58 protein-coding genes (2 of these 58 only partly in view) are annotated in these 53407 nt (G+C 63.0%); 23 read left to right on the forward strand and 35 right to left on the reverse strand.

What is annotated here, in order from left to right; genetic code table 11:
- Nucleotides 1-525: the 5' portion of a hypothetical protein gene (locus tag ACLEJR_RS06005; RefSeq protein WP_440812725.1), read on the reverse strand. 219 nt of this gene lie to the left of the window's left edge; 525 of the gene's 744 nt are visible here — the first part of the coding sequence; it begins with the start codon at nt 523-525; its stop codon lies off the left edge, out of view.
- A gap of 140 nt (nt 526-665) precedes the next feature.
- On the opposite strand from ACLEJR_RS06005, the gene ACLEJR_RS06010 reads away from it, so the two are divergent.
- On the forward strand, nt 666-1295 hold the full coding sequence (locus tag ACLEJR_RS06010; protein WP_440795860.1) for a 2OG-Fe(II) oxygenase: 630 nt from the start codon (nt 666-668) through the stop codon (nt 1293-1295).
- Between the two features lie 2 nt (nt 1296-1297).
- Complete coding sequence (locus ACLEJR_RS06015) at nt 1298-1789, forward strand: DUF523 domain-containing protein (RefSeq protein WP_440812728.1); 492 nt, start codon at nt 1298-1300, stop codon at nt 1787-1789.
- 159 nt (nt 1790-1948) lie between these two features.
- Here the strand turns inward: ACLEJR_RS06015 and ACLEJR_RS06020 are convergent, their stop codons facing one another.
- Both ACLEJR_RS06020 and ACLEJR_RS06025 read right to left on the reverse strand, forming a co-directional pair.
- Nucleotides 1949-3325 carry a GTPase/DUF3482 domain-containing protein gene (locus ACLEJR_RS06020; protein WP_440812730.1) on the reverse strand — a complete coding sequence of 459 codons (1377 nt, stop codon included), beginning with the start codon at nt 3323-3325 and terminating at the stop codon, nt 1949-1951.
- A complete protein-coding gene (locus ACLEJR_RS06025) occupies nt 3318-4685 on the reverse strand; it encodes a DUF2868 domain-containing protein (RefSeq protein WP_440812812.1) in 1368 nt (455 codons plus the stop codon). Before ACLEJR_RS06025 ends, ACLEJR_RS06020 begins: the two co-directional genes overlap by 8 nt.
- 96 nt (nt 4686-4781) lie before the next feature.
- Between ACLEJR_RS06025 and ACLEJR_RS06030 the strand changes: the two genes are divergently transcribed.
- The gene (locus ACLEJR_RS06030) at nt 4782-5294 is read left to right on the forward strand and encodes a dihydrofolate reductase (protein WP_440812732.1); all 513 of its coding nucleotides are present in this window, start codon (nt 4782-4784) and stop codon (nt 5292-5294) included.
- Between the two features lie 109 nt (nt 5295-5403).
- On the opposite strand, the gene ACLEJR_RS06035 is transcribed toward ACLEJR_RS06030, so the two are convergent.
- Nucleotides 5404-6795: an L-cystine transporter gene (locus ACLEJR_RS06035; protein WP_440795852.1), complete on the reverse strand. Its 1392-nt coding sequence runs from the start codon at nt 6793-6795 to the stop codon at nt 5404-5406.
- 242 nt (nt 6796-7037) lie between these two features.
- Between ACLEJR_RS06035 and ACLEJR_RS06040 the strand changes: the two genes are divergently transcribed.
- Entirely contained in the window at nt 7038-8093 is a 1056-nt protein-coding gene (locus ACLEJR_RS06040) for a haloacid dehalogenase-like hydrolase (protein WP_440812735.1), read from the forward strand.
- 301 nt (nt 8094-8394) lie between these two features.
- Here the strand turns inward: ACLEJR_RS06040 and ilvD are convergent, their stop codons facing one another.
- From ilvD to ACLEJR_RS06060, 4 genes are all read right to left on the reverse strand, one after another.
- Nucleotides 8395-10236, reverse strand: coding sequence for a dihydroxy-acid dehydratase (gene ilvD / locus ACLEJR_RS06045; protein WP_440798263.1), 1842 nt, complete (start codon nt 10234-10236; stop codon nt 8395-8397).
- Nucleotides 10237-10494: 258 nt separating this feature from the next.
- On the reverse strand, nt 10495-11700 hold the full coding sequence (locus ACLEJR_RS06050; protein WP_440812737.1) for an MFS transporter: 1206 nt from the start codon (nt 11698-11700) through the stop codon (nt 10495-10497).
- 349 nt (nt 11701-12049) lie between these two features.
- On the reverse strand, nt 12050-13246 hold the full coding sequence (locus tag ACLEJR_RS06055) for a class I SAM-dependent rRNA methyltransferase (protein WP_440798259.1): 1197 nt from the start codon (nt 13244-13246) through the stop codon (nt 12050-12052).
- A 140-nt stretch (nt 13247-13386) separates the two neighbouring features.
- Nucleotides 13387-13926: a type 1 glutamine amidotransferase domain-containing protein gene (locus ACLEJR_RS06060; protein ID WP_440812738.1), complete on the reverse strand. Its 540-nt coding sequence runs from the start codon at nt 13924-13926 to the stop codon at nt 13387-13389.
- Between the two features lie 231 nt (nt 13927-14157).
- Here ACLEJR_RS06060 and ACLEJR_RS06065 point away from each other — a divergent pair, with 231 nt between their 5' ends.
- The 3 genes from ACLEJR_RS06065 to ACLEJR_RS06075 are packed head-to-tail and all read left to right on the forward strand — an operon-like array spanning nt 14158 to nt 16190.
- Complete coding sequence (locus tag ACLEJR_RS06065) at nt 14158-14973, forward strand: HDOD domain-containing protein (protein WP_440798269.1); 816 nt, start codon at nt 14158-14160, stop codon at nt 14971-14973.
- Between the two features lie 29 nt (nt 14974-15002).
- Entirely contained in the window at nt 15003-15815 is an 813-nt protein-coding gene (gene mutM, locus ACLEJR_RS06070; protein ID WP_440798255.1) for a bifunctional DNA-formamidopyrimidine glycosylase/DNA-(apurinic or apyrimidinic site) lyase, read from the forward strand.
- A 54-nt stretch (nt 15816-15869) separates the two neighbouring features.
- On the forward strand, nt 15870-16190 hold the full coding sequence (locus ACLEJR_RS06075; protein WP_440812739.1) for a multidrug transporter: 321 nt from the start codon (nt 15870-15872) through the stop codon (nt 16188-16190).
- A gap of 160 nt (nt 16191-16350) precedes the next feature.
- Here the strand turns inward: ACLEJR_RS06075 and ACLEJR_RS06080 are convergent, their stop codons facing one another.
- From ACLEJR_RS06080 to ACLEJR_RS06100, 5 genes are all read right to left on the reverse strand, one after another.
- Entirely contained in the window at nt 16351-16602 is a 252-nt protein-coding gene (locus tag ACLEJR_RS06080; protein ID WP_440798251.1) for a YfhL family 4Fe-4S dicluster ferredoxin, read from the reverse strand.
- Nucleotides 16603-16733: 131 nt separating this feature from the next.
- Complete coding sequence (coaD, locus tag ACLEJR_RS06085; RefSeq protein WP_040071510.1) at nt 16734-17213, reverse strand: pantetheine-phosphate adenylyltransferase; 480 nt, start codon at nt 17211-17213, stop codon at nt 16734-16736.
- 115 nt (nt 17214-17328) lie between these two features.
- Complete coding sequence (locus ACLEJR_RS06090; RefSeq protein WP_440812741.1) at nt 17329-18924, reverse strand: GMC family oxidoreductase N-terminal domain-containing protein; 1596 nt, start codon at nt 18922-18924, stop codon at nt 17329-17331.
- A gap of 143 nt (nt 18925-19067) precedes the next feature.
- Nucleotides 19068-19613 carry a twin-arginine translocation pathway signal protein gene (locus ACLEJR_RS06095; RefSeq protein WP_440812743.1) on the reverse strand — a complete coding sequence of 182 codons (546 nt, stop codon included), beginning with the start codon at nt 19611-19613 and terminating at the stop codon, nt 19068-19070.
- Nucleotides 19614-19653: 40 nt separating this feature from the next.
- A complete protein-coding gene (locus ACLEJR_RS06100) occupies nt 19654-21084 on the reverse strand; it encodes a coniferyl aldehyde dehydrogenase (RefSeq protein WP_440812745.1) in 1431 nt (476 codons plus the stop codon).
- Nucleotides 21085-21221: 137 nt separating this feature from the next.
- Here ACLEJR_RS06100 and ACLEJR_RS06105 point away from each other — a divergent pair, with 137 nt between their 5' ends.
- Complete coding sequence (locus ACLEJR_RS06105; protein WP_440812814.1) at nt 21222-21893, forward strand: TetR/AcrR family transcriptional regulator; 672 nt, start codon at nt 21222-21224, stop codon at nt 21891-21893.
- A gap of 35 nt (nt 21894-21928) precedes the next feature.
- Nucleotides 21929-22783 (forward strand): sulfurtransferase, encoded by an 855-nt coding sequence (locus tag ACLEJR_RS06110; protein ID WP_440812747.1) that lies wholly within the window; start codon nt 21929-21931, stop codon nt 22781-22783.
- Nucleotides 22784-22917: 134 nt separating this feature from the next.
- On the opposite strand, the gene ACLEJR_RS06115 is transcribed toward ACLEJR_RS06110, so the two are convergent.
- Genes ACLEJR_RS06115 through ACLEJR_RS06130 form a run of 4 tightly spaced genes read right to left on the reverse strand, consistent with a single transcriptional unit; the run spans nt 22918 to nt 27397 of the window.
- A complete protein-coding gene (locus ACLEJR_RS06115; RefSeq protein ID WP_440812750.1) occupies nt 22918-23919 on the reverse strand; it encodes a hydrolase in 1002 nt (333 codons plus the stop codon).
- A gap of 28 nt (nt 23920-23947) precedes the next feature.
- Nucleotides 23948-24559, reverse strand: a complete 612-nt coding sequence (gene rsmD, locus ACLEJR_RS06120; RefSeq protein ID WP_440812752.1) for a 16S rRNA (guanine(966)-N(2))-methyltransferase RsmD — start codon at nt 24557-24559, stop codon at nt 23948-23950.
- Nucleotides 24559-26049, reverse strand: coding sequence for a M16 family metallopeptidase (locus tag ACLEJR_RS06125; protein WP_440798238.1), 1491 nt, complete (start codon nt 26047-26049; stop codon nt 24559-24561). Before ACLEJR_RS06125 ends, rsmD begins: the two co-directional genes overlap by 1 nt.
- Nucleotides 26042-27397 carry a M16 family metallopeptidase gene (locus tag ACLEJR_RS06130; protein WP_440812755.1) on the reverse strand — a complete coding sequence of 452 codons (1356 nt, stop codon included), beginning with the start codon at nt 27395-27397 and terminating at the stop codon, nt 26042-26044. Before ACLEJR_RS06130 ends, ACLEJR_RS06125 begins: the two co-directional genes overlap by 8 nt.
- A gap of 333 nt (nt 27398-27730) precedes the next feature.
- Between ACLEJR_RS06130 and ftsY the strand changes: the two genes are divergently transcribed.
- The 4 genes from ftsY (at nt 27731) to rpoH (ending at nt 31794) form a co-directional block, all read left to right on the forward strand.
- Entirely contained in the window at nt 27731-29140 is a 1410-nt protein-coding gene (gene ftsY, locus ACLEJR_RS06135; protein ID WP_440812757.1) for a signal recognition particle-docking protein FtsY, read from the forward strand.
- Entirely contained in the window at nt 29137-29808 is a 672-nt protein-coding gene (gene ftsE, locus ACLEJR_RS06140) for a cell division ATP-binding protein FtsE (RefSeq protein ID WP_440798232.1), read from the forward strand. The genes ftsY and ftsE overlap by 4 nt, the downstream gene beginning before the upstream one ends.
- Complete coding sequence (gene ftsX / locus ACLEJR_RS06145; RefSeq protein ID WP_440798230.1) at nt 29805-30827, forward strand: permease-like cell division protein FtsX; 1023 nt, start codon at nt 29805-29807, stop codon at nt 30825-30827. Before ftsE ends, ftsX begins: the two co-directional genes overlap by 4 nt.
- A 112-nt stretch (nt 30828-30939) precedes the next feature.
- Complete coding sequence (gene rpoH, locus ACLEJR_RS06150) at nt 30940-31794, forward strand: RNA polymerase sigma factor RpoH (protein ID WP_440798228.1); 855 nt, start codon at nt 30940-30942, stop codon at nt 31792-31794.
- 200 nt (nt 31795-31994) lie between these two features.
- Here the strand turns inward: rpoH and mtgA are convergent, their stop codons facing one another.
- Nucleotides 31995-32717: a monofunctional biosynthetic peptidoglycan transglycosylase gene (gene mtgA / locus ACLEJR_RS06155; protein ID WP_440798226.1), complete on the reverse strand. Its 723-nt coding sequence runs from the start codon at nt 32715-32717 to the stop codon at nt 31995-31997.
- Between the two features lie 73 nt (nt 32718-32790).
- Here mtgA and ACLEJR_RS06160 point away from each other — a divergent pair, with 73 nt between their 5' ends.
- The 4 genes from ACLEJR_RS06160 to trmB all read left to right on the forward strand — a co-directional run bounded on the left by ACLEJR_RS06160 (nt 32791) and on the right by trmB (nt 35053).
- On the forward strand, nt 32791-33171 hold the full coding sequence (locus tag ACLEJR_RS06160; RefSeq protein WP_440798224.1) for a DUF423 domain-containing protein: 381 nt from the start codon (nt 32791-32793) through the stop codon (nt 33169-33171).
- A 97-nt stretch (nt 33172-33268) separates the two neighbouring features.
- Nucleotides 33269-33469, forward strand: coding sequence for a sulfur carrier protein ThiS (gene thiS, locus ACLEJR_RS06165; RefSeq protein ID WP_440798222.1), 201 nt, complete (start codon nt 33269-33271; stop codon nt 33467-33469).
- 54 nt (nt 33470-33523) lie between these two features.
- A complete protein-coding gene (locus ACLEJR_RS06170) occupies nt 33524-34318 on the forward strand; it encodes a thiazole synthase (protein ID WP_249877051.1) in 795 nt (264 codons plus the stop codon).
- Nucleotides 34319-34327: 9 nt separating this feature from the next.
- Nucleotides 34328-35053 carry a tRNA (guanosine(46)-N7)-methyltransferase TrmB gene (gene trmB / locus ACLEJR_RS06175; RefSeq protein WP_440812760.1) on the forward strand — a complete coding sequence of 242 codons (726 nt, stop codon included), beginning with the start codon at nt 34328-34330 and terminating at the stop codon, nt 35051-35053.
- Between the two features lie 128 nt (nt 35054-35181).
- Here trmB and ACLEJR_RS06180 read toward each other — a convergent pair whose 3' ends face one another.
- The 9 genes from ACLEJR_RS06180 to ACLEJR_RS06220 all read right to left on the reverse strand — a co-directional run bounded on the left by ACLEJR_RS06180 (nt 35182) and on the right by ACLEJR_RS06220 (nt 41924).
- On the reverse strand, nt 35182-35505 hold the full coding sequence (locus ACLEJR_RS06180) for a DUF3392 domain-containing protein (RefSeq protein ID WP_003177482.1): 324 nt from the start codon (nt 35503-35505) through the stop codon (nt 35182-35184).
- Nucleotides 35506-35523: 18 nt separating this feature from the next.
- Nucleotides 35524-36723, reverse strand: a complete 1200-nt coding sequence (gene hemW / locus ACLEJR_RS06185) for a radical SAM family heme chaperone HemW (RefSeq protein WP_440812762.1) — start codon at nt 36721-36723, stop codon at nt 35524-35526.
- A complete protein-coding gene (gene rdgB / locus ACLEJR_RS06190) occupies nt 36720-37316 on the reverse strand; it encodes an RdgB/HAM1 family non-canonical purine NTP pyrophosphatase (RefSeq protein ID WP_440798216.1) in 597 nt (198 codons plus the stop codon). Before rdgB ends, hemW begins: the two co-directional genes overlap by 4 nt.
- A complete protein-coding gene (locus ACLEJR_RS06195) occupies nt 37313-37747 on the reverse strand; it encodes a DUF4426 domain-containing protein (RefSeq protein WP_440798214.1) in 435 nt (144 codons plus the stop codon). The genes rdgB and ACLEJR_RS06195 overlap by 4 nt, the downstream gene beginning before the upstream one ends.
- Before the next feature lie 25 nt (nt 37748-37772).
- Nucleotides 37773-38393 carry a methionine biosynthesis protein MetW gene (gene metW / locus ACLEJR_RS06200; protein WP_440798212.1) on the reverse strand — a complete coding sequence of 207 codons (621 nt, stop codon included), beginning with the start codon at nt 38391-38393 and terminating at the stop codon, nt 37773-37775.
- A gap of 7 nt (nt 38394-38400) precedes the next feature.
- Nucleotides 38401-39540: a homoserine O-succinyltransferase MetX gene (metX, locus tag ACLEJR_RS06205; protein WP_440812764.1), complete on the reverse strand. Its 1140-nt coding sequence runs from the start codon at nt 39538-39540 to the stop codon at nt 38401-38403.
- 238 nt (nt 39541-39778) lie between these two features.
- Nucleotides 39779-40369, reverse strand: coding sequence for a YggT family protein (locus tag ACLEJR_RS06210; protein ID WP_440798208.1), 591 nt, complete (start codon nt 40367-40369; stop codon nt 39779-39781).
- 10 nt (nt 40370-40379) lie between these two features.
- Nucleotides 40380-41198, reverse strand: a complete 819-nt coding sequence (proC, locus tag ACLEJR_RS06215; RefSeq protein ID WP_440812767.1) for a pyrroline-5-carboxylate reductase — start codon at nt 41196-41198, stop codon at nt 40380-40382.
- Between the two features lie 36 nt (nt 41199-41234).
- A complete protein-coding gene (locus tag ACLEJR_RS06220) occupies nt 41235-41924 on the reverse strand; it encodes a YggS family pyridoxal phosphate-dependent enzyme (RefSeq protein ID WP_440812769.1) in 690 nt (229 codons plus the stop codon).
- A 56-nt stretch (nt 41925-41980) separates the two neighbouring features.
- Here ACLEJR_RS06220 and ACLEJR_RS06225 point away from each other — a divergent pair, with 56 nt between their 5' ends.
- Nucleotides 41981-43015 carry a type IV pilus twitching motility protein PilT gene (locus ACLEJR_RS06225; RefSeq protein ID WP_440798202.1) on the forward strand — a complete coding sequence of 345 codons (1035 nt, stop codon included), beginning with the start codon at nt 41981-41983 and terminating at the stop codon, nt 43013-43015.
- Nucleotides 43016-43157: 142 nt separating this feature from the next.
- On the opposite strand, the gene ACLEJR_RS06230 is transcribed toward ACLEJR_RS06225, so the two are convergent.
- On the reverse strand, nt 43158-43769 hold the full coding sequence (locus ACLEJR_RS06230; RefSeq protein ID WP_440798199.1) for a C40 family peptidase: 612 nt from the start codon (nt 43767-43769) through the stop codon (nt 43158-43160).
- A 249-nt stretch (nt 43770-44018) separates the two neighbouring features.
- Here ACLEJR_RS06230 and ACLEJR_RS06235 point away from each other — a divergent pair, with 249 nt between their 5' ends.
- Nucleotides 44019-44447, forward strand: coding sequence for an NINE protein (locus tag ACLEJR_RS06235; RefSeq protein WP_440798197.1), 429 nt, complete (start codon nt 44019-44021; stop codon nt 44445-44447).
- A 130-nt stretch (nt 44448-44577) separates the two neighbouring features.
- Here ACLEJR_RS06235 and ACLEJR_RS06240 read toward each other — a convergent pair whose 3' ends face one another.
- The 7 genes from ACLEJR_RS06240 to gshB form a co-directional block, all read right to left on the reverse strand.
- On the reverse strand, nt 44578-45849 hold the full coding sequence (locus ACLEJR_RS06240; RefSeq protein ID WP_440812771.1) for a dihydroorotase: 1272 nt from the start codon (nt 45847-45849) through the stop codon (nt 44578-44580).
- Nucleotides 45846-46850, reverse strand: a complete 1005-nt coding sequence (locus tag ACLEJR_RS06245; protein ID WP_440798194.1) for an aspartate carbamoyltransferase catalytic subunit — start codon at nt 46848-46850, stop codon at nt 45846-45848. Before ACLEJR_RS06245 ends, ACLEJR_RS06240 begins: the two co-directional genes overlap by 4 nt.
- 24 nt (nt 46851-46874) lie before the next feature.
- On the reverse strand, nt 46875-47381 hold the full coding sequence (gene pyrR, locus ACLEJR_RS06250; RefSeq protein ID WP_440798192.1) for a bifunctional pyr operon transcriptional regulator/uracil phosphoribosyltransferase PyrR: 507 nt from the start codon (nt 47379-47381) through the stop codon (nt 46875-46877).
- An 84-nt stretch (nt 47382-47465) separates the two neighbouring features.
- Nucleotides 47466-47903 carry a Holliday junction resolvase RuvX gene (gene ruvX / locus ACLEJR_RS06255; RefSeq protein ID WP_440798190.1) on the reverse strand — a complete coding sequence of 146 codons (438 nt, stop codon included), beginning with the start codon at nt 47901-47903 and terminating at the stop codon, nt 47466-47468.
- Nucleotides 47903-48472: a YqgE/AlgH family protein gene (locus ACLEJR_RS06260; protein ID WP_440798188.1), complete on the reverse strand. Its 570-nt coding sequence runs from the start codon at nt 48470-48472 to the stop codon at nt 47903-47905. Before ACLEJR_RS06260 ends, ruvX begins: the two co-directional genes overlap by 1 nt.
- A 227-nt stretch (nt 48473-48699) precedes the next feature.
- Complete coding sequence (locus ACLEJR_RS06265) at nt 48700-49596, reverse strand: TonB family protein (protein WP_440798186.1); 897 nt, start codon at nt 49594-49596, stop codon at nt 48700-48702.
- A gap of 76 nt (nt 49597-49672) precedes the next feature.
- Nucleotides 49673-50626, reverse strand: a complete 954-nt coding sequence (gene gshB / locus ACLEJR_RS06270; RefSeq protein WP_440812773.1) for a glutathione synthase — start codon at nt 50624-50626, stop codon at nt 49673-49675.
- 222 nt (nt 50627-50848) lie between these two features.
- On the opposite strand from gshB, the gene ACLEJR_RS06275 reads away from it, so the two are divergent.
- The 4 genes from ACLEJR_RS06275 to ACLEJR_RS06290 form a co-directional block, all read left to right on the forward strand.
- The gene (locus tag ACLEJR_RS06275; protein WP_440798182.1) at nt 50849-51277 is read left to right on the forward strand and encodes a response regulator; all 429 of its coding nucleotides are present in this window, start codon (nt 50849-50851) and stop codon (nt 51275-51277) included.
- Nucleotides 51278-51324: 47 nt separating this feature from the next.
- Entirely contained in the window at nt 51325-51690 is a 366-nt protein-coding gene (pilH, locus tag ACLEJR_RS06280) for a twitching motility response regulator PilH (protein WP_058544375.1), read from the forward strand.
- 10 nt (nt 51691-51700) lie between these two features.
- Nucleotides 51701-52240, forward strand: coding sequence for a chemotaxis protein CheW (locus tag ACLEJR_RS06285; protein ID WP_440812775.1), 540 nt, complete (start codon nt 51701-51703; stop codon nt 52238-52240).
- Nucleotides 52241-52397: 157 nt separating this feature from the next.
- On the forward strand, nt 52398-53407 hold the beginning of the coding sequence (locus ACLEJR_RS06290; protein WP_440798177.1) for a methyl-accepting chemotaxis protein. Its footprint extends 1048 nt past the window's final position; the window shows 1010 of its 2058 coding nt (coding positions 1-1010); its start codon is at nt 52398-52400; its stop codon lies off the right edge, out of view.

Below are 53407 nucleotides of genomic sequence, written 5' to 3' on the forward strand. Positions count from 1 at the left end.
GCCGCCACCCAGCAGGCCGGGGATCATCGAACTCAGGCTGTCGGCCGCCACGCCGGCAATCGCCAGGCTGACCTCGGCGCCGGCTTCGCGGGCCGGCAGGGCCTGGGCCAGGTGGCCGATGATCAACAGGCGGTTATCGCTGGCCTGCATCTTCGGCAGGCCCCTGGCGTTCTTCGCCAACTGATCGCGCCGGGTCGCCAGCAGCTCGGCCGCCACCACTTTGCGGCCCAGGGGCGATTGGAAAAAGTTCAGGGCCGGGGTCGGGTCGCGGAGGTTCTTGCGCATCTGCGTCTCGGCGCGCTGGTCCATGGCCTGGGGCGCGAAGCGTTGATTGCTGTTGGTCACCAGCGCCTGGAACACCGCCGGCGGCAGGCTGTTCTGATAGCGCTGTTGTGCGGCGCTCAAGGCATCGTTGAAATGCGCGCGCTGTTCCGGCCAGCCGGCGACCTGATACAACTGGTCGTAGCTGTCTGCCCAGGCGGGCAAAACGCAGAACATCAACAGTGAGAAAAGCAAACGACGCATAGGGACTCCTGTCAGCAGCCGACTATTCTCCGTGGGGTGTGGGGTCTTGTCGAGAATTCGTATCAAGTTCGTACGCCACTGCGATCCGGAGCACCGGAACCGCTGCGCGGCGCTGTCGGTTTTACCGGCACAGGCATACTATGCGCGCCATGCAAATATCTTCTGATCATCCGCTGCTGTTACGTATCGTGGACGACCTGGCCGAGCGTGGCTGGTCGCAGCAGGACTTTTTCTTGCCGGACGCCCTGACCCGCGCCCTGGCGGCCGAGTGTCGCCAGCGCGCCGCCGAAGGCGAACTGGCGCCGGCGGCAGTCGGACGCGGACCGTTCTCGGAAATCCGTGAAGGCATTCGTGGTGATCGCATCCAGTGGATCGAGCCCGGCCAGGCGCAGGCCTGTGATAGCTACCTGGATCTGATGGACAGTCTGCGCGAGGCGATGAACCGGGCGCTGTTCCTGGGCCTGGAAGACTTCGAGAGTCACTTTGCCCTTTATCCACCCGGTGCGTTCTATCTCAGGCATGTCGACCGCTTTCGCGACGACGACCGGCGCATGGTGTCGGCGGTGCTCTACCTCAATGACGATTGGTTGCCGGACCAGGGCGGCCAGTTGCGCATGTACCTGCAGGACGCTGAACATGACGTGCTGCCCACGGGTGGTTGCCTGGTGGTGTTCCTGTCGGGCGATATCCCCCATGAAGTCCTTCCGGCCAATCGCGATCGCCTGTCCTTGACCGGCTGGTTCCGGCGCCGCGGCAACGAGTTGTTCTGAACATGGAAAAGATCCTGGTCAGCCGCTGCCTGCTCGGTCACCGTGTGCGCTATGACGGCGGCGCCAGCGGGCCGTTCGATCAACTTCAGCAGTGGCTCGACGAGTGCCGGGTCGTGCCGCTGTGCCCCGAAGTCGCCGGCGGCCTGCCCACGCCAAGGGCGGCGGCGGAGATTGCCGGCGGACAAGGCGCTCAGGTGCTCGACGGCCAGGTGGCGGTGATCACCACAGACGGCGAGGACGTGAGCGCACAGTTCCTGTCGGGTGCCCACCAGGCGTTGGCACTGGTCCGCGAACATGGCATCCGGATCGCCGTGCTCAAGGCCAACAGCCCGTCGTGCGGCAACCTGCTGACCTACGACGGAACGTTTGCCGGCGTGAAAGTCAGTGGCGAAGGCGTCACCGCTGCGCTGCTCAAGCGCCATGGCGTGCAAGTGTTCAACGAGTTGCAACTGCCGCAAGCCGCGGCGGCGCTGAAGGTTTTGATCAAGGAATAACCTAGTCGAACCGCCTTTTGTGACGAGGGAGCTTGCTCCCGCCGGGCTGCGAAGCAGCCCCAGACGACTCGCCGCGTTTCATCAGATACACCGCGCAGTGGTTTTGCGGCTGCTGTGCAGCCGAGCGGGAGCAAGCTCCCTCGCCACAGTTTTGGGTGGCTATAACTGCCCAGCCAACTGCTCGATCTGCTCCTGTCGCTCAGCCTGGCTCAATCGCGCCTCGGGGTTGAGGGCGGACCATTGGGGATGAGCGCGGGCCTTGGTCAGGGCGTCGGGCAGCTTGCCTTCGCGCCAGGTCTTGTCCCCCTCGGGTGTGGCGATGCGGATGCGGTCCAGTGCCGCATGGCCGCGCTGGTTGAGGGCTTGCAACAGTTGTCGTTGGCGCAGGGCCAACAGGCGCAGCACGTTGTCGTCCACCGTCAGCTCCCGCTGGCCCTTGAGTTTGCCCAGCAACCGGTTGCCGTAGCTGCGGGCAGTCTGGACGGCGCCGCCGGCGATGGCGCCGGCCAGCGCAGCGGCACCTAGGGTCAGGCCGCCCACCAGCAGATCCACGCCGGCACCGGCCGCCGCGCCCGCCGCGATCCCGCCGCCGACGCGCACCCCCAACTGCTTGAGGGTCTCGGGGTTGAACAAGTCATCGCCCCAACGCCCGTCGAGCAGCGGCAGATCGCTGGCCGCCGCGTCCTGGGCGCGGAAAGCGAAAAGCTTGAGCAAGGCCTCGACGCACCGCTGCTCGCGCTGACGCACCGCGTTGCGCAGCTCGCTGATGGCCTGGCGTTCCAGTTCCGGGTCGCTGGCGACGCTGCGGCGGCAGGCGGCGCAATCGATCAACAATTCGGCGATCAGCCGCGCCGCGCTCTGCTGGCGCGCCAGGCGTTGGGCCTGCTGATCGGCGATCAGCCGCTCCAGTTGTCCCCGGGCGCTTTCGAGCAACAGTGCGAGGCTTTCATACAGGCGGCGCTCGCCGTCCTCGGGCGGGGCCACGCTGTCGAAGCGCACCAGGGCGTGCAACCCCAGCCGAGCCAACGCTTCGCGCCAGGCCGGCTCGCGGTGGTTGGCGCTGCTGACGAAATTCAACACTGGCAACAGCGGCTTGCCACAACTGGCGAGCACTTCCAGTTCGTCGCGATATTTGGCCAACACTGGCTCGCGGGCATCGATGACGTACAAGCCGGCATCGCTGGCGAGCAACTGTCGCAGTACCTTGGCCTCCTGCTCGAAACGCTGCCGGGCTTCGCTGCCATCGAGGAAGCGGGCCAGGCGCGCCGGACCGTCTAGGCGCTCGCCGGGACGCTCCAGCCGCTCCAGGTAATCGAGCAGGGCGATGGCGTCTTCCAGGCCCGGCGTGTCGTACAGTTCCAACAGCGCTTCGCCGTCCACCGACAAACGCGCACCTTCGACATGCCGCGTGGTGCTGGGCCGGTGGGAGACTTCGCCAAAGCCGACGTCACGGGTCAGCGTGCGCAGCAATGAAGTCTTGCCGACATTGGTATGGCCGACCACGGCCAACTTGAGCGGCTTGATCGGATCAGTCATGGCCGCTCTCCAACCAGTTCAACGGCGCGCAATCGGCGAAGGGCAGTTGCAGTTGTTGCAGCGCGGTGTGCCAGTCTCCCAGGCGCTCGGCGTCCAGCGCTTCGCCGGGCGGTGCCTGCAACAGCCAGACGCGGGTGGCGCTGGCGCTGCGGGCAAGCTCGGCGATCAACGCCAGGCTGCCTCGGTCCGGCGAGCGTCGAGGGTCGCAGGCAATTGCCAGCCGCGCGGGAGGGAAGCGCGACAATTGTTCCAAGAGCTTGTTGCGGGACTCGCGGCTGTCGAGGATGCCGGCGTTCTTCACCGTGTCCGGGAGTTTTGGCGGCCAGGGGCGATCATCCAGCTCGATGGCGACCAACAGCGCGCCGTCACTCTGTAGCGCACCGATTGCCGGTTCGACCTGATGCAACTGCGCAGGCGCGGTGTCATTGACGCCCAGCCGCTCACTGCTGGGCATCAGGCGCTCGCGCAATTGAGCGTAGCCCGGCAGATTCAGGTCCAGGCGCAGCAGCGCCCGGCCACGTCGCCAGCGCCACAGACACAGCAGCGCCAGGCACAGGCGCGGCAGCACGCCGTAGACCAGCAGCACCCCGACCAGCCAGGCAGCCCAGGCCTGGCGCGCGCTTTCGAGATTGAGCGCGCCGTCGCCGCTGGCGCGGATCATGTCCATGCTCGGCACGCTGAATCCCAGCAGCGCCGGCAGCGCGCCCAGAGTTCGAGTCAGGGCGACAAAGGTTTCACCGCCAAGAATTGTGGTTTCCCAGACAAAGCCATAGCGCCGGGTCGCCATCAGCACCAATACGATGACCAGCGCACTGAGCATCGCCAGCAACCACAAGCCGTTGACCAGCGTGCCGAGGGCCCAGCGATTGAGCTTGTGCCGTTGCAGCAATAGCAACAAGGCCGGTGCCAGTTGGGCGGCCTTGGCATCCCGGGCGAGTTTTTCGCTGAGCCACAGCCACAGGCGCCCCAGCGTGGCGCCTTGCTCACCGGCGAATACCAGCCCCAGCGTCCAGCCGACGAGCAGGACCAGGTTCAAACCCAGCAGACTGCCCAAGGCCCAGAACACGTTGACCGGTGTCTGCCCGTCACCCAGTGCGGCGAATCCCAGGCCGGCACCGCTGACAATGGCGAGCAGCGCCAATACCAGCAGCGCCAGGCGCGCCCCTTGCAGCCAGTGGCGCAAGGCCTGGGTCAGGCCGTCGCGCTCGGCCAGGCCCAGGGCGCGCTGGCGGATACGGTTGGATAAATCGCCGCCCGCCGCACGGGCCAGGCGATTGGCCTCCTGGTCTTCCAGCGGCCCGGCGTGCTCTTCACGCAGGCGGATCGTCTCGGTCAGCCAGAGGTTTTGCAGTTCAGTCAGAGGTCCAGTCACGGGCGCTTCCGTTGCAAATGAGCGTTGAGGATAACCGCTGTGGCGCCTGTCGGGGTACGCCGGGGCTCTGGTATCCTCGCCATCATGAAAAAAACTCTCCCTTTAAGTCTGATCGCAGCCCTCGGTGAAAACCGTGTGATCGGCGTCGACAACCGCATGCCCTGGCACCTGCCGGGGGATTTCAAATATTTCAAGGCCACCACTCTGGGCAAGCCGATCATCATGGGTCGCAAGACCTGGGATTCCCTGGGCCGACCGTTGCCCGGACGCTTGAACATCGTGGTCAGTCGCCAGCCTGGGCTGGTGCTGGAGGGGGCGGAAGTCTTCTCCACCCTGGAAGCTGCCGTAGCAAGGGCCGAGTCCTGGGCTCTGGAGCAAGGCGTTAATGAGTTGATGCTGATCGGTGGTGCTCAGTTGTACGCCCAGGCGCTGGAACAGGCCGATCGGCTGTACCTGACGCGCGTGGCGCTGAGCCCGGAAGGGGATGCGTGGTTTCCGGAGTTCGATTCGAGCCAGTGGAAGCTGGTTTCGAACCAGCCGAATCCGGCGGAAGGGGATAAGCCGGCGTACAGTTTTGAGGTGTGGGAAAAGCGTTAACGGCCAGAGCATCGCGAGCAGGCTCGCTCCCACAGTGTCCAGCGGTGACAGTGATTGCTGTGTTCACCTCGAACCCTGTGGAAGCAAGCCTGCTTGCGATAGCGGTCTATCAGGCATGCACTAACTCAGCATGCTCCTCGGCATCCAGCAACGCCTTGTCAGTCTGCTGCATCACCTGGCTGGTAATCGCCCCGGCGGTGATCGAGCCGCTGACGTTCAGTGCCGTACGGCCCATGTCGATCAACGGTTCGACGGAAATCAGCAGCGCCACCAGCGAAACCGGCAAGCCCATGGCCGGGAGCACGATCAGCGCGGCAAATGTCGCGCCGCCACCGACGCCCGCCACCCCGGCCGAACTCAAGGTCACAATCGCCACCAGCGTCGCGATCCATAGCGGGTCCAGCGGATTGATGCCCACGGTCGGCGCGACCATCACCGCCAGCATCGCCGGATAGAGACCGGCGCAGCCGTTCTGGCCGATGGTGGCGCCAAACGAAGCGCTGAAGCTGGCGATCGCCCGTGGGATACCCAGGCGGCTGGTCTGGGCTTCGATGCTCAGTGGAATGGTCGCGGCGCTGGAGCGGCTGGTGAAGGCGAAGGTCAGCACCGGCCAGATCTTGCGGAAGAACCGCAGCGGGTTGATCCCGGCGGCGGAGACCAGCAAGCCGTGGACCACGAACATCAGGCCCAGCCCCAGATATGACACCACCACGAAACTGCCAAGTTTGATGATGTCCTGCAGGTTGGAGCCGGCCACCACCTTGGTCATCAGTGCCAGCACGCCGTAAGGGGTCAGCTTCATCACCAGGCGTACCAGGCGCGTCACCCAGCTTTGCAGGGTGTCGATGGCGTTGATCACTTTCTGACCTTTCTCCACGTCATCCTTGAGCAGTTGCAAGGCCGCGACACCGAGGAAGGCCGCGAAAATCACCACGCTGATGATCGAGGTCGGCTTGGCCCGGGCCAGATCGGCGAAGGGGTTCTGCGGAATGAACGAGAGCAGCAGTTGCGGGATATTCAGGTCGGCGACCTTGCCGGCGTAGTCGCTCTGGATCACTTGCAGACGCGCCAGTTCCTGGGTGCCGGCCACCAGTCCTTCGGCGGTGAGGCCGAACAGGTTGGTCAGGCCGATGCCGATCAGCGCGGCAATGGCGGTGGTGAACAGCAGCGTGCCGATGGTCAGGAAGCTGATCTTGCCCAGGGACGAGGCGTTATGCAGGCGGGCCACGGCGCTGAGGATCGAGGCGAAGACCAGCGGGATGACGATCATTTGCAGCAACTGTACGTAACCGTTGCCCACCAGGTCGAACCAGCCGATGGACGCCTTGAGCACCGGGTTGCCAGCGCCGTAGATCGTGTGCAGGGCGATACCGAACACAACGCCCAGCACCAGCGCCAACAGCACTTTTTTCGCCAGGCTCCAACTGCCATGACGGGTTTGCGCCAGGCCGAACAGCAGGGCGAGAAATACCAGCAGATTGAGGATCAGCGGCAGATTCATCAAAAGACTCCGATAAGACTTGTGCCAGTCGCTTGAAGCCGCGACTGCGAACCGGGGAGCCTAACAGCCTGATTACTAATGAATTAATACTAAAAAAGCATGTAGATTGTCGTTTATGGAATAAGGCTGTGGCGTTTACGGACATGTCGCTGACGCGATCAAGACGCAAGCGGTCGCGGGCAGGCGATATCTGTCACAGGCATTTGTTAGCGTCGGGTTCTTCAAACCTGGGAGAAATGCCGATGAAGCTCGCACCTCGTTTTCTCGCTGTCGCCTTGAGCCTGGGCCTGGCCGGCCAGGTCCTCGCCACTGAACTCAAGCATTGGCCGGCAGAGCAGGCCAAGGCCCTGGACGCGATGATCGCGGCCAACGCCAACAAGGGTAACTACGCGGTGTTCGACATGGACAACACCAGTTACCGTTACGACCTCGAGGAATCGTTGCTGCCGTTCATGGAGAACAAAGGGCTCATCACTCGCGAAACCCTGGATCCGTCCCTGAAGCTGATGCCGTTCAAGGACACGGCCGATCACAAGGAAAGTCTGTTCAGTTACTACTATCGCCTGTGTGAAGTGGACGACATGGTCTGCTACCCGTGGGTGGCCCAGGTGTTTGCAGGTTTTACCCTCAAGGAACTCAAAGGCTATGTCGACGAGTTGATGGCTTCCGGCAAGCCGGTGCCGACCACCTATTACGACGGCGACAAGGTGGTCAACTACAACGTCAACCCGCCGAAAGTCTTCACCGGCCAGACCGAGCTGTACAACAAGCTGATGGAAAATGGCATCGAGGTGTATGTCATGACCGCCGCCTCCGAAGAGCTTGTGCGCATGGTCGCCGCCGATCCGAAGTATGGCTACAACCTCAAGCCCCAGAACGTCATCGGCGTGACCACGTTGCTCAAGGACCGCAAGAGCGGCGAGCTGACCACCGCCCGCAAGCAGATCACTGCCGGCAAGTATGACGAGAAGGCCAACCTGGACCTGGAGTACACGCCTTACCTGTGGACCCCGGCGACCTGGATGGCCGGCAAGCATGCGGCGATCCTGACCTACATCGATGAATGGAAAAAACCGGTGCTCGTCGCCGGCGACACGCCGAGCAGCGACGGCTACATGCTGTTCCACGATGTGGACGTGGCCAAGGGCGGCATCCATTTGTGGGTCAACCGCAAGGACAAGTACATGACGCAGATCAACGGCATGATGGCCAAGCACGCCGCCGCCCAGGCCAAGGAAGGCCTGCCGGTCACGGCGGACAAGAACTGGGTGATCGTCAAGCCGGAAGATATCCAGTAACCCAGGTAAACCTAAAGCCATCTGTGGGAGCGAGCCTGCTCGCGATGGCGGCGGATCAGTTGCATCAATGTGTCTGACACACCGCTATCGCGAGCAGGCTCGCTCCCACATTGGGTCCGCTTGCAACACAGAAAACCTGGCACACACCCGTGGCGAGGGAGCTTGCTCCCGCTGGCCTGCGCAGCCGGCCCAAGACCTTTGTGACTGCTGCGCAGCCGAGCGGGAGCAAGCTCCCTCGCCACGGAACAGACAAAAAAATGCCCCGCACTTGGCGGGGCATTTTTATCGTGGCGATGAACGCTTACAGCCCGTCCAGCAGCGCCTTGTTGCGCACCGCGCCCTTGTCGGCACTGGTGGCGAGCAGGGCATAGGCCTTGAGCGCGGTGGTCACTTTACGGGGACGTACTTCCGCCGGTTTCCAGCCTTTGCTGTCCTGCACGACCCGACGTGCGGCCAGTTCTTCATCGCTGACCAACAGGTTGATAGAACGGTTCGGAATGTCGATCAGCACCTTGTCGCCGTCCTGCACCAGGCCGATGGCGCCACCGGCAGCCGCTTCGGGGGAGGCGTGGCCGATGGACAGCCCCGAGGTACCGCCGGAGAAACGGCCATCGGTCAACAGCGCGCAGGCTTTGCCCAGGCCTTTGGATTTCAGGTACGAGGTGGGGTAGAGCATTTCCTGCATGCCCGGGCCGCCTTTCGGACCTTCATAGCGAATGATCACGATATCGCCGGCCTTCACTTCGTCGGCGAGGATCCCACGCACTGCGCTGTCCTGGCTTTCGAAGATCTTGGCGTTGCCTTCGAATACATGGATCGACTCGTCGACACCTGCGGTTTTCACCACGCAGCCGTCCAGGGCGATGTTGCCGTACAGCACGGCGAGGCCGCCCTCCTTGGAATAGGCATGTTCGACGCTGCGGATACAACCGTTTTCACGGTCGTCGTCCAGGGTTTCCCAACGGGTCGACTGGCTGAACGCGGTTTGCGTCGGAATACCCGCCGGGCCTGCCTTGAAGAAATGGTGCACGGCTTCGTCGGTGGTCTGGGTGATGTCCCACTTGGCAATGGCCTCGGCCATGCTTTTGCTGTGCACGGTCGGCAGGTCGGTGTGCAGCAGGCCACCACGGGCCAACGAACCGAGGATGCTGAAGATCCCGCCGGCGCGGTGCACGTCTTCCATGTGGTACTTCTGGATGTTCGGCGCGACCTTGCACAGTTGCGGCACGTTGCGGGACAGGCGGTCGATGTCGCGCAGGTCGAAATCGACCTCGGCTTCCTGGGCGGCGGCCAGCAAATGCAGGATGGTGTTGGTGGAACCGCCCATGGCGATGTCCAGGGTCATGGCGTTTTCGAACGCCTTGAAGTTGGCGATGTTGCGCGGCAACACCGACGCGTCGTTCTCACCGTAGTAGCGCTTGCACAGCTCGACGATGGTCCGGCCGGCCTGCAGGAACAGCTGCTCGCGGTCGCTGTGGGTGGCCAGGGTCGAGCCGTTGCCCGGCAGGGCCAGGCCCAGGGCCTCGGTCAGGCAGTTCATCGAGTTGGCGGTGAACATGCCGGAGCACGAACCGCAGGTCGGGCAGGCGCTGCGCTCGTACTCGGCGACCTTCTCGTCGGAGGCGCTGGAATCGGCGGCGATCACCATGGCGTCCACCAGGTCGAGGCCGTGGCTGGCGAGCTTGGTCTTGCCGGCTTCCATCGGGCCGCCGGAGACGAAGATCACCGGAATGTTCAGGCGCAGGGCGGCCATGAGCATGCCGGGGGTGATCTTGTCGCAGTTGGAAATGCACACGATGGCGTCAGCGCAGTGGGCGTTGACCATGTATTCGACGGAGTCGGCGATGATCTCGCGGCTCGGCAGCGAATAGAGCATGCCGTCGTGGCCCATGGCGATGCCGTCGTCCACCGCGATGGTGTTGAATTCCTTGGCTACGCCGCCTGCGCGTTCGATTTCCCGGGCAACCAGCTGGCCCAGGTCCTTGAGGTGGACATGGCCCGGTACGAACTGGGTGAAGGAGTTGGCAATGGCGATGATCGGCTTCTTGAAGTCGTCATCCTTCATCCCCGTGGCGCGCCACAGTGCACGGGCGCCGGCCATGTTGCGACCGTGGGTGGATGTTTTCGAGCGGTAATCGGGCATGGAGCACTCCGGGCGGCAAATCAGGTACTAGTCAGGGGAAGTGAGCTTCTGTCGACGTCTGGAACACTCTGGATGGGCGGTGTACCGGGAAGTGGCCGATGACGGTGCAGGATCACTGCGCGCCTGGGCATGAGCTCATAAACCCGCCGGGGATGAATGGCGATGAATCCCGCGATTCTACACCGCTGACGCCAGGATGAAATGCTGCAAAGCGCTGATCGGATGCCGATGGCGCTTACGGGAGACGACTGGCAGGGTTCAACCGGTCGACAGCGCGCCGTAGCGATGCCGGACCAGAGCGTTGAGCATCAGCCCCAGGAAACCGAGCAGTATCAGGCAGAGGGCCAGCGTCATCTGCCTGTCCAGTGGAGTAAGACTGATCGCGGCACTGGTCAGCCCGCCAGCGATGAAGATCAGCACACTGCCGGCCGAAGCAGAGGTTCCGGCTCGTTCGGGGAATCTGTTCATGGCCTGGGTGTGGGCTGCTGCGCGGGCAATGGTGGTTCCGGCGGTGCACACGATCATGGGCAGCAACAGGGTGGTGACTGACAAACCCAGATAGGTGCAAAGCCCGAACATCAGCGCACCCGCCGTCAGAATCAGGCTCAGGCCCGTGAAAATTTGTATTTGTGGGTCGATTCGACTGCTGAGCAACGTCGCGGCCGCTCCACCGCCGATGTAAGCCATGCCATAGCCCAGCAGCGCCAGTGAAAAAGCCTCGGATGACAGGTGCAACTGGTCGATCAGAATCAGCGGCGAAATCACGATGAACGAGAAATGGCAGGAGAACGCCAGCGCGGACGTCAGCCAGTACGCCATGAAGGTGAAATCGCTGCATACCGTTCGGTAGGCCGCGATGAAGTCCGGGCGCCTGCGCTGGCTATCCGCTGGCGAAGGCTTGAGCAGAAAACAGGCGCTCATGAACGCACCGACAGCCAGGGCCATGAACACCAGGAAGCTGCCGCGCCAACCTATCCAGCTTTGCAACCCGGTGCCGGCCAGCGGCGAAACGGAAATGAAGACCCCGCCGCAGGTCACCAGGAAAATTCGCAGTCGCTGTTGTTCCCGGCCTTTGAACAGATCCTGGATCAGCGCCTGGGACAGCACGAAGCAACCGCACCCCAGGGCCTGGACGACACGGAACAACAGAAAACCCTCAAAACTCTCGGCCAGTACGCAACCGGTTGCTCCAATGGCAGAAGCGCCAATCCCGACCAACAACAGGCTCTTGCGGCCCATGGCGTCGGAGAGCGGGCCGACCAGCAACTGCGAAAGGGCAATCCCCACCGCGAACAGGCTGACGGACAGGGCGATTTCGGACGATGGACGTCCGAAATGTTCGGACAGCGCAGGAAACGACGGCAGCACCACGTCGATTGGAAACACCCCGAGCAAAGTCAGCATCAGGAGCAGGCCGACCGTTGCGGGTTTTCGGGTGTTTGAGAACGCTCTGGTGTCAGCCATCGGTACCTGCCCTGGAGGAAATTCGGCGCTTGTACAGTCCCGATAAATGGGGCTGTCAGTGTTGAAACTTGAGCACTTACTGGCAAGGGGCGATTGAGTAGGAAGGCTCCGGTAATCACGTGGGAGAGGTCTTACAAGTCATCGACGATGACTTCATGGCTGCACGACGGCCTGACAGCCGACCCGTTTCTTCAGGGATGCCCCTGTCCGATTGTGGGCGCGAGCCTGCACGCGAACGTCACGCCGCGGTACCGTTCGGCAGGCAAAAAAAATCGCAGCCCGGCTGCGATCAAGGTGTCATCGGTCATTACGCAACACCGGAGCCGCAGCTCCGGTTCCGCGCGGTCACTCAGCTATTAGGCAGCAACCGGCAGGTAATGCTCTTTATGTAGCGCGTTTCAGCAATGGCCGGGTGCACCGGGTGGTCCGGGCCCTGGCCGCCGCGCTCGAGCAGTTGGATGTTGCGGTCCAGGTGGCGGGCGCTGGTCAGCAGGATGTTCTGCAGGTCGTCTTCGGGCAGGTGCATGGAGCACGAAGCGCTGACCAGAATGCCGTCCTTGCTGAGCAGGCGCATGGCTTGTTCGTTGAGTCGGCGATAGGCGCCTTCGCCATTCTTCAGGTCTTTCTTGCGCTTGATGAACGCCGGTGGGTCGGCGACGATCACGTCGAAGCGTTCTTCGCTGGCCTTGAGCTCCTTCAGGGCTTCGAACACGTCGCCTTCGACGCAGGTCAGTTTCTCGGCGAAGCCGTTCAGCGCCGCGTTACGCTCGACGCCGTCCAGGGCAAAGCCCGATGCGTCGACGCAGAACACTTCGCTGGCGCCGAAGGCGGCGGCTTGCACGCCCCAGCCACCGATGTAGCTGAACAGGTCCAGCACGCGTTTGCCCTTGGCATAAGGCGCCAGGCGCGCACGGTTCATGCGGTGGTCGTAGAACCAGCCGGTCTTCTGGCCTTCCATGACCGGTGCTTCGAACTTCACGCCGTTCTCTTCCAGGGCGACCCACTCTGGCACAACGCCGAACACGGTCTCGACGTAGCGCTCCAGGCCTTCGGCGTCGCGTGCGGCGGAGTCGTTCTTGAACAGGATGCCGCTGGGCTTGAGCACCTGGGTCAGGGCGGCGATCACGTCGTCCTTGTGGGCTTCCATGGTGGCGGAAGCGAGTTGCACCACCAGGATATCGCCGAAACGATCGACCACCAGGCCCGGCAACAGGTCGGAATCACCGTAGACCAACCGATAGAACGGCTTGTCGAACAACCGCTCGCGCAACGACAGCGCCACGTTCAAGCGATGCACCAGCAGGGATTTGTCCAGTGGCAACTTCACGTCACGGGACAGCAGGCGCGCGCAGATCAGGTTGTTGGGGCTCATCGCGACGATGCCCAACGGCTTGCCGCCGGCGGCTTCGAGGATCGCCTGGTCGCCGGCCTTGAAACCGTGCAACGGGGTCGCGGCTACATCGATCTCATTACTGTAGACCCACAGGTGACCGGCGCGCAGGCGACGGTCGGCATTGGCTTTGAGGCGCAGGCTGGGCAGGGACATGACGTCGCTCCGGAAAAAAGAGCGGGAGTATAGCGTGTTGAAGCGGGTCCGGGGCTTGCGCTGGACATGTGGCGAGGGAGCTTGCTCCCGCTGGGTGGCGCAGCCGCCCTATTTCGATCAAGCCCCCTCGCTACGATGAGTCAGGCAGACAACGCCCCGATCAACTCTCGATTGAACGCCGGAATGTCATCGGGCTGGCGACTGCTGATCAATGTACCGTCCTTGACCACTTCCTGGTCTACCCAATTGGCGCCCGCGTTGACCAAGTCGTCCTTGAGCGTCTTGTAACTGGTCATGGTCTTGCCCTTGACCAGCCCGGACGACACCAGCAGCCAGCCACCGTGGCAGATCACCGCGATGGGCTTGCTGGCCGCCTCGAAACCTTTGACCAGGCGCTGTGCGTCGGGGTCTATGCGGATGGTGTCGGAGTTCTGCACACCGCCGGGCAGCACCACCGCGTCGTACTGCTCGACATGGGCGGCCTTGAAGGTCAGGTCGATCTTGAAATCGTCGGCGGGTTTGTCATGGTTCCAGCCTTTGACCTGGCCTTCCTTGGCGGAAAGGATGTCCACCTGGGCTCCGGCCTGTTCCAATGCCTGTTTCGGGCCGGTCAGTTCGGCCTGTTCGAAACCGTCGGTCACCAGGACGGCGACACGCTTGTTGTTCAGCGAACCGGGCATGAAATTTCTCCTCAAGCTGAGTGGGTTGACGGCCGACCTAAACCTTACGCAGGTTTGATATCGGCCCTACTGAGTCCGAAGCCTGTGGCCGAACGAAAGTTCCGCCCATCTACCGGGCGGTGTATCGGATGCGTCATTCAGGGTTAGAATCGCCGCCTGTGCCCAGAGTATGTACTCATGTCCCAAGAGCTTTCCGCCGAACAGATCCAACAGTCCCTGCAAGGCATCAGCGTGCCGCCCCAGCCGCAGATCATGGTGGATCTGCAGATGGAGCAGTACATGCCGGATCCGGACCTGGAGACAATCGCCAAGCTGATCTCCCAGGATCCGGGCCTTTCGGGCGCGTTGCTCAAGATTGTCAACTCGCCGTATTACGGCCTGCGCAACAAGATCACCTCGATCCAGCGCGCGGTGAACCTGTTGGGGAGTCGTTCGATCATCAACCTGATCAACGCGCAATCGATCAAAGGCGAGCTGCACGACGATACCATCGTCACCCTCAACCGTTTCTGGGACACCGCCCAGGACGTGGCGATGACCTGCCTGACCCTGGCCAAGCGCGTCGGCCTGGAGAATGGCGACGAAGCCTATGCGCTGGGGCTGTTCCACGATTGCGGCGTGCCGTTGATGCTCAAGCAGTTCCCCGACTACATGAGCGTGCTGGAGGAGGCCTATGCCAGCGCCAGCGCGCAATGTCGGGTGGTGGACACCGAGAACCGGGTGTTCAATACCAATCATGCAGTGGTCGGTTACTACACCTCCAAGTCCTGGCGCCTGCCGGACCATGTCAGCCAGGCCATCGCCAATCACCACAACGCCCTCGCGGTCTTCAGCGACGAGTCTTCGCGTAACAACTGCCAGCTGAAGAACCTGCTGGCGATCCTCAAGATGTCGGAAAACATTTGTGCCTCCCACCGGGTACTGGGCAATCAGGCCGAAGACCACGAGTGGGAGTGTGTCGGACCGCTGGTGCTCGACTACATCGGATTGTCGGAATACGACTTCCAGACCCAGAAACAGGAAATCCGCGATCTCGCCACTCGCTGAGTACGAGCTTCGCCTGACTCGAGAGCCCCATGCCAGAACTGCCGGAAGTCGAAACCACTCGCCGCGGAATCGCGCCACACCTTGAAGGGCAGCGGGTCAGCCGCGTGCTGGTGCGTGATCGTCGGCTGCGCTGGCCGATTCCGGAAGACCTCGATGTGCGCCTCTCGGGCCAGCGCATCGTGCAGGTGGAGCGCCGGGCCAAGTACCTGTTGATCAACGCCGAGGTCGGCACGTTGATCAGTCACTTGGGCATGTCCGGCAACCTGCGGCTGGTGGAGGTCGGCATGCCGGCCGCCCGGCACGAGCATGTGGACATCGAACTGGAGTCCGGCCTGGCGCTGCGCTACACCGACCCGCGACGTTTCGGCGCGATGCTCTGGAGCCTCGATCCGCTCAATCACGAACTGTTGGTTCGCCTCGGGCCGGAGCCGCTGACCGATCTGTTCGACGGCGAGCGCTTGTTCCAGTTGTCCCGCGGCCGCTCCATGGCGGTCAAGCCGTTCATCATGGACAACGCGGTAGTGGTGGGTGTCGGCAACATCTACGCGACCGAAGCGCTTTTTGCCGCCGGCATCGACCCGCGCCGGGCGGCCGGGGGAATTTCCCGAGCGCGTTACCTCAAGCTGGCCATCGAGATCAAACGCATCCTCGCCCATGCCATCGAGCGCGGCGGCACCACTCTGCGCGATTTCATCGGCGGTGACGGCCAGCCTGGGTATTTCCAGCAGGAACTGTTCGTCTATGGCCGCGGTGGCCAGTTGTGCAAGGTCTGTGGCACGGGGCTGCGGGAAATCCGCCTGGGCCAGCGTGCGAGCGTCTGGTGTCCACGCTGCCAGAGCTGATTTGTCCTACGGTCTATAGTCAGTAGTCGTACTGCTTAACCGAAGGATCGCCCGATGAATGTGTTCCGACCTGTCGTTCTCACGCTGCTGCTGAGTGTCGCCGTGCCTGCCCTGGCCAACGGCGGCAGCGGCGACCCACGCTATACCATCCAGAACCCGCCAGCCTATGCCATGCTCGGTGACCTGCTGATCGCCCGTCCACTGCTGCTCGCCGCCACCGTGATCGGCACCGGGGCGTTCGTGGTGTCGTTGCCTTTTACCGCGCTGGGCGGTGGGGTGGGGGATGCGGGGAAAGCCTTGGTCGTGGACCCGGCCAGGGCTACGTTCGTGCGGTGTCTGGGGTGTATTGGGGAGGGGTTTGAGCGGCAGGAGTGAGGGCAGTTGGTTTTGGGATATGGCTTATGGCCTCATCGCGAGCAGGCTCGCTCCCACAGGGGGTCCGCTGTGTTCACGCAATTTGTGCCACGTGCAGATCCCTTGTGGGAGCGAGCCTGCTCGCGATAGGGCCAGTACAGGCGCTACAGGACCTTCTGGCTCAACCCTTGCCCGTAATCCTGCGATATTTCTCCATCAACTGTTCTTCAGTCTCCGGATGGGCTTCGTCCAGCGGGATGCAATCCACCGGGCATACCTGCTGACACTGGGGTTCGTCGTAGTGGCCGACGCACTGGGTGCACAGGTTCGGGTCGATGACATAGATCTCTTCGCCCTGGGAAATGGCTTCGTTCGGGCACTCGGGTTCGCAGACGTCGCAATTGATGCAGTCGTCGGTGATGATCAGGGACATGCAGGCTCCTGCCGGGGCGTTAGCCCGGGCATCTGAAAAACGTATGCGCGCAATTGTGCCGCATTGGCGAGCGCAGTGCACGCGGGCGCGATGGACTGCGCCGTGCGGCGAGACGCAGCGCAGTCAGCGGGTCATTTCTTGAAGCGCAGGGTCAGCGCATCAGCCACGGCCGGGTGGACGAACTTGGTGATGTCACCACCCAGCGCCGCGATTTCCCGCACCAGGGTCGAAGAGATGAACGAGTAGCGCTCCGACGGCGTCAGGAACAGGCTTTCGACGTCCGGGGCCAACTGGCGGTTCATGTTGGCCAGCTGGAATTCGTACTCGAAGTCCGAGACCGCACGCAGGCCGCGCAGGAACACGTTGGCATTCTGCTCCTTGGCAAAATGCGCCAGCAGCGTCGAGAAACCGACCACTTCCACGTTCGGCAGGTGCTTGGTGACCTCGCGGGCCAGCTCCACGCGTTGCTCCAGCGGGAACAGCGGGTTTTTCTTCGGGCTGGCGGCGACGGCAATGATTACGTGGTCGAACAGGCGCGCGGCGCGTTCGACCAGATCGCCATGGCCCTTGGTAATCGGGTCGAAGGTACCTGGGTACAACACTCGGTTCATCGCGTCGTCCTGGCGGGAATCCGTTGGGGAGTCGGATGGTATCGCAGCCTGTCCGGTCGGCCAAGTCGGCTTTGGGACAAGAACGCACTATAGACGCTGCGAATACTGCCGACTGTCATGGGTTTCTCAGGCGTTCGGCCAGGGAAGTCGCCAGTTTCGCCGTCAAACCGTATACCGACAACTGCGGATTGGCACCAATGCTCGTAGGGAACAGCGAGCCGTCATGGATCGACAGATTGCCCAGTTGATGGTGGCGACCGAGGCTATCGGCGACCGCGTTCTGGCGATTCTCGCCCATGGCGCACCCGCCCATTACGTGGGCGCTGGACAGGCGCGTGCGGTGCAAGGCCAGGTCCAGGCTGTCTATCAGCGTGCGGGCCTCGGCCAGGGTCTTCACGTAGCGAGCATCGCTGTGCACCGGCATGACCGCCTTCGCGCCGCCAGCGAACTGGATCTCGGCCATGCTGTGAAAGGCCCGGCGCAGGCCGTCCCGGATATAGGGCGAAACCGGATAGTCGAGCACGGGCGTACCGTCGCTGCGCAATTCGACGTTGCCGCCGGGGCTGTCCGGATGAAAACCGTCGCGCAACAGTGCCAGCATGGCGTGGGTGTGGGGCAACTGGCCCATGTGCGCGGCGCTTTCGCTGCCGAACCCGCCCAGCAAGGTGGCGGCAAGGGCCGGATGCAGCGGCGGGACTTCGAGCTTGTAGGACATCCGGCCGGTGGGGCCGTCCTGCCATTGGAAATGGTCCGAATAGATCGATTGCGGGGCGCCGTAGAACGGGTTGATGACCTCGTCGAACTGCCCGGCCGAGGTGTTCACCAGGTGCAGGAAGGTGCGCTTGCCCAGGCGGCGGTGCGGGTCCGGCGCATCGGAGCGCAACAACAGGGCCGGGCTGTTGATGCCGCCGCCGGCCAGCACATAGTGCCGCGCCTTGACCGTGATGCGCCGCCCGTTCGGTGCCACGCAACGTTCGTCCATGGCCAGGCATTCCAGGCCGACCACGACGTCATTCTTGAGGATCAGGCGCTCGGCCCGCGCCAGATAAAGCAGCGCGCCGCCTTTATCCAGCGTGGCAGGAATGGTCGTGACCAGCATCGATTGTTTGGCGTTGGACGGGCAGCCGAGACCGCAATAACCCAGGTTCCAGCAACCGCGCACATTGCGCGGGATGACGTGCCAGCTGTAGCCCAGTTGTTCGCAGCCTTTGCGGATCACGTCGTTGTTGGCATTGGGTGGAATCAACCACGGCGCCACGCCCAGGCGTTGCTCCATTTGTTCGAACCAGGGCGCCATTTCGGCGGGGCTGTGCCCCTTGACCTGATGCTCGGCGGCCCAATGGTAGAGGGTCTGGTCCGGGGTGCGAAAGCTGGAGGTCCAGTTGATCAACGTCGTGCCGCCCACCGCCCGGCCCTGAAGAATGGTGATGGCGCCGTCCTTGCTCATGCGTCCCAGGCCTTCCTGGTACAGGCTGGTGTAGGCCTGGTCCTCCAGCAGCTTGAAGTCGTGGCTGGTCTTGAGCGGGCCTTCCTCGATCAGCAACACCTTGTAGCCGGCCGCGCTGAGGATTTCCGCCGTGGTGCCACCGCCGGCACCGCTGCCGATGATTGCCACGTCGGCTTCCAGGTGCAGGTCCTGGGTCAGCCGGGCGCCGTTGTAGGTGGTCCAACCGCGGGCCAGGCCTTCGCGGAAGGGATCGGGTACGGGCATGTGGGGATTCTCTTGTTGTTATGGATTGGAATGCTTTCCCTGTGGGAGCGAGCTTGCTCGCGATGGCGTCGGGTCAGCAGTAATCAAGTGAGCTGACACACCGCTATCGCGAGCAAGCTCGCTCCCACAAAAGCACTTGGATTTCAAACCTTCGGCGGCCCCGGATACCCGCAATGCGCCCAGGCCTCGGCCCGGCTGTACCACGCCATCATCACCATCTGCAGCAGCGAGCCGTGGCCTTGTTGCAGCAGGTCCAGCGAACTGTTTTCCCAACGGTGGAGAAACTGGCGTATGTCTTCGGCGCTGGCGTTTTCCCACGAGCCCCAGACCCCGGTCAGAGGTCCACGGGTGATGCCGAGCGAGAGCACGTCGAACAGCTGGTGCGTGAGCTTGAGCATGGACGGGGACAGGTGCGCCAGGCCGTTGTCCAGGCTTTGTAAGGTGAGGTCCGTCGCGGCGCAGATATTCTCGACCGCCACCGCGCCATCCAGCATCACCGGGATGACGGCCCGTAGAAATGGCAGGTCGCTGTCACGCAAAACCGCCAGGCCATTGGCCGGATGGCTCGGCGAGCAGCCGCTCAGGCTGGCCCCCAACCCGACGGTTGCCAGGAAGGCGCTGGCGCCGAAGCTGAATTTCAGCAGGCCGCGCCGTGACAGGGCGGGTGTGTCGATCAGGCTTGGGTTCATTCTTGTTATTACCCGATTTATTGCCGGCAGGAACAACGCGTCAACGGACAAACAGCTTCTGGATCAACTTCTGCAAAGGCTTGCCGTACGGTGGGTATATCAGGCGGGCAGCGTTGAAGCGCTGCTTGGCCAGCACCGCCTTGGCCTTGCTGAAAGTCAGGAACCCCTCGTGCCCGTGGTAGTGCCCCATGCCCGACGGGCCGATACCGCCGAATGGCAAATCGTCCTGGGCGACGTGCAACAGCGTGTCGTTCAGGCAGACGCCGCCGGAATGAGTCTCGTGGAGTACGCGATTCTGTTCGGCCTTGTCGTAGCCGAAGTAATAAAGTGCCAGGGGACGCGGTCGCCGATTGATGTAGGCAAATGCCTGGTCCAGATACTCATAGGGCACGATGGGCAGCAGCGGACCGAAGATTTCGTCCTGCATGACGGTCATTTCATCGTTGACATTGAGCAACAGGCTATGGGGCATGCGTCGCCCCTGGCCTTGCTCGAACAGTTCGATCAGCAGCGCGCCCTTGCTGGTGGCGTCGCCGATGTAACCGTTGAGCCGCGCCAGTTGTCGTTCGTTGATGATTGCGGTGTAGTCCGGGTTGTTCGCCAGGGTCGGATAGAACCCACGAACCGCCTCGCGATAGGCCTCGACGAATTCACCGACCCGGTTCTGCGGCACCAGTACATAGTCCGGGGCGACGCAGGTCTGCCCGGCGTTCAGGGTCTTGCCGAAGGCAATACGCTCGGCGGCGTCCTTGAGCGGGACATCCCCGGACACGATGGCCGGCGATTTTCCACCCAGTTCCAGGGTGACCGGGGTCAGGTTTTCGGCGGCGGCCCGCATGACATGCTTGCCGATGCTGGTGGCGCCGGTGAACAACAGGTGATCGAAGGGCAGCTTGGAAAATGCCATGCCGACCTCGGCTTCACCGAGTACCACGCAGACCAGGTCCTGGGGAAAGACTCGCGCCAGCAATTGCTTGAGCAGTTGCCCGGTGGCCGGGGTCGATTCGCTGAGTTTGAGCATCACCCGGTTACCTGCCGCCAGCGCGCCGACCAACGGCCCGATGGCCAGGAACAACGGATAGTTCCAGGGCACGATCACCCCGACCACCCCCAGCGGTTGATACACCACCTTGGCCGATGCCGGCTGGAAGGCCATGCCCACTTTACGCCGGGAGGGTTTCATCCAGCCCTTGAGGTGCCGGCTGGCGTAATGAATGCCATGCAGGCTGGGCATCAGCTCGGCCAGCAATGTTTCGTCGGCGCTGCGGTGGCTGAAATCCTGACTGATGGCGTCGATCAGGGCCTGGCGTTCATCGCTCAGTATTTCGCGCAAGGCCTTGAGCCATTGCCGGCGTTGTTCGGCCGGCGGCAGTGGATGGGCGGCGTAGGCCTGGCGCTGCGCGTCAAAGAGCGCCCGCAATTCGTCCAGGTGCTGTTGGGATTGGTGCAGGAAAGCAACGTCGGCTGGCATGGCGGGCACCGGATATTATTAGAATGGGGTGTTTTTAGAGCTTGTACTCTAGAAAGTCAACGGCATCCTTGGGTTTTTCCTGTGACCGATAGGTCGTAAGATGCCGCTCAATGCCTTCGTCGATTAAAGCCCAAACCATGGCCCCACGAATAAAAACCAGCGAGCGCATCGTGCAGAACAGCCTGGAGCTGTTCAATCAGCAAGGCGAGCGCAGTGTCAGCACCAACCATATTGCCGCGCACATGGACATGTCGCCGGGTAACCTCTACTACCACTTCCCCAACAAGCAGGCGATCATCGCCGTGCTGTTCAGTGAGTACGAGAACCTGGTGGACAGCTTCCTGCGCCCACCTGTAGGGCGGGCGGCCACGGTGGAAGACAAGCGCTTCTATTTGCAGGAGCTGTTGTCGGCCATGTGGAGCTACCGTTTCCTGCATCGGGACCTGGAGCACCTGCTCGATAGCGACCCGGACCTGGCGGCCCGCTATCGGCGATTCTCCCAGCGCTGCCTGATCCACGGGACCGCTATCTATGAGGGCTTCGTCGCCGCCGGCATCCTGAAGATGGATCGGGTCCAGATCGAGTCCCTGACCCTCAATGCCTGGATCATCCTCACTTCGTGGGTGCGGTTTCTGTGCACCACCCGGGAAAATTCCAGTCATCTGAGCGAGCAGGCGATCAAGCGCGGGGTGTATCAGGTCCTGGTGCTGGAGGCCGGCTTCGTCACCGACCAGGCCCGCGAAGCGGTGGATGCACTGTTCAGAGAGTTTTACGTCCCATTGGCCCAGACCCTGGAGGAAGGGCAGTAGGATCGATCCCTCGATTGGCGTCACAGGAGTTCACCATGCCCATTGCCCAACTCATCAGTCCTCAAGCCCTCGAACAGCGTCGGGCGCAGCCCAGCCTGGTTATTCTCGATTGCCGCTTTGCCCTGGAGGATCCGGATTACGGCCAGCGCAGCTATGCCGAAGGCCATATTGCCGGCGCGTCGTTCGCCGACCTCGAGCGGGACCTGAGCGGGCCGGTGACCAAAGGCGTGACCGGGCGTCATCCGCTGCCGGAGCCCGAAGCTCTGGTCGAGCGCCTCCAGGCCTGGGGTGTCGATAACGACAGCGACATCATGCTCTACGATGATGGCCCTGGTGCTTACGCGGCGCGGGCCTGGTGGCTGCTGGCCTGGCTGGGCAAGCGCGAGGGCGTGTTTATCCTCGACGGTGGCCTCAAGGCCTGGCATGCCGCCGGCTTGCCATTGAGCCTCGATCCGCCGCAAGACCGTCGCGGCCGCTTCAGCGGTTCGCCGGATGCAACCTTGCTGCTCAGTGCCCAAGCGTTACAACAACGCCTGGGCCAGCCCGACATGACGCTGCTGGATGCCAGGGCGTTGCCGCGTTTCAAGGGTGAGGTCGAGCCGATCGATCCGGTGGCCGGACATATCCCCGGCGCGCAATGCGCAGCGTTCACCGACAACCTGGGCAGCGACGGCCGCTTCCTGCCAGCCGATCAGCTCAAGCAGCGCTTCGCCGAAAAGCTCGGCGGGCGGTCGCCGACCGAACTGGTGGCCTACTGTGGCTCGGGCGTGACGGCGTGTCATAACCTGTTCGCCTTGTGCCTGGCGGGATATCCGCTGGGCCGGTTGTACGCCGGTTCGTGGAGCGAGTGGATCAATGACCCGCAGCGGGGTGTGGCGAAGGGCGAATAGCGTTCAGTTCCGGGGCCGATGGATTTTGTGGCGAGGGAGCTTGCTCCCGTTGGGCTGCGAAGCGGCCCCACAAGAGCTTGGGAGCGCTGCGCACTCCAGCGGGAGCAAGCTCCCTCGCCATGGTAACGATGCGTTTATGCACCACGGCACAGGCTTGCCAGCCACTGTGGAATTCGTCGCTCCAGGTAATAGCCGGGGTTGCGCAAGGTTCCATCGACAAACCCCACATGCCCACCCCGTGGATGCAGCTCAAGTTGCGTCGAGGCCGATAGCTCGGCGGGCTCGGGCAGGCTGTGGGGAAACACGAACGGATCGTCGGCGGCCTGGATGACCAGGGTCGGGGTGGCGATCCTGCCCATGAAATAGCGGCTGGAGGCCTGGCGGTAATAATCTGCCGCATCCGAAAAACCATGCAACGGCGCGGTCACCCGGCCATCGAAATCCCAGAACGTGCGCATGTTTTCCAACGGACCCAGTGCCATCAAGGTCGCCAGCCCTTCATGGCGGCCGTCGTGCTGGAACTGGCGTTGCTTATTGCGCACGTAGGCCACCAGTTGCCGCATGAAATGCGCCTGGTAGAACCGCGAGAAGCCTTGTCCGATGCGATCGGCGCACTGGTCGAGGCGAAACGGCACCGAGACCGCCACGGCGCCCTGTAACCGGCTGTCGCTGCCGGTTTCCCCCAGATGCTTGAGCAACACGTTGCCACCCAGCGAATAGCCCACGGCGAACAACGGCGCCAAGGGGCGCAGGGCGCGGATATGGGTGATGGCGGCGGCCAGGTCCTCGCTGACGCCCGAGTGATAGCTGCGCGGCAACAGGTTTGGCTCCCCCGAACAGCCGCGCCAGTTCAGCGCGACACTCGCCCAGTCCTGGCGCCCGAGCGCTTGTTGCAGGCCGGCCACGTACGGCGAGTTGGAAGAGCCGGTCAGCCCATGGAGCACCAGCACCACGGGCGCCTTGGCGCTGTGGGGGCCATGCCAGTCGAGGTCGAGGAAGTCTCCGTCTTCCAGCCACAGGCGTTCGCGTTGTCGCTCGATGTGGGTGGTCTTGCGCCAAAGCGGGCCCCACAAGGTCTGCAAGTGCGGATTGCCCAGGCCAGGGGCCGGGACGAAACGTTCAGATGCGGCGGACATTCTTATTCTCGATGCACCGGCCAGTCGTTCAGCCAACGACGTCTGCCATGCGCTGCCACAACGCGTAATACACCCGTCCGGATTTCTGCTCGCGATGCAGGCGCCAATTGCCCGGCAAGCCAAGGGTGGACGGGGCGGTCTCGCTTTCAGTGTAGACCCAGGCATCCGCGGCCAGCCACTGCCGTTCCTCCAGCAGGGCGCATACGGTCGGCAACAGGTTCTGGTTGAACGGCGGGTCCAGGAACACCAGGTCGAAAGGGGTTGCCGGCTGGCTGTCCAGGTAGCGCAGCGCGTCAGCCGTGTGCACCTGGCCGACGGTGCAGCGCAAGGTACCGAGGTGTTCTTTCAGGCTGGAAACCGCCAGGCTGCTGGCGTCCAGCGCTTGGCCCATGGCCGCGCCACGGGATAGCGCTTCGAGGAACAGCGCGCCGCTGCCGGCGAACGGGTCGAGCACCCGTGCGCCTTCCACATAGGGTGCGAGCCAGTTGAACAGCGTTTCACGCACCCGATCCGGGGTCGGACGCAAGCCTGGGGCGTCGGGAAAGCTCAGGCGCCGGCTGCGCCATTCGCCACCGATGATGCGTAACTGGTTCACACCGTTGTGGACGGGTTTCTTGCTGGAATTCGATGGACGGGCCATTAGTGCTCCGGGACCCCGAGCGGTTGCTCGGCGGGTTTGTCAGTGGGGGCCGGCAGCGGCTTCTGTGGCACGGTCGGACCGGCGGTCACGATGACCATTTTATCGGTGCTCAGGTGTTTGTTCAGCGCAGCCTTGACTTGCTCGACCGTCAGCGCCTGGGATTGACGCATGAAATCTTCCAGGTAGCTCAGTGGCAGATCATAGAAACCCATGGCGCCAAGCTGGCCGACGATGTCAGCGTTGCTGGCGGTGGACAGAGGGAAGCTGCCCGCCAGTTCGCGCTTGGCGTCGTCCAGTTCCTTCTGGGTCGGGCCATTGGCGAGGTAATCGGCGAATACATCCTGCACCAGCTTCAGCGTGCCTTCGCTCATCTCGGCGCGGGTCTGCAGGTTGATCATGAACGGGCCACGGGCCTGCATCGGTGTAAAGCCGGAATACACGCCGTAGGTCAGGCCACGTTTTTCCCGCACCTCGGTCATCAGCCGGGTGCCGAAACCGCCACCGCCTAGGATCTGGTTGCCCAGGGAGACGGCGGCAAAGTCCGGGTCGTCCCGGTCGATGCCCAGCTGCGCGAGCATCAGGTTGGTCTGCTTGGATGGAAACTCGATGTGGTTGACGCTCGCCTTCGGTTCCACCGGAGGCGGGGTCTTCGCCAGGGCCGGGCCTTTGGGCAGTGCCGCGGACACCTGGCCGGCGACCGCTTCGGCCTCGGCACGGGACAAGTCTCCCACCAGTGCAATCACGGCGTTGCCAGCGGCGTAGGCCTTGGCGTGAAAAGCTCGGGCCTGGGCCAGGGTGATCGGCGGGATGCTTTGCGCGGTGCCGTCGCTGGAATGCGCGTAGGGGTGATCGCCATACAGGCGCTTCATCAGTTCCAGGCCCGCCAGTTTGCCAGGGTTCTGTTTCTGGTACTCGAAGCCGGCGAGCATCTGGTTCTTGATGCGGGCGAAGGAGTCGGCGGGGAAGGTCGGTTTGCCGACGACTTCAGCGAACAGCTTCAACGCCGGCTCGCGCTTGTCCACCGCGCTGAGGCTGCGCAGGGACGCCACGGCCATGTCGCGGTAGGCGCCGTTGCCGAAGTCTGCGCCCAAGCTTTCGAAGCCTTCGGCAATCGCGCCGACGTCTTTGCCGGCCACGCCTTCGTTGAGCATGGCGTTGGTCAACAGCGCCAGGCCAGGGGCGTCGCCGTCCTGGCTGCTGCCGGCGGCGAAAGTCAGGCGCAGGTCGAACATCGGCAGCTCCCGGGCTTCGACGAACAGCACCTTGGCGCCTTCAGCGGTGGTCCAGGTCTGGACGTCGAGCTGACGATGGCCGGGGGCCTTGCCGTCCAGTTCCGCCAGCGATTGCAGCTTATTGCCGGACTTGGCGTTGTCCAGCGCCTGGCTCGCGGTGACACGGCTGGCGGGCGACAGATAGAAAGCCAGGGCGCAGGCCAGGGCGACGAACACCAGGCCGACCAGCAGCAGGCGCGATGATTTGCGCTCACTCATGAGCTTTCTCCTCGGGCAAAACGTGTGCAACGCTCAGACGCGAACGGGTGAAATACAGCTGGGCTGCCTTCTGGATATCTTGCGGGGTCACGCTTTGCAGATCGGCCAGTTCGGTGTCCATCAGCTTCCAGGACAGGCCGACGGTTTCCAGCTGACCGATAGCAGTGGCCTGGCTGGTGATCGAGTCACGCTCGTACACCAGGCCGGCGATGACCTGGGCACGCACGCGTTCCAGCTCGTCGGCGGTCGGGGCGGTGTTCTTCAGTTGATCGAGCAAGCGCCACAGCCCGGCTTCGGCCTCGGCCATGGTTTTGTTTTTCTGGGTATTGGGCGCCGCCGACAAGGTGAACAGCGAATCGCCACGGGTATAGGCGTCGTAATTCGACGAGCCGCCGGACACCAGCTCTTCGCCGCGCTCCAACTGGGTCGGGATCCGGCCGCTGTAGCCGCCGTCCAGCAAGGCGGAGATCAGCCGCAGGGCGTTGACCGAACGTTTGTCGGTGGCCGTGGCGATGCTCGGGACGTTGAAGGCCAGCATCAGGCTCGGCAGTTGGGTCTGTACATGCAGGGTGATCTGGCGCTCGCCGGGCTCGGCCAGCTCCAGCGGGATCTTCGCCGTCGGCACGTCGCGCCGGGGCACCGGGCCAAAATAGCGCTGGGCCAGGGCCTTGACCTCGTCAGGGGTGACGTCTCCGACCACCACCAGGGTCGCATTGTTCGGGGCGTACCAGGATTCGTACCAATGGCGCAGCTCGCCGACGGTCATCCGGTCCAGGTCGGCCATCCAGCCGATGGTAGGGGTGTGATAACCGCTCGCCGGGTAGGCCATGGCCTTGAAACGCTCGAAGGCCTTGGACATCGGCTTGTCGTCGGTGCGCATGCGGCGCTCTTCCTTGATCACCTCGATCTCGCGGCTGAACTCTTCCGGCGGCAGGCGCAGGCTGGCCATGCGGTCGGCTTCCAGTTCGAATGCCACGCCCAGACGGTCCCGGGCCAGCACCTGGTAATAGGCGGTGAAGTCGTCGCTGGTGAAAGCGTTCTCTTCGGCACCGAGGTCGCGCAGGATCAGCGAGGCTTCGCCTGGCCCGACCTTCTCGCTGCCCTTGAACATCATGTGTTCCAGGGCATGGGACAAACCGGTCTGGCCCGGTGTCTCGTAACTGGAGCCCACCTTGTACCAGACCTGGGACACCACCACCGGCGCCCGATGGTCCTCGCGCACCACGACCTTCAGGCCGTTGTCGAGGGTGAATTCATGGGTGGGTTGTGGGTCGGCAGCCAGGGCTGAGAAAGGCAGGCAGACTGTGCTGAGCAGCAGGCCTGCGGCGTGGCGGGCAAGAGCATTCATTCGTGTTTAAACCTGTTGGGTTGTCCGCCAGGTCTTAGCGTCGGCGGGCGAGAGGGTGCTAGGATAACGGTCCGTTTTACTGGCGGCCACGCCTATCGGGCCTTTTGTCGGCCGGAGACTTTGCACAAGCGTGGAGTTTGTTCGCTGATCACGGCGTTTTCGCCGATGATGCCCTGCCAGTCCTTCGAAAAAATTGACCATGAAATGTCTCGCAGACATTTCGACAATCTGTTGCGCGTGAACAAGCTGGATGAAACGCAGTCTGTTCAGCATTGAATTTTTATTACCGAGGCGCCCCCGTGGCGCGTCGCTACCGTGAGATAGCCGTCCTCCATGTTTGGTTCCAACGACGACAAGAAGACCCCAGCCGCGGCTGGCGAGAAGAAAGGCCTGTTCGGATGGCTGCGCAAGAAGCCGCAGGAAACCGTCGTCGAGCAGCCGCCAGCGCTGACTGAGCCCGCCGTCGAGCCGGTCGACGAGCAAGCGACGCCCATCGTCCTGCCGTTGGCCGAGCCGGTGCTGCAACCGGTCGAACCTGAAGCCGAACCCGCGCCAGAGCCTGAGCCGGTGGCCGAACAGCCGCTGACGCCACCTGCCGGACAAACCCCCTGGCTGACCTTGCCGGTGGCGGAAGAGCCGGTGGCGTTTGTCGAGGACGCCCAAGCCCCGCACATCACCCCGCCAATTCCGGCGCCAACGCAGCCGGTTGAGGATCCAATTGTCGCGCCAGTCGCCGTCGAGCCAGAGCCAGAACCGGCACCGGTCCAGGCATCGGCCGCGGTTGAGTCTCCGCGCGCCGTCGAGGAGAGCAAGGTCGGCTTCTTCGCCCGCCTCAAGCAAGGCCTGTCGAAGACCAGCGCCAGCATCGGCGAAGGCATGGCCAGCCTGTTCCTGGGCAAGAAAGTCATCGATGACGAATTGCTCGAAGACATCGAAACCCGCCTGTTGACCGCCGACGTCGGGGTCGAGGCGACTTCGGTGATCATCAAGAGCCTGACCCAGAAGGTCGCGCGCAAACAGCTGACCGATGCCGATGCACTGTACAAATCCCTCCAGGGCGAACTCGCCGGCTTGCTCAAGCCGGTGGAGCAGCCATTGGTGATTGCCTCGCAGAACAAGCCATTCGTGATTCTGGTGGTGGGCGTCAACGGCGCCGGCAAGACCACCACCATCGGCAAACTGGCGAAGAAGCTGCAGCTTGAAGGCAAGAAAGTCATGCTCGCCGCTGGCGACACCTTCCGAGCCGCTGCGGTGGAACAACTGCAAGTTTGGGGGGAGCGCAACAAGATCCCGGTGATTGCCCAACACACCGGCGCCGACTCCGCTTCGGTGATCTTCGACGCCGTGCAGGCGGCCAAGGCCCGTGGCATCGATGTGCTGATCGCCGACACCGCCGGTCGCCTGCACACCAAAGACAACCTGATGGAAGAGTTGAAGAAGGTGCGCCGGGTGATCGGCAAGCTCGACGCCGATGCGCCCCACGAAGTGTTGTTGGTGCTGGACGCCGGCACCGGCCAGAACGCCATCAACCAGGCCAAGCAATTCAACCAGACCGTCGAACTTACGGGCCTGGCCCTGACCAAGCTCGACGGTACCGCCAAGGGCGGGGTGATCTTCGCCCTGGCCAAGCAATTCGGCCTGCCCATCCGCTACATCGGCGTGGGTGAAGGCATCGACGATCTGCGCACCTTTGAAGCCGAGCCCTTTGTCCAGGCGCTGTTTGCCGAGCGGGAGCACTCATGATTCGTTTCGAACAGGTCGGTAAACGCTATCCGAACGGTCACGTCGGCTTGCATGAGCTGAGCTTTCGAGTCCGTCGCGGCGAGTTTCTGTTCGTCACCGGCCATTCCGGCGCGGGTAAAAGCACGCTGCTGCGCCTGCTGCTGGCGATGGAGCGGCCCACTTCCGGCAAGCTGCTGTTGGCCGGCCAGGACCTGAGCACCATCAGCAATGCCCAGATCCCTTTTCTGCGGCGGCAGATCGGCGTGGTGTTCCAGAATCACCAGTTGCTGTTCGATCGCACTGTGTTCAATAACGTGGCGTTGCCGTTGCAGATCCTCGGGCTGTCCAAGGTCGAGATCAACAAGCGCGTGGATTCTGCCCTGGAGCGCGTGGCCCTGTCGGACAAGGCCGAGCTGTACCCCGGCGACCTGTCCACCGGCCAGCAACAGCGCGTCGGCATCGCCCGCGCCATCGTCCATCGTCCAGCGCTTCTGCTGGCGGATGAACCTACCGGTAACCTCGACCCACGCCTGGCGGCGGAGATCATGGGCGTATTCGAAGACATCAATCGTTTGGGCACCAGTGTGCTGATCGCCAGTCACGACCTGGCACTGATCGCACGCATGCGTCACCGCATGCTCACCTTGCAGCGCGGTCGATTGATTGGTGACGGGGAGGCCGGCGTATGAGCGCAACCCGCAGTTCTAAAGTCGCCGAGCGCGTGGCCCCGAAGGGCACCGACCCGCAGCCGCCGAAGAAAAAGCACGACGAAGATGATGGTCCGGATTTCGCCACGCTGCTACGCGCCTGGATCGAGAGCCATCGTGCCAGCCTGCTGGATAGCTTGCGCCGCCTGGGCAAGCAGCCCATCGGCAGCTTCTTCACCTGCATGGTCATGGCTGTGGCCCTGAGCCTGCCCATGGGTCTGTCATTACTGCTGAAAAACGTCGAGCGCCTGGGTGGTTCCTGGCAACGGGCGGCGCAGATTTCCCTGTACCTGCAACTGGACGCGTCCCCGGGCGAAGGTCAGGCGCTGCGCGAGCAGATCAAGGCCATGCCGGGCGTGGCCGATGCCGAATACATCGGCCGGGAGCAGGCGCTGGAAGAGTTCCAGCAGCAGTCCGGCCTGGGCGAAGCTCTCAAGGAGTTGCCGGAAAACCCGCTGCCGGGCGTGGTGTTGGTGACGCCGAAGGAGGTCGACAAGCCGACCCTTGAAGCATTAAGACAAAGACTTTCCGAATTGCCCAAGGTACAGCAGGCGCAACTTGATCTAGTCTGGGTCGAGCGTCTTGCGGCGATCCTCAAGCTTGGCGACCGGTTTGTCTTCGGTCTGACGGTGTTGCTGGTTTCTGCATTACTTTTGGTGATAGGCAATACCATTCGTCTTCATATTGAAAACCGCCGCACCGAGATAGAAGTGATTAAACTCGTCGGCGGCACGGACAGCTATGTGCGCAGGCCCTTCCTTTACATGGGCGCGCTGTATGGCTTCGGTGCCGGGATCCTGTCCTGGGGTGTTTTGGCGTTCGGCCTGGATTGGCTGAACGATGCAGTGGTGGGGTTGGCCGGTTTGTACGGCAGTGACTTCGCGTTGGCCGGTGTACCGGTCGCCGATGGGCTGTCGCTCTTGCTTGGCGCAGTGCTGTTGGGTTATATCGGTGCATGGATTGCGGTAGCACGCCACCTGCGTGAGCTTGCACCGAAATAGTGTTATTTGCGCGTATTGACCTTTCAGTTTTTGTGGGAACTTGTCCTACGGTTCCCGGTCAATTTTCGCAGTGCTGAACTGCACGAGTTATGTGAGTCGGAGGTTTTTTCGTATGACCACTTCTTTGCAACCTGCGTATGCTCTGGTCCCGGGTGCGAACCTGGAGGCCTATGTGCACACGGTGAACAGCATTCCATTGCTGACGCCCGAGCAGGAGCGTGAACTGGCCGAGAGTCTCTATTACCAGCAGGATCTTGAGGCGGCTCGGCAGATGGTGCTCGCCCACCTGCGTTTTGTCGTACACATCGCCCGCAGCTATTCCGGCTACGGGCTGGCCCAGGCCGACCTGATCCAGGAAGGCAACGTCGGCCTGATGAAGGCAGTCAAGCGTTTCAACCCGGAAATGGGCGTACGCCTGGTGTCGTTTGCCGTGCACTGGATCAAGGCGGAAATCCACGAGTTCATCCTGCGCAACTGGCGCATCGTGAAAGTCGCGACCACCAAGGCCCAGCGCAAGCTGTTCTTCAACCTGCGCAGCCAGAAGAAACGCCTGGCCTGGCTGAACAACGAGGAAGTCCATCGCGTGGCCGAGAGCCTGGGTGTGGAGCCTCGGGAAGTGCGCGAGATGGAAAGCCGCCTGACCGGCCATGACATGGCCTTCGACCCGGCCGCCGAAGCGGACGACGACAGCGCCTTCCAATCGCCGGCCAATTACCTGGAAGACCACCGGTACGACCCGGCGCGTCAACTGGAAGATGCCGATTGGAGCGACAACTCCAACACCAACCTGCACGAAGCGTTGGAAGTGCTGGACGAACGCAGCCGCGACATCCTCTACCAGCGTTGGCTGGCCGAGGAAAAAGCCACGCTGCACGACCTGGCGCAGAAGTACAACGTATCGGCCGAGCGGATTCGTCAGCTTGAGAAAAGCGCGATGAACAAGCTCAAGGTGTCGATCGCGGCCTGACCTGTGCAACGGCTACAAAAAAACGCCCCGATCAGTGATGGTCGGGGCGTTTTTATTTCAGGCCCAAGACAGGTCCCTGTGGGAGCGAGCCTGCTCGCGATGGCGGTGTATCAGTCAACTTATTGATAGCTGACAGTGCGCCATCGCGAGCAGGCTCGCTCCCACAAGAGATCTCCCACAGGGGGGCTGTGGTGTTGCGGCTACTGGGCCCAGGGCGCGCGCCGCGCGTTATTGAGCTCCAGCAAGTAACTGTCACCCCCCAACTGGCTCATCTGCTGACGAATCCAGCTAGCCCGCCGTAGCACATAAGGGCTTGGCCGGCCGGCGCTCCATTTACGGGGGTTGGGCAACACGGCGGCCAGCAGGCTGGCCTGCTGGCGGGACAAAGCGTTGGCGCCGACGCGGAAATGATGCCGCGCCGCTGCTTCGGCGCCGAATACGCCGTTGTCCCACTCGACGCTGTTGAGGTACACCTCAAGAATCCGTTGCTTGGGCCAGAACACCTCGATCAACGCGGTAAACCAGGCTTCCAGGCCTTTGCGCAGCCAACTGCGACCCGACCATAGGAACAGATTCTTCGACACTTGCTGGCTCAGGGTGCTGGCGCCGCGAATCGAACCGCCGCGCTCGTTATGGGCGAATGCCGCCTGGATCGCACCGATGTCGAAGCCCCAGTGCTCGGGGAATTTCTGGTCTTCGCCAGCGATCACCGCGACCTTGAGATTGTCGGAAATCTCCTCCCAAGGCTGCCAGCTGCGTTGCAGGTCGATTGGCTCACCGCTGAACCAGGACTGAACCTTGCGCTCGATCATCAGCGCCGTGAACGGCGGCGGGACCACGCGAAACAACAGCACGAGCACAACGCTGCCAACGGCGAACCAGAGCAGGGCTTTGAGGAGTCGTCGAAATAATGAACGCAGCATAGAGATGGCTTGGCCGAACCGGTCGAGCGGGCCATTATACAGACCCTGCCCACCGAGTCTGACTGGAGTTCTCATGCTGCGTAGTTTTCTGATGCTGGCGGCTTTTTTCGGCTTCACCGGCGTGGCACTCGGAGCTTTTGCCGCCCACGGCCTGAAAAACCGCCTGAGCGCCGATTACCTGGCGATCTTCCACACCGGCGTGACCTATCAACTGGTGCACACCCTGGCGCTGCTGGGCGTCGCGCTGCTGGCCACGCACATCCCCGGACGCATCGTCACCTGGGCCGGGATTTCATTCGTGATCGGGATTGTGCTGTTCTCCGGCAGCCTCTATCTGCTGACCCTCACCGGCATCAGCAAACTCGGCATCATCACCCCGTTCGGCGGCGTTGCGTTCCTGATCGGCTGGCTGTGCCTGGGGCTAGCGGCCTGGCGCCTGCAACTTGCCGCTTGAAGCTTGTCCCTTGTAGCTCTCCCTGACCAAGGGACTTGGGTCGCCCAGACTGATCGGGCTAGAATGCCAGCCCCTAAAAATGATGACGGCATCCGGCATGCGCATTCAGTTGAACGGCGAACCCCTTGACCTGCCCGACGGTGAAACCGTCGCGGCCCTGCTGACCCGTCTGGAACTGGCCGGACGTCGCGTCGCGGTGGAACTCAATCTGGATATCGTCCCGCGCAGCCAGCACGCCGACACCACGCTGAACGACGGTGACAGCGTCGAGGTGGTCCACGCCATCGGCGGCGGTTGATCACCGCGGCTTCGCAGTATTTCGCAAGAACCTCACCCCTACAGAGGATTTCCCATGAGCATCGTTCGTAGCGACAAGCCTTTCGTCCTGGCCGGTCGTACCTACCAGTCGCGCTTGCTGGTAGGTACCGGAAAATATCGCGACATGGAAGAGACCCGCCTGGCCATCGAGGCCTCGGGCGCCGAAATCGTGACCGTTGCCGTGCGCCGGACCAACATCGGCCAGAACCCGGGCGAACCGAACCTGCTGGATATCCTCCCGCCGGATCGCTACACCATCCTGCCCAACACCGCCGGTTGCTTCGACGCCGTCGAGGCCGTGCGCACCTGCCGCCTGGCTCGTGAGCTGCTCGATGGCCACAACCTGGTGAAGCTGGAAGTGCTGGCGGACCAGAAAACCTTGTTCCCCAACGTGATCGAAACCCTCAAGGCCGCCGAAACCCTGGTCAAGGAAGGCTTCGACGTGATGGTGTACACCAGCGACGATCCGATCATCGCCCGGCAACTGGCGGAAATCGGCTGCATCGCAGTGATGCCGCTGGCCGGCCTGATCGGCACCGGCCTGGGGATCTGCAACCCGTACAACCTGCAGATCATCCTCGAAGAAGCCAAGATCCCGGTGCTGGTGGATGCCGGTGTCGGCACCGCCTCCGACGCCACCATCGCCATGGAGCTGGGCTGCGAAGCGGTGCTGATGAACTCCGCCATCGCCCATGCCCAGCAACCGATCCTGATGGCCGAAGCCATGAAGCACGCCATTGTCGCCGGGCGCCTGGCGTACCTCGCCGGCCGCATGCCGAAAAAACTCTACGCCAGCGCCTCCTCGCCGCTGGATGGTCTGATCAAGTAAGAGCCATTGATGACTGAATCGAACGACACGCCTGTCCTGCAGGAAGAAGGCGAAGAGCGCCAACACCGCCGCATCAAGAGTTTCGTGATGCGCGCCGGGCGTATGACCGAGGGCCAGCAGCGCGGCCTGGAACAGGGCGCACCGCTGTTCGTCCTGCCGCTGGCCGACGCGCCGGTGGATTTCGACCAAGTGTTCGGCCGCTCGGCCCCGCGCTCGCTGGAAATCGGCTTCGGCATGGGCCACTCGCTGCTGGAAATGGCCGCTGCCTCACCGGAGCAGGATTTCATTGGCGTGGAAGTGCACCGGCCTGGTGTCGGTGCGCTGCTCAACGGCGTGCTCACCCAGGGGCTGACCAACCTGCGGGTCTACGATTGCGATGCCATCGAGGTGCTCAACCGCTGCGTGGCCGACAACAGCCTCGACCGGCTGATGCTGTTCTTCCCGGACCCTTGGCACAAGAGCCGTCATCACAAGCGCCGCATCGTCCAGGCTTCGTTCGCTGAGCTGGTGCGCAGCAAGTTGAAAGTCGGTGGCGTGCTGCACATGGCCACTGACTGGGAACCCTACGCCGAATACATGCTGGAAGTGATGAACGTCGCGCCGGGTTACCGCAACCTGGCCGAAGACGGTCAATACGTCCCGCGTCCGGCCGAGCGGCCGATCACCAAGTTCGAGCGTCGTGGTGAGCGACTGGGGCATGGGGTCTGGGATTTGAAGTTCGAGAAGCAGTCCTAAGCCACACGCAGTTCAATGTGGGAGCGGGCTTGCTCGCGAATGCGGTGTATCAGACACATTAATGTCGACTGATACACCGCATTCGCGAGCAAGCCCGCTCCCACAGTCGTTTTGGGGCGGTGCGAAGGTCAGCGCCGATCCGCCACCACGCCAATCAACACCAGCACCACCAGCAGCACCGGCGCCAGGCTGTAGTTGTTGAACTGGCTCAACCCCCGGACCACCCACGGCGTGGCATAGATCAGAGCCGCGCCGCTGCCGATCATGCACAGCAGGGCGATCAGCGGCACGCGCAGAGCGCCGGCGATGCTGCCCAGGCGTTGTTCGACCCAGCCCTTTATATCGGCACCAAACAGCACCAGCAGGCAACCGACCAGTGCCAGGGAGATTTCCGACAGGTTGCTGCGGCTCCAGCGGGACACGGTGGCCAGCAGGTCGAGTACCAGATCCATTCGATTTCCTTGTGTTGATCAGCTCAGAAATTTCTGCAGCAAGTCATTGAGAAACAGTTGTCCGCGCTCGGTGGCCGCCAGACGTGACGGTTCGACCTGCAACAAGCCGCTTTGTTCGGCCTCGCGCCGGCCTTCGGCCAGGCTTTGCAAGGACAGGCCGGTACGCTGCGGATACAGTTGCGCGTCCACGCCCTGGGTCAGGCGCAGGGCGTTCATCAGGAACTCGAACGGCAGCTCTTCGTTACCCAGGGTTTTCTCGCCGGCCAGGAAGCGTTTGGCCGGATTGAGATAGTCCTTGGGCAGGCGGGTCTTCCAGGTGCGTACGATGCGCCCGTCCGGATGGCTGAGCTTGCCATGGGCGCCGGCGCCGATACCGATGAAGTCGCCGAAGCTCCAGTAGTTGAGGTTGTGCCGTGCCGCCCGCCCGGGCTGGGCGTAGGCCGAGACTTCGTACTGGGCGTAGCCGTGCTCGGCCAGCAGCGCTTGCCCGGCTTCCTGGATATCCCACAGCGTGTCGTCTTCTGGCAGCGTCGGCGGCTGGTTCCAGAACACCGTGTTCGGTTCCAGCGTCAGTTGGTACCAGGACAAATGCGTTGGCTTCAGGGCGATGGCCTGGCGCAAGTCGCTCAGGGCATCGTCCAGGGATTGATCGGGCAGGCCGTGCATCAGGTCGAGGTTGAAGTTGTCGAACCCGGCCTGACGGGCCATGTCGGCGGCGCGCACGGCTTCGTCACCGTTGTGGATCCGCCCCAGGGCTTCGAGCTTGGCTTGCTGGAAGCTCTGCACGCCGATGGACAGCCGATTGATCCCCAGCGCCCGGTAAGCGACGAATTTCTCCTGCTCGAAGGTGCCGGGATTGGCCTCCAGGGTGATCTCGATGTCATGGGCGAACGGGATTCGCGCCTCGACCCCCTTGAGCAACCGTCCCAGGGCCTGGGCACTGAACAGGCTCGGCGTACCGCCGCCGAAAAAGATCGAGCTCAGCTCGCGACCGTAGACCGCGTGCAAGTCCTGGTCGAGGTCGGCCAACAAGGCATCGACGTACTCTTCTTCCGGCAATTGCGGGCTGGCGGCGTGGGAGTTGAAATCGCAATACGGGCATTTGCGCACGCACCACGGAATGTGAATGTACAACGCCAGGGGCGGTAGCACCGGCAGCGGCGCCCGAGGCGTTTGTGCACCGCCATGGATCAGCGGTGCGGGGCGCTCATCGCTCATGCAAGATCCAGGCGTTGGCGCAGCAGGGCCATGGCGCGGGCGCGGTGGCTCAACTGGTTTTTCTCCACCGGGCCGAGTTCGGCGCTGGAGCAGTTGCGCTCCGGCACCCAGAACAGCGGGTCGTAGCCAAAGCCGTGCTCGCCGCTGGCCTCGGTGAGAATCCGCCCGTGCCACAAGCCTTCGCAGAGAATCGGCAGCGGATCGTCGGCATGGCGAACCAGCGCCAGCACGCAGACGAACTGCGCGCCGCGCTCGGCTTCAGGCACATCCTTGAGGGCTTCAAGCAGCTTGGCATTGTTGGCAGCATCACCCTTGCCATCGGCATAGCGCGCCGAATAGATACCCGGCGCACCGCCGAGAAAATCCACCGCCAGCCCGGAATCGTCGGCCAGCGCCGGCAGGCCGGAGATGCGTGCGGCGTTGCGCGCCTTGAGGATCGCGTTCTCGACGAACGACAGGCCGGTTTCTTCAGGTTCCACGTGGCTGAATTCGCCGATCGAGCGCAACTGCACCGACCCGCCGAGCATGGCCTGGAGTTCCTTGAGTTTGCCGGCGTTGTGGCTGGCGAGTACGAGTTGGGTGAGGTTCATCATTCGCCGGGGAACAGTTCCTGGTTGAAATTGAGAGTGTTGATCTTGTCGCCGGTCTGCACCTTGATTTCAAAGGTGCGGGTTTCCTGCTGGTCCACCGGATACTGGGCGATGTAGTAGATCGCCCCTTGCTCGATGACCTGGCGGAACGTCAGCGGGACCGCCTTGCTGGTCAGGTCCTTGATGGTGCCGCTGACCTGGGCCATCAGGGGTTTGCCGTCCTTGACCAGCGATACGTTGATCACGCCCTGGTGCTTGCTGCGTACCAGCTCGACGGCCTTGGCGATCTCCGGCGTCAGGAAGGTCGAGTTGAACGTGTTGTAGTGCACGGTGACGTCGCCGAACACTTCCTTGCGGTCGCTCTTGATGATATCGGCAGCCATGGCGCCGATGCTCAGGCACGCACTGATGAGAAACAAACCTAGACGTTTCATGATGTCCTCCTGATCGGGCCCGGTGTCACACTGCGACCTGGTATTGGGCAAGGCCTGGGCTGCTGACCCGATAGATGCCGATCTCACCTAACAGATTAGGCCAAAGCTTGCTGGCCCATCCGTGGCGATGCTGCTGGTCCACCGCCAGGCGATCGATGACCGTGGCCCTGCGTTCGCGGCACAGTTCCTCGAAATCCTCGAAGGTGCAGAAGTGGATGTTCGGCGTGTTGTACCAGGTGTAGGGCAGGAACTCCGACACCGGCATGCGGCCCTTGCTCGCCAGGTACCAGCGGCAGCGCCAATGGCCGAAGTTGGGAAAGGTGATAATGCATTGGCGTCCGACCCGCAGCATTTCGTCGAGGATCCTGTCCGGGTAGTGCACCGCTTGCAGGGCCTGGGTCATGACCACGATGTCGAAGCTGTTGCTGGCAAAGTTGCCCAGGCCCTTGTCCAGGTCCTGCTCGATGACGTTGATGCCCTTGGCGATGCACTCGGCAATGTTGTCCGGGTCGTTTTCCAGGCCGTAGCCGCTGACTTGCTTGTGGTCGCGCAGCCAGGTCAGCAGTTCGCCATTGCCGCAGCCCAGGTCGAGCACGCGGCTGCCGGCGGGGATCCATTCCTGGATGATTTCCAGATCGGCTCTCATGGCGTCCTCACAGCGTAATACGGTTCATGTAGTTGCCGAACGCCTGCAGGTAGCGCGGGATCGGCATCAGAAAGGCATCGTGGCCCTGGGGCGCGTCGATTTCCAGGTAGCAGACATCCTTGCGCGCGGCCATCAGCGCGTCCACCAGCTCCCGGGAGCGCGCCGGGGAGAAACGCCAGTCGGTGGTGAATGACATCACGCAGAACTTGGCCGTGGCGCCGGCGAAGGTTTTCGCCAGGTCATCGTCGAAGTTCGCCGCCGGATCGAAGTAGTCCAGGGCCTTGGTCATCAGCAGATAGGTATTGGCGTCGAAGCGCCCGGAAAACTCCTCGCCCTGATAACGCAGATAGCTTTCCACCTGGAACTCGACGCTGTGGAAGTCGTAGTTGAGCTTTTCGCTCTTGAGGCCGCGGCCGAATTTCTCGCCCATGGAATCGTCGGACAGGTAGGTGATGTGCCCGACCATGCGCGCCAGCATGAGCCCGCGCTTGGGAATCACGCCGTGTTCCTGGAACGAGCCGCCATGGAACTCCGGGTCGGTAAGGATCGCCTGGCGCGCCACTTCGTTGAAGGCGATGTTCTGCGCCGACAGCTTGGGAGCCGAGGCGATTGCCAGGCAATGGCGCACGCGGTCCGGGTAGGTGATGGTCCATTGCAGGGCCTGCATGCCGCCCAGGCTGCCGCCGATCACAGCGGCCCATTGGTGGATGCCGAGACGATCGGCCAGGCGCGCCTGGCTGTTGACCCAGTCTTCCACGGTGAGCACCGGGAAGTCGGCGCCGAAGGGCTTGCCGGTGTCCGGGTTGAGGCTGCTGGGCCCGGTGGAGCCGTTGCAGCCGCCGAGGTTGTTCAGGCTGACCACGAAGAACCGGTTGGTGTCGATCGGCTTGCCGGGGCCGATGCAACTGTCCCACCAGCCGGGCTTGCGCTCGTCGGCGCTGTGGTAACCGGCGGCGTGATGGTGTCCCGACAGGGCGTGGCAAATCAGTACGGCATTGCTCGCCGTGGCGTTCAGGGTGCCGTAGGTTTCGTAGATCAGGTCATAGGCTGGCAACGAACGACCGCAGGCCAGGGCCAGGGGCTCGCTGAAATGCGCCACTTGCGGCGTCACCAGACCAACGGAATCGGGGGGAAAGGCAGCTGGCATCGACCCTGCTCTCGTTGAAATGAGGCGTAAGTCTAAAGACCGCCGGGGTCAGCGGCAAGCAAAGGGCGGCGCCGATTGTCCGCCGCTTTACCCGTGGCGAGGGAGCTTGCTCCCGCTGTGACGCGAGGTAGCCCTGAAAGCGGCTGCCCGGGTCTGTCAAGGAGACGGTGGCGCCCGGTTCAGGGCTGCTGCGCAGCCCAGCGGGAGCAAGCTCCCTCGCCACGGGATGTGCGCCTGGTCAGATCAGGACGCGCAGGATCTCCGGCATCATCGTCACCGCCGCCAGGTTGTTGATCACCAGCATGTCGAGCAGCTTGAGTACCAGGAATGCCAGGATCGGCGAAATATCCAGGCCGCCGAGGTTCGGCACGATGCGGCGGAACGGCGCCAGGGCCGGCTCGCAGATCTGGTTCACCAGCTCGGCGCCCGGATTGTGGCTGCCCGGGGCGACCCACGACAGGATCACGCTGATGATCAGGGCGAAGAAGAAAATCTTCAGGAACAGCGCGGTCACGCCGATGATCGACCAAATCAGCAGTTGCAGCGGGTTGCCCGTGGTGCCGTAAGTCAGCAACAGGGTCAGGGCCATCAGCGCCATTTGCACCAGGATCGCCAGGATCAGTGACGACATGTCCAGGCCGAACAGGCTCGGGATGATCCGGCGCAGCGGCTTGAGCAGGGGCTGGGTGGCCTTGACGACGAATTGGCACAGCGGGTTGTAGAAGTTGGCGCGCACCAGTTGCAGCACGAAGCGCATCAGCACGATCAGCAGATACAGGCTGCCGAGGGTTTGCAGGACATAGACCGCTGCGGTGTTCAATCCAATCATGAATGGCTCCTTATTGGCCCAGTTGTTCGGCCATTTCGGCCGAGCGGTGCGCGGCGGCGCCGAGTGCTTTTTCTACCAGGGCTTCGAAGCCCCCGGCCTGGAACGATTTGATGGCGGCCTCGGTGGTGCCGGCCGGCGAGGTTACGCGGCGGCGCAATTCGGCGGCATCGACATCGCTGGAGACCACCATGTGTGCCGCGCCGAGGGCGGTCTGCGCAGTCAGCTGAGCGGCAATCTCCCTTGGCAGGCCGAGCTTTTCACCCGCAGCGGTCATGGCTTCGACCAAGAGGAAGAAGTAAGCAGGGCCCGAGCCGGAGACGGCGGTGACGGCGTCCAATTGTTGTTCGGTTTCCAGCCACAACGCCAAGCCTACCGCCGATAGCAGTTGTTCGGCCTGTTGGCGCTGTTGGGCGCTGACTTGCGCCGTCGCGAACAGGCCGCTGACGCCCTGGCGCAGCAGCGCCGGGGTGTTGGGCATGCAGCGCACGATCGGCTGCTCGCCGAGCCAGTTGCTCATGCTGGCGCAGGTGATCCCGGCGGCAATCGACACCACCAGTTGCTCGGGCTTGAGGCTCGGGCGCAGCGCCTGGCACACCGACTTCATCGCTTGTGGCTTGACCGCCAGCACGATGACATCCGCGCCGTCGATGGCCCGGACGTTATCGGCGAAGGTTTCGATGCCGTGCTCGGCACTCACTCGGGCGCGGGTCTCGTCACCCGGATCGCTGGCGCGGATCTGCGTGGCGTCCAGGCCCTTGGCCCGCAGGCCACCGATCAGGCTGGCGGCCATGTTGCCGGCACCGATGAAGGCAATACGCGTGTTGCTCATGACAGGTCCTTGATTAGAGAGATGAGTCGGCATGGCTTAAGGCTGCTTGCTGTAGTCACGGGCACCGAACAGGGCCGTACCGATGCGCACCCAGGTAGCGCCCTGGGCGATGGCGGATTCGAGGTCGTGGCTCATGCCCATGGACAATGTGTCCAGCGGCAGTGCCAGGCTGGCTTGCAGGTGCTGGACCTTCGCGAAAGCGGCGTCCTGGGCGGCCCGGTCTTCGGTTGGCTCGGGAATCGCCATCAGCCCCCGCAGCTTCAGGCGCGGCAAGGCGCTGATGGCGTCGGCGAGGGCGGGCAGGTCCGCCGGGGTGCAGCCGGACTTGCTGGCTTCGCCGCTGACATTGACCTGGATGCAGATGTTCAGCGGCGGCAAGCCCTCCGGGCGTTGCTCGGACAGGCGTTGGGCAATTTTCAAGCGGTCCACGGAATGCACCCAATCGAAATGTTCAGCAATAGCGCGGGTCTTGTTCGATTGAATGGGGCCGATGAAGTGCCAGTTCAAGGGCAGGTCGCCGAGTTCGGCCTGCTTGCCCAGGGCTTCTTGCAGGTAGTTCTCGCCGAAGTCCCGCAGGCCAGCGGCATAGGCTTCACGCAGGGCCTCGGCGGGCTTGGTCTTGCTCACCGCCAGCAACTGCACGCCATGAGCGGGACGTCGGGCGGCCTGCTCCGCGGCACGGATCCGTGAAACTACCAGGGCGATGTTGTCTGCTATCGTGGACATAAAGAAGCGCCAGCGGGTCTGAGGTTCGCGGCATTCTACTGGAATTGGGGAGCGCTATGGATATCACTGAACTGCTGGCGTTCAGCGCCAAACAGGGGGCCTCGGACCTGCATTTGTCCGCCGGGCTGCCGCCAATGATCCGCGTGGACGGCGATGTTCGCCGGATCAACCTGCCGGCGCTGGATCACAAGCAGGTGCATGAGTTGATCTACGACATCATGAACGACCGGCAACGAGTCGATTACGAAAAGTTTCTGGAAACCGACTTTTCCTTCGAAGTGCCGGGCCTGGCCCGATTCCGGGTCAACGCGTTCAATCAGAATCGCGGCGCGGGTGCGGTGTTCCGCACCATTCCGTCGAAAGTCCTGACCATGGATGACCTGGGCATGGGCGAGGTGTTTCGCAAAATCACCGAGGCGCCTCGCGGGCTGGTGCTGGTGACCGGGCCGACCGGCTCAGGCAAGTCCACCACTCTGGCGGCGATGATCGACTACCTCAACAGTCACAAACACCACCACATCCTCACCATCGAAGACCCCATCGAATTCGTCCACGAACCGCGCAAGTGCCTGATCAACCAGCGCGAGGTGCACCGTGATACCCAGAGCTTTTCCACCGCGCTGCGCTCGGCCCTGCGCGAAGACCCGGATGTGATCCTGGTGGGGGAGATGCGTGACCTGGAAACCATCCGCCTGGCGCTGACCGCCGCGGAAACCGGGCACCTGGTGTTCGGCACCCTGCACACCACGTCGGCGGCCAAGACCATCGATCGGGTAGTGGACGTGTTTCCCGGCGATGAGAAATCCATGGTTCGCTCGATGCTGTCAGAGTCTTTGCAGGCGGTGATTTCCCAGACGTTGATCAAGAAAATCGGCGGCGGGCGCGTTGCCGCCCATGAGATCATGCTGGGCACCTCGGCGATTCGTAACCTGATCCGCGAAGACAAGATCGCCCAGATGTACTCGTCGATCCAGACCGGCGGTTCGCTGGGGATGCAAACGCTGGACATGTGCCTGAAAGAGTTGGTGACCAAGGGCCTGATCAGCCGTGAACACGCGCGGGAGCGGGCGCGTACGCCGGATAATTTCTAAAGAGGCCGGCGCGGATCCCTGTGGCGAGGGAGCTTGCTCCCGCTGGGCCGCGAAGCGGCCCCAAAATTGACGGGGCCACGTAAGTCTCAAGTCTAATTAGGGGCCAGCGGGAGCAAGCTCCCTCGCCACGATGGATCTCGGATCAGCGCTGGACGACCCGCATCCCGCCTGGTTCTTTGGGCAGCACCCGCTTGGCAACCACGTAGTGGCTGTCCCAGTACGGTTTGTTCAAGGTGTCGATGGTCACCGACTTGCCACGGCGTGGGGCGTGGATGAAGCGGTCGTTGCCCAGGTAGATGGCCACGTGGTTGACCCGGCGGCTCTTGAGCTTGAAGAAAATCAGGTCGCCGGGCTTGAGATCCTTGCGCTCGACCTTCTCGCCATGGCCGGCCGCCATGGCATTGGAGGTGCGCGGCAGGTCGAAGGTGGCGTCGTTGAAAGCGTATTTCACCAGCCCGCTGCAATCGAAGCCTTTACTTGGGCTGCTGCCGCCCCAACGATAAGGCGTGCCGAGCACGTTCACGGCGCGACTCAACACGTTGCTGCTCGCTTTGGTCGCCATCGGCGGGACCAGTTTGCTGTTCGCGGTGCTCACACGTTGGACGCTTTGCCTGTTCTTGCTCGAAGGAGCAGAAACATGGGATTTAGGGGTATAGCCGTTGACGCTGGGAAGACGTTGCTCACGATTGGTGGCGTGGGCGGCCAGTGGCAATAATAGGCAAATGGTTAGCCATGTCTTGAAAAATGGACGCATTAGGCAGGGCTCGTATAGGTTAGCGCGCAACTTTATAACAGCTTTTTTTGCCGTTCCGTGGCCGTTTGTCGATTCGAAACCCGGCATGAACACCTCAGCAACGCGACAAATCAGCCCGGTTGTCCGACAAAACCCCTATGGAACGGGGCTTGCGCCGATTCGTGTCGCCGAGGACCGCTTGTCGGCGCGACACGTAAAAGTCACAAAAGGTCCGAACAAATTTATCTATCGAGGCAAAAGAGGTCATTCATGAACAGCTATCAACCGGGCGCAACCCATGACACTCATAGCAAGGTGATTGGGTATCTGCTGTGGATTTTCGGCTTCACCGGCGCCCATCGCTTCTACTACGGCAAGCCGGTGACGGGCACGATCTGGTTCTTCACCTTCGGACTGCTGGGCATCGGCTGGCTGATCGACCTGTTTCTGATCCCGGCCATGGACCGCGAAGCCGATTTACGTTTCACCCCAGGCCCCATCGAGTACAGCGTGGCGTGGATCCTGCTGACGTTTCTCGGCGTCTTCGGCGTGCACCGCATGTATCAGGGCAAATGGCTCAGCGGCATCCTCTACCTGCTGACTGGCGGGGTGTTTTTCCTGGGGGTGCTGTATGACTTCTGGACGCTGAATGACCAGGTCTCGATTCGCAATGCGCAGAAGCGGGGGGCTTTTCAGTAAGGTGAGAGGTCGAGTTGCCTGCAATCGCGAGCAGGCTCGCTCCCACATTGGATCTGAGGTGTCCACAAATCATGTGTCCACCGCAGATCCCTGTGGGAGCGAGCCTGCTCGCGATAGGCGCGACACGGTATCACGCCTGGTGAGTAACCCGCCCATCCATCAAGGTATAACGCACCACACCCGGCAGGCTCTGGCCGAGGAACGGGCAGTTGTCACCCTTGGAGCGCCAGGCTTCGCCAGCTACGGTTGATCCCGACGGGTCGAACAGCACCAGGTCCGCCGACGCGCCCACGGCCAGTTTGCCGGCCGGCAATTGCAACGCCTTGGCCGGGCCGCTGCTCAGGCGTGCCAGCAAGGTGGGCAGGTCCAGCAGGCCATCTTCCACCAGGGTCAGGGCCAGCGGCAGCAGCAATTCGACGCTGCTGATACCCGGCTCGGTGGCGCCGAACGGCGCCAGCTTGGCATCGCGTTCGTGGGGTTGGTGATGGCTGGAGATGGCCGAGATGACCCCCGACTTCACCGCTTCGCGCAGGCCGTCGCGGTCGGCGCGGGTGCGCAGCGGCGGCTGGACGTGATAGACGCTGTTGAAATCGATCAGCGCTTCGTCGGTCAGCAGCAGTTGGTACAGCGCCACGTCAGCGGTGACCGGCAGGCCACGGGCCTGGGCCTGGGCGATCAGCGCGGCGCCGCGGGCGCTGGTCAGCTGGCTGAAGTGCGCACGCACGCCGCTTTGCTCCACCAGCAACAAGTCACGGGCCAGGGCCACGGTCTCGGCGGTTTCCGGAATGCCCGGCAGGCCGAGGAAGCTGGCGGTCGGGCCTTCGTGGGCCAAGCCACCTTCGGCCAGGTCGTGATCCTGGGAATTGAAGATCACGGTCAGGCCGAAGGTCGCCGCGTATTCCAGGGCGCGGCACAGGGTGCGCGTGTTGCGGAAATTGTTCAGGCCGTTGCCGAATGCCACGCAGCCGGCGTCGCGCAGGGCGATGAGTTCGGCCAGCTGCTCGCCGTCCAGGCCTTTGCTCAACGCGCCAATCGGGAAAACCTTGGTGTTGCCGGCTTCGCGGGCGCGGTCGAGGATCAGTTCGGCCACGGCCGAGGTGTCCAGCACCGGTCTGGTCTGCGGCGGGCAGCACAGGCTGGTCACGCCACCGGCGGCGGCAGCGCGGGTTTCGCTGACGATGCTGCCTTTGCGGCTGTAGCCCGGCTCGCGCAGGGCGACGTTCAGGTCCACCAGTCCGGGGGCGGCCACCAAGCCCTGGGCGTCGAGGGTCTCGACCGCCGCGAAGCCGCTTGGGGCGGTGCCGAGGGCGGCGATCTTGCAGGCATCGATATGAATATCGGTCACTTGATCCAGGCCGCTGGCCGGATCGATCACGCGTGCGCCGAGAATGCTGAGCTTCACTGGGCGTTCTCCTGGTCGAATTGGCGCTGGGCCGTTTGCCCGCTCATGGCCATGGACAGCACCGCCATGCGGACGGCGATGCCGTAGGTCACCTGGTTGAGGATCACCGAGTGCGGCCCGTCGGCCACCGCCGACTCGATTTCCACGCCACGGTTGATCGGGCCCGGGTGCATGACGATGGCGTCCGGCTTGGCCCCGGCCAGGCGGGCGGTGGTCAGGCCGAACAAACGGTAGAACTCGCCTTCGCTGGGCAGCAGGCCGCCGGTCATGCGTTCGCGTTGCAGGCGCAGCATGATCACCACGTCGACATCCTTTAGGCCTTCGGTCATGTCGGTGTAGACCTTCACGCCGTATTGCTCGACGCCGATGGGCAGCAGGGTCTTCGGCGCGATTACGCGGATGTCCGGGCAGCCGAGGGTCTTGAGGGCCAGCATGTTCGAGCGGGCCACCCGCGAGTGCAGGATATCGCCGACGATCGCCACCGAGAGGTTCTCGAAGCCGCCTTTGTGTCGGCGGATGGTCAGCATGTCCAGCATGCCCTGGGTCGGGTGGGCGTGACGGCCATCGCCGCCGTTGATGATCGCCACCTGCGGGCAGACGTGCTCGGCAATGAAATGCGCCGCACCGGAATCGCCGTGGCGCACGACGAACATGTCGGCGGCCATGGCTTCGAGGTTGCGCAGGGTGTCGAGCAGGGTTTCACCCTTGCTCGCCGAGGATGTGGACACGTTGAGGGTGATCACGTCCGCCGACAGTCGCTGGGCCGCCAGTTCGAAGGTGGTGCGGGTGCGGGTGGAGTTTTCGAAGAACACGTTGCACACGGTCTTGCCGCGCAGCAGCGGGACTTTCTTCACCGCTCGGGCGCCGACTTCGAGGAACGAGTCGGCAGTGTCGAGGATTTCCGTCAGCAGCTCGCGGCGCAGGCCGTCGAGGGACAGGAAGTGCCGCAGCTGGCCCTGATCGTTGAGCTGCAGCGGGCGCTTGGTTTCGAGAGGCGTCATCGCGATGGACTCTTACAAGGGCAGTTAATGGGCAAGGTCTTGCAGTTCGAGTTGCAGCGGCGAAGGCCCGGAGAGCTTGACCCGCTCGTGGGCGGCCAGCGTCAGCGTCGCACCGACCACGTTCGGGCGGATCGGCAACTCGGCGGCGTCCAGGTCCAGCAGGCACACCAGCGTCACGCTGGCCGGGCGACCGTAGTCGAACAGTTCGTTCATGGCGGCGCGGATGGTCCGGCCACTCATCAGCACGTCGTCGATCAGCACCAGGTGTTGGCCTTCGATCTCGAACGGCAGCGCCGAGGGACGTACTTGCGGGTGCAGGCCGTTCTGGCTGAAGTCGTCGCGATAGAACGACACGTCCAGGGTGCCCAGCGGCGCCTGGCTGCCCAGTGTGTCGAGCAAGGCCTGGGCGACCCAGACGCCACCGGTGCGAATGCCGATGTAGCGGGGCTCGCTGATGCCGCGGTGTTCCAGGTGGGCCGTGAGACGGATCGCCATCTGGCTGATCAGTTCGGCAGGATTGGGCAGGCTCATGCTGGCTCCTTCAGATGTCCGCGCCGGTGATCGATGGCGCGGTTTGTCGCTAAAAGAAAGCGCCTCGCGGCGCTTTGTAGATAATCAGCTTTCGAACAGGGCGCTGTTCTCGTCCAGCCAGCCTTGCAACAGCAGGGCGGCGGCAATGGCGTCCACCGGGTTGTCACGGTAGCTGCCTTTCTGCCCGCCGCGCACCAGGCGCTCGCCCTTGGCCTCGAAGGTGGTGAGGCGCTCGTCGTGGGTATAGAAGGGCAGGTTGAAACGGCCATTGAGCCGGCGGGCGAATTTTTCAGCGCGTACACACATCTCGCTGGGCGTGCCGTCCATGTTCAACGGTAGGCCGACCACCACGGCGTCGGGTTTCCATTCCTTGATCAGCGCTTCGACCTGGTTCCAGTCCGGCACGCCGTTCTGTGCCTTCAAAGTGCACAGCTCCCGGGCCTGGCCGGTCACGACCTGGCCGACCGCTACGCCGATCTGTTTGGTGCCGTAATCGAAGCCCAGCAGCAAGCGCAGGGCCATCAGGCGTGTCCCGCCTGGCTGGTGAGCAGGCTGAGGTTGACTCCCAGCCGGCTGGCCGCCGCTTCCAGGCGCAATTCACTGCTGGTGTTGAACAGGATATCGGCGTCGAACGGGCAGGTCAGCCAGGCGTTGTCGGCCAGTTCGGCTTCCAGCTGCCCGGGTTCCCAGCCGGCGTAGCCGAGGGCGATCAGGCTTTTCTGCGGGCCGACACCATCGGCAATCGCGAACAGCACGTCCTGGGAGGTGGACAGCGACACCCCGTTCAGGTCCACCGTGGCCTGATAGGTCGGCCCCGACGGATGGAGCACGAAGCCGCGGTCGGTCTGCACCGGGCCGCCGATGAAAATCGGCACGTGCTGGCACAAAGGCGGCGGTTCAATCTCGGGCCGCAACTGCTCGAGAATGTCCGCCAGGTTCAGCTCCTGCGGGCGATTGATCACCAGCCCCATGGCCCCATTGGCCGTGTGCTCGACGATATAGGTCAAGGTGTGGGCAAAGTTCGGATCGGCCATGTGCGGCATGGCGATCAGGAAATGATGCTTGAGGTAGGTGGGGCTGAGGTTTTTCATAGGCGCTAGTGTGGCGGCGCAGGGCCGAACTGACAAGCTGGGGATGTGCAGGAAATACCCGAGGCTGATACAGATCCCGTGTGGGAGCGAGCTTGCTCGCGATAGCCATTGATCATCGAACATAGATGTTGACTGACAGACCGCTATCGCGAGCAAGCTCGCTCCCACAGGGGATCTGCGGGGGGGCACAAATGCCTGAGCCATACAAAACCTGTGGAAGCGGTGTGTCAGTTACTGGACAGCCGATCGCCCCGGGCGAATTTCCAGGTGCGGATGATTTCCAGTCGGTCGATGTCCGACAGGTCTCCGGTAAACGGCGCGAACGGCGCCGCCAGGCGGACGATGCGCTGGGCGGCCTGGTCCAGCAGCGGCTGGCCGGAGGATTCGAGCACCAGCACTTCATACAGCGAGCCGTCGCGATTGATCGAGACCATCAGTCGCAAATTGCCGTAGATCTGTTTGCGCCGGGCTTCGTCGGGATAGTTCAGGTTGCCGATGCGCTCGACCTTCTTGCGCCATTCGTCTTTGTACCAGGCGCCTTTGTCGCGCATGGTCGAGGCGGCGCTCAGGCGGTGGATCCGCGGGCGTTTGGCGTACAACTGCTGCTCCTGGGCCAGTTCGGCTTCCAGGCTGGCGATGTCGCTGGACAACTGGGAGCTGTCGAAGGTCGGCGCGGGTGCCTTGGGCTTGGGGTCGGGCTTGACCTCTTCCTTGACCGGGGCTTTTTTCGGCTTCGGTGCCACGGTGGTCACGGCTGCCTTGGGCGCCGTTTCCTGGACTTCGGGCTTGGCCGCCGGTGGTGGGGTGACTTTCTGCACCGTGTTGTCCTGGAATGGCGCAACCTCGGTGGTCTTGGGGATCGCCTTCTTTTCCAGGGTGCCGCTGCCTTGCTGGTTTTCCTGGGCCAGGAAATCCGCCTTGGTCGGCTTGGTCTCGCTCTTGAAGGTCGCCAGGGTGATTTCCAGGGTCCGGCTGATCTGCTTGGGCTCGACCGTGGCAAAACCGACGCCCAGCAGCAGGGCCAGGTGGATCAGCGCCGCCAGGAACAGGGTAAAACCGAGGCGATCGGCCGGGCGCACGCCACGATGGGCGAGCTCTTGGGGCAGATCGGACGGGAGGGTCATGACAAGGAAACCAACATCGCATTTTTTTCAGGCCGGGCATGATAACGCAATGTCGGTTTCCTTCATCAGATCCAGATCAACGCGCCTTGAGCTTCTGATCGATGGCATCCATCAGCAGGCCGCCGATGTCGGTGCCGAAGGCGTTGTCGATCTCGCGGATGCAGGTCGGGCTGGTAACGTTGATCTCGGTCAGGTGCTCGCCGATCACGTCCAGGCCGACGAACAACAGGCCCTTCTCGCGCAGGGACGGGCCGACCTGGGCGGCGATCCAGCGGTCTTTCTCGGTCAGCGGACGCGCTTCGCCACGGCCGCCGGCCGCCAGGTTGCCGCGGGTTTCGCCGGCCGCGGGAATGCGCGCCAGGCAATAATCCACCGGTTCGCCGTCGATCATCAGGACGCGCTTGTCGCCATCGACGATGGCCGGCAGGTATCCCTGGATCATGATCTGTTGCTGGCCGTGCAAGGTCAGGGTTTCGAGGATGACCGACAGGTTCGGATGCCCGGCGGTGTGGCGGAAGATCGAAGAACCACCCATGCCATCCAGTGGTTTGAGGATCACGTCGCCGTGATGGTCGGCGAATTCACGCAGCACGTCCGGGCGACGGCTGACGATGGTCGGCGGCGTGCATTGAGGGAACAACGTGGCGAACAGTTTTTCGTTGCAGTCGCGCAGGCTCTGGGGCTTGTTGACCACCAGCACACCGGCGCTTTCGGCCTGTTCCAGCAAGTAGGTGGAGTAGACGAATTCCATGTCGAACGGCGGATCCTTGCGCATCAGGATCACGTCCAGGTCGCTCAGCAGGGTATCGTTCTCGGCGCCCAGCTCGAACCATTTCTCGGGGTTGGCGAAGACTTTCAGCGGCTTCATCCGCGCCCGGGCCTGGCCTTCGGCCTGGTAAAGGTCGCGCTGCTCCATGTAGAACAATTCCCAGCCGCGCTTCTGAGCGGCCAGCAGCATGGCCAGCGAGCTATCCTTTTTGTAGGAAATGCTGGCGATAGGGTCCATGACAATGCCGACGCGTACGCTCATGGCTTGGTTCCTCGAAAGTTTGTTGGGCACGACTGCCGCGAAAAAGTGGCGTCAGAGTGGCGCCCGGACGATTGGCGGTCAAGGAAAAACCACCGCACCGCCCGGCCATGGATCGGCGATAAAGACTGTGCTAAAAAGGCTGCCATGTGACGCGCGGGCCTTGAACATCAAGGGCTTGCGCGGTCGTTGACTCTCAAGCGTTAAAAACCGGCCGCGGTGACAATGGCAGAGCATCTTTCGCAGCAGCAATCCAGCGCCTTGAAGGTCATGGTCATCGACGACTCGAAGACCATCCGCCGCACCGCCGAAACCCTGTTGCGCAACGTCGGCTGCGAGGTGATCACGGCCATCGACGGCTTCGATGCCCTGGCCAAGATCGCCGATCATCATCCGGGGATTATCTTCGTCGACATCATGATGCCGCGCCTGGACGGCTACCAGACCTGTGCCCTGATCAAGAACAACAGTGCGTTCAAGGCCACGCCGGTGATCATGCTGTCGTCCCGTGACGGCTTGTTCGACAAGGCCAAGGGGCGCATCGTCGGCTCCGATCAGTTTTTGACCAAACCGTTCAGCAAGGAAGAACTGCTGGGAGCGATACAGGCCCATGTCCCGGGCTTTGCCGCTGTCCAGCCGCACCAGGCACATTAATGACACTCGGCCAACGGGCCTGGGGTCGACAAAAAATGGGGAACACCATGGCACGTATTCTGATCGTCGATGACTCGCCGACCGAGATGTATAAACTCACCGGCATGCTGGAAAAACACGGCCATCAGGTCCTGAAGGCCGAAAATGGCGCCGATGGCGTGGCCCTGGCCCGCCAGGAAAAACCCGACGCGGTGCTGATGGACATCGTCATGCCCGGCCTCAATGGGTTCCAGGCCACGCGCCAGTTGACCAAGGACCCGGACACCGGCCACATCCCGGTGATCATCATCACCACCAAGGACCAGGACACCGACAAGGTCTGGGGCACGCGCCAGGGTGCCAAGGATTACCTGACCAAGCCGGTGGACGAAGAAACCCTGATCGCGACCCTGAACAAAGTACTGGCGGGTTGACCGCGCGGCCATGAGCCAGTCCCTGACCGCATTCGAACTGCTGTTGCAGATCGACCGGCGCTGTCGGTTGCTGGGGGCGGACCTGCCGTCCCAGCCAGCCCATCGCGCCAGTTGGAGCGGCATCGGCTTTCGCCTGGGCGAGCACTGGTATGTAGCGCCCATGGGGGAAGTCAGCGAAGTGCTGCACGAACCGCGCTACACCCAGTTGCCCGGCGTCAAGCCGTGGGTGCGCGGTGTCGCTAATCTGCGCGGGCGGCTGTTGCCGTTGATGGATCTGTGCGGTTTCTTCGGCCATGAGCTGTCGACCGTGCGCAAGCAGCGACGGGTGCTGGTGGTCGATCACGACGAAATGTTCACCGGGTTGCTGGTGGATGAAGTCCTCGGATTGCAACATTTCCCCCAGGAGAGCCTCGAACCGACCTTGATGGATGATCTCGATGGCCCGGAGTCGGCCTTCGTCAAGGGACGGTTTCGCGGCGAGCGCGAGTGGCAGGTGTTCAGCCCGTTCGCCCTGACACGCTCGCCGGGGTTCATGGATGTGGCGATTTGACCAGATGCAGCACTGTTCCCTGTGGGAGCGAGCTTGCTCGCGATAGCGGTGCCGCAGCTTGTATCAATGTTGACTGTGCCGCCGCCATCGCGAGCAAGCTCGCTCCCACATTGGGATGGTGGTGGGTTGGGGTTTTGGGCAGTACAGGCGAGAACCGATGATCAAAGCAAAAACAGGCAAGCCACTGGAAGCGACGCGCAGTCGTTCGCAGATCATCGTGCTGTTCGTCGCGCTGATTGTCTTCATCGTGCTGCTGTTCGCCAATTTCGCTTACCTCAATACCCAGTCCAACTACGACAAGCAGTACATTGGTCACGCCGGGGAATTGCGGGTGCTGTCCCAGCGCATCGCCAAGAATGCCACCGAGGCGGCCGCCGGCAAGCCTGCGGCGTTCAAGTTGCTCAGCGACGCGCGTAATGATTTCGCCCAGCGCTGGAGCTACCTGAAGCAGGGCGACCCGGTGACCGGCCTGCCACCGGCCCCCGCCACGTTGCGTCCGCAGATGCGCGCCGTGCAGTTGGACTGGGAGCGTCTTCTCAAGAACACCGATGCCATCCTCTCCAGCGAGCAGACCGTGCTCTCGTTGCACCAGGTGGCGGCAACCCTGGCCGAAACCGTGCCGCAATTGCAGGTCGAGTACGAGAAAGTCGTCGAGATCCTGCTGCAACGGGGCGCGCCCGCGTCCCAAGTGGCCATGGCCCAGCGTCAGTCGCTGCTGGCCGAGCGGATTCTTGGCGCGGTGAACACCGTGTTGGCAGGGGACGAAAACGCCAGCCAGGCTGCCGACACCTTCGGTCGCGACGCGGCGCGTTTCGGCCAGGTACTCAACGGCATGCTGCAAGGCGACCCGGCGCTGAAGATCTCCCAGGTTCAGGACCGCGACGCCCGGGCACGCCTGAGCGAAATCAGCGAGCTGTTCGAGTTCGTCTCGGGCTCGGTGGACGAAATCCTGGAAACCTCTCCGGAACTGTTCAAGGTCCGTGAATCGGCGGGCAACATCTTCAATCTGTCGCAGACCCTGCTGGACGAAGCCTCGCACCTGGCGACCGCGTTCGAGAACCTGGCCGGTGGGCGCTCCGTCAATAGCATCGGCGGTTATGTACTGGGCCTGCTGGCGCTGATGTCGATCATCCTGATCGGCCTGGTCATGGTGCGCGAAACCAATCG

This window comes from Pseudomonas sp. SMN5 (genome assembly GCF_052041925.1).
In the GTDB taxonomy this organism is placed as follows: domain Bacteria; phylum Pseudomonadota; class Gammaproteobacteria; order Pseudomonadales; family Pseudomonadaceae; genus Aquipseudomonas.

What these genes read in the sequence shown, in the direction of transcription:
- ACLEJR_RS06010 (WP_440795860.1), top strand. Translation starts at nt 666, where the DNA reads ATGCGCGCCATGCAAATATCTTCTGATCATCCGCTGCTGTTACGTATC.
- ACLEJR_RS06015 (WP_440812728.1), top strand. Translation starts at nt 1,298, where the DNA reads ATGGAAAAGATCCTGGTCAGCCGCTGCCTGCTCGGTCACCGTGTGCGC.
- ACLEJR_RS06020 (WP_440812730.1), bottom strand. Translation starts at nt 3,325, where the DNA reads ATGACTGATCCGATCAAGCCGCTCAAGTTGGCCGTGGTCGGCCATACC.
- ACLEJR_RS06030 (WP_440812732.1), top strand. Translation starts at nt 4,782, where the DNA reads ATGAAAAAAACTCTCCCTTTAAGTCTGATCGCAGCCCTCGGTGAAAAC.
- ACLEJR_RS06035 (WP_440795852.1), bottom strand. Translation starts at nt 6,795, where the DNA reads ATGAATCTGCCGCTGATCCTCAATCTGCTGGTATTTCTCGCCCTGCTG.
- ACLEJR_RS06040 (WP_440812735.1), top strand. Translation starts at nt 7,038, where the DNA reads ATGAAGCTCGCACCTCGTTTTCTCGCTGTCGCCTTGAGCCTGGGCCTG.
- ilvD (WP_440798263.1), bottom strand. Translation starts at nt 10,236, where the DNA reads ATGCCCGATTACCGCTCGAAAACATCCACCCACGGTCGCAACATGGCC.
- ACLEJR_RS06050 (WP_440812737.1), bottom strand. Translation starts at nt 11,700, where the DNA reads ATGGCTGACACCAGAGCGTTCTCAAACACCCGAAAACCCGCAACGGTC.
- ACLEJR_RS06055 (WP_440798259.1), bottom strand. Translation starts at nt 13,246, where the DNA reads ATGTCCCTGCCCAGCCTGCGCCTCAAAGCCAATGCCGACCGTCGCCTG.
- ACLEJR_RS06060 (WP_440812738.1), bottom strand. Translation starts at nt 13,926, where the DNA reads ATGCCCGGTTCGCTGAACAACAAGCGTGTCGCCGTCCTGGTGACCGAC.
- mutM (WP_440798255.1), top strand. Translation starts at nt 15,003, where the DNA reads ATGCCAGAACTGCCGGAAGTCGAAACCACTCGCCGCGGAATCGCGCCA.
- ACLEJR_RS06075 (WP_440812739.1), top strand. Translation starts at nt 15,870, where the DNA reads ATGAATGTGTTCCGACCTGTCGTTCTCACGCTGCTGCTGAGTGTCGCC.
- ACLEJR_RS06080 (WP_440798251.1), bottom strand. Translation starts at nt 16,602, where the DNA reads ATGTCCCTGATCATCACCGACGACTGCATCAATTGCGACGTCTGCGAA.
- coaD (WP_040071510.1), bottom strand. Translation starts at nt 17,213, where the DNA reads ATGAACCGAGTGTTGTACCCAGGTACCTTCGACCCGATTACCAAGGGC.
- ACLEJR_RS06090 (WP_440812741.1), bottom strand. Translation starts at nt 18,924, where the DNA reads ATGCCCGTACCCGATCCCTTCCGCGAAGGCCTGGCCCGCGGTTGGACC.
- ACLEJR_RS06095 (WP_440812743.1), bottom strand. Translation starts at nt 19,613, where the DNA reads ATGAACCCAAGCCTGATCGACACACCCGCCCTGTCACGGCGCGGCCTG.
- ACLEJR_RS06100 (WP_440812745.1), bottom strand. Translation starts at nt 21,084, where the DNA reads ATGCCAGCCGACGTTGCTTTCCTGCACCAATCCCAACAGCACCTGGAC.
- ACLEJR_RS06105 (WP_440812814.1), top strand. Translation starts at nt 21,222, where the DNA reads ATGGCCCCACGAATAAAAACCAGCGAGCGCATCGTGCAGAACAGCCTG.
- ACLEJR_RS06110 (WP_440812747.1), top strand. Translation starts at nt 21,929, where the DNA reads ATGCCCATTGCCCAACTCATCAGTCCTCAAGCCCTCGAACAGCGTCGG.
- ACLEJR_RS06115 (WP_440812750.1), bottom strand. Translation starts at nt 23,919, where the DNA reads ATGTCCGCCGCATCTGAACGTTTCGTCCCGGCCCCTGGCCTGGGCAAT.
- rsmD (WP_440812752.1), bottom strand. Translation starts at nt 24,559, where the DNA reads ATGGCCCGTCCATCGAATTCCAGCAAGAAACCCGTCCACAACGGTGTG.
- ACLEJR_RS06125 (WP_440798238.1), bottom strand. Translation starts at nt 26,049, where the DNA reads ATGAGTGAGCGCAAATCATCGCGCCTGCTGCTGGTCGGCCTGGTGTTC.
- ACLEJR_RS06130 (WP_440812755.1), bottom strand. Translation starts at nt 27,397, where the DNA reads ATGAATGCTCTTGCCCGCCACGCCGCAGGCCTGCTGCTCAGCACAGTC.
- ftsY (WP_440812757.1), top strand. Translation starts at nt 27,731, where the DNA reads ATGTTTGGTTCCAACGACGACAAGAAGACCCCAGCCGCGGCTGGCGAG.
- ftsE (WP_440798232.1), top strand. Translation starts at nt 29,137, where the DNA reads ATGATTCGTTTCGAACAGGTCGGTAAACGCTATCCGAACGGTCACGTC.
- ftsX (WP_440798230.1), top strand. Translation starts at nt 29,805, where the DNA reads ATGAGCGCAACCCGCAGTTCTAAAGTCGCCGAGCGCGTGGCCCCGAAG.
- rpoH (WP_440798228.1), top strand. Translation starts at nt 30,940, where the DNA reads ATGACCACTTCTTTGCAACCTGCGTATGCTCTGGTCCCGGGTGCGAAC.
- mtgA (WP_440798226.1), bottom strand. Translation starts at nt 32,717, where the DNA reads ATGCTGCGTTCATTATTTCGACGACTCCTCAAAGCCCTGCTCTGGTTC.
- ACLEJR_RS06160 (WP_440798224.1), top strand. Translation starts at nt 32,791, where the DNA reads ATGCTGCGTAGTTTTCTGATGCTGGCGGCTTTTTTCGGCTTCACCGGC.
- thiS (WP_440798222.1), top strand. Translation starts at nt 33,269, where the DNA reads ATGCGCATTCAGTTGAACGGCGAACCCCTTGACCTGCCCGACGGTGAA.
- ACLEJR_RS06170 (WP_249877051.1), top strand. Translation starts at nt 33,524, where the DNA reads ATGAGCATCGTTCGTAGCGACAAGCCTTTCGTCCTGGCCGGTCGTACC.
- trmB (WP_440812760.1), top strand. Translation starts at nt 34,328, where the DNA reads ATGACTGAATCGAACGACACGCCTGTCCTGCAGGAAGAAGGCGAAGAG.
- ACLEJR_RS06180 (WP_003177482.1), bottom strand. Translation starts at nt 35,505, where the DNA reads ATGGATCTGGTACTCGACCTGCTGGCCACCGTGTCCCGCTGGAGCCGC.
- hemW (WP_440812762.1), bottom strand. Translation starts at nt 36,723, where the DNA reads ATGAGCGATGAGCGCCCCGCACCGCTGATCCATGGCGGTGCACAAACG.
- rdgB (WP_440798216.1), bottom strand. Translation starts at nt 37,316, where the DNA reads ATGATGAACCTCACCCAACTCGTACTCGCCAGCCACAACGCCGGCAAA.
- ACLEJR_RS06195 (WP_440798214.1), bottom strand. Translation starts at nt 37,747, where the DNA reads ATGAAACGTCTAGGTTTGTTTCTCATCAGTGCGTGCCTGAGCATCGGC.
- metW (WP_440798212.1), bottom strand. Translation starts at nt 38,393, where the DNA reads ATGAGAGCCGATCTGGAAATCATCCAGGAATGGATCCCCGCCGGCAGC.
- metX (WP_440812764.1), bottom strand. Translation starts at nt 39,540, where the DNA reads ATGCCAGCTGCCTTTCCCCCCGATTCCGTTGGTCTGGTGACGCCGCAA.
- ACLEJR_RS06210 (WP_440798208.1), bottom strand. Translation starts at nt 40,369, where the DNA reads ATGATTGGATTGAACACCGCAGCGGTCTATGTCCTGCAAACCCTCGGC.
- proC (WP_440812767.1), bottom strand. Translation starts at nt 41,198, where the DNA reads ATGAGCAACACGCGTATTGCCTTCATCGGTGCCGGCAACATGGCCGCC.
- ACLEJR_RS06220 (WP_440812769.1), bottom strand. Translation starts at nt 41,924, where the DNA reads ATGTCCACGATAGCAGACAACATCGCCCTGGTAGTTTCACGGATCCGT.
- ACLEJR_RS06225 (WP_440798202.1), top strand. Translation starts at nt 41,981, where the DNA reads ATGGATATCACTGAACTGCTGGCGTTCAGCGCCAAACAGGGGGCCTCG.
- ACLEJR_RS06230 (WP_440798199.1), bottom strand. Translation starts at nt 43,769, where the DNA reads ATGCGTCCATTTTTCAAGACATGGCTAACCATTTGCCTATTATTGCCA.
- ACLEJR_RS06235 (WP_440798197.1), top strand. Translation starts at nt 44,019, where the DNA reads ATGAACAGCTATCAACCGGGCGCAACCCATGACACTCATAGCAAGGTG.
- ACLEJR_RS06245 (WP_440798194.1), bottom strand. Translation starts at nt 46,850, where the DNA reads ATGACGCCTCTCGAAACCAAGCGCCCGCTGCAGCTCAACGATCAGGGC.
- pyrR (WP_440798192.1), bottom strand. Translation starts at nt 47,381, where the DNA reads ATGAGCCTGCCCAATCCTGCCGAACTGATCAGCCAGATGGCGATCCGT.
- ruvX (WP_440798190.1), bottom strand. Translation starts at nt 47,903, where the DNA reads ATGGCCCTGCGCTTGCTGCTGGGCTTCGATTACGGCACCAAACAGATC.
- ACLEJR_RS06260 (WP_440798188.1), bottom strand. Translation starts at nt 48,472, where the DNA reads ATGAAAAACCTCAGCCCCACCTACCTCAAGCATCATTTCCTGATCGCC.
- ACLEJR_RS06265 (WP_440798186.1), bottom strand. Translation starts at nt 49,596, where the DNA reads ATGACCCTCCCGTCCGATCTGCCCCAAGAGCTCGCCCATCGTGGCGTG.
- gshB (WP_440812773.1), bottom strand. Translation starts at nt 50,626, where the DNA reads ATGAGCGTACGCGTCGGCATTGTCATGGACCCTATCGCCAGCATTTCC.
- ACLEJR_RS06275 (WP_440798182.1), top strand. Translation starts at nt 50,849, where the DNA reads ATGGCAGAGCATCTTTCGCAGCAGCAATCCAGCGCCTTGAAGGTCATG.
- pilH (WP_058544375.1), top strand. Translation starts at nt 51,325, where the DNA reads ATGGCACGTATTCTGATCGTCGATGACTCGCCGACCGAGATGTATAAA.
- ACLEJR_RS06285 (WP_440812775.1), top strand. Translation starts at nt 51,701, where the DNA reads ATGAGCCAGTCCCTGACCGCATTCGAACTGCTGTTGCAGATCGACCGG.